The 57671-nt window shown below is 62.8% G+C and carries 40 protein-coding genes, 1 tRNA gene and 1 pseudogene (1 of these 42 only partly in view); 13 read left to right on the forward strand and 29 right to left on the reverse strand.

The genetic code is table 11. The features are described 5' to 3' along the window. The first annotated feature begins 76 nt into the window (after positions 1 to 76). Positions 77 to 574: a YciE/YciF ferroxidase family protein gene (locus ABMA32_RS02560; protein WP_349012156.1), complete on the forward strand. Its 498-nt coding sequence runs from the start codon at positions 77 to 79 to the stop codon at positions 572 to 574. A 273-nt stretch (positions 575 to 847) separates the two neighbouring features. Here the strand turns inward: ABMA32_RS02560 and ABMA32_RS02565 are convergent, their stop codons facing one another. The 11 genes from ABMA32_RS02565 to ABMA32_RS02615 all read right to left on the reverse strand — a co-directional run bounded on the left by ABMA32_RS02565 (position 848) and on the right by ABMA32_RS02615 (position 28466). Then, the gene (locus ABMA32_RS02565; protein ID WP_349012157.1) at positions 848 to 1456 is read right to left on the reverse strand and encodes a hypothetical protein; all 609 of its coding nucleotides are present in this window, start codon (positions 1454 to 1456) and stop codon (positions 848 to 850) included. A 1-nt stretch (position 1457) separates the two neighbouring features. Beyond that, positions 1458 to 2771 (reverse strand): HlyD family type I secretion periplasmic adaptor subunit, encoded by a 1314-nt coding sequence (locus ABMA32_RS02570; protein WP_349012158.1) that lies wholly within the window; start codon positions 2769 to 2771, stop codon positions 1458 to 1460. Further along, entirely contained in the window at positions 2761 to 4458 is a 1698-nt protein-coding gene (locus ABMA32_RS02575; protein WP_349012159.1) for a type I secretion system permease/ATPase, read from the reverse strand. Before ABMA32_RS02575 ends, ABMA32_RS02570 begins: the two co-directional genes overlap by 11 nt. Positions 4459 to 4627: 169 nt before the next feature. Next, a complete protein-coding gene (locus ABMA32_RS02580; protein WP_349012160.1) occupies positions 4628 to 20998 on the reverse strand; it encodes a carbohydrate-binding protein in 16371 nt (5456 codons plus the stop codon). Positions 20999 to 21618: 620 nt separating this feature from the next. Next, the gene (locus ABMA32_RS02585; RefSeq protein WP_349012161.1) at positions 21619 to 22290 is read right to left on the reverse strand and encodes a LuxR C-terminal-related transcriptional regulator; all 672 of its coding nucleotides are present in this window, start codon (positions 22288 to 22290) and stop codon (positions 21619 to 21621) included. Positions 22291 to 23073: 783 nt separating this feature from the next. Continuing rightward, entirely contained in the window at positions 23074 to 23649 is a 576-nt protein-coding gene (locus ABMA32_RS02590; RefSeq protein ID WP_349012162.1) for a hypothetical protein, read from the reverse strand. A gap of 84 nt (positions 23650 to 23733) precedes the next feature. After that, positions 23734 to 24393, reverse strand: a complete 660-nt coding sequence (locus ABMA32_RS02595) for an AAA domain-containing protein (RefSeq protein WP_349012163.1) — start codon at positions 24391 to 24393, stop codon at positions 23734 to 23736. A gap of 33 nt (positions 24394 to 24426) precedes the next feature. Continuing rightward, positions 24427 to 25092: an AAA family ATPase gene (locus ABMA32_RS02600; RefSeq protein WP_349012164.1), complete on the reverse strand. Its 666-nt coding sequence runs from the start codon at positions 25090 to 25092 to the stop codon at positions 24427 to 24429. Continuing rightward, positions 25092 to 26531, reverse strand: coding sequence for a hypothetical protein (locus ABMA32_RS02605; protein ID WP_349012165.1), 1440 nt, complete (start codon positions 26529 to 26531; stop codon positions 25092 to 25094). Before ABMA32_RS02605 ends, ABMA32_RS02600 begins: the two co-directional genes overlap by 1 nt. Beyond that, complete coding sequence (locus ABMA32_RS02610) at positions 26524 to 27630, reverse strand: hypothetical protein (RefSeq protein ID WP_349012166.1); 1107 nt, start codon at positions 27628 to 27630, stop codon at positions 26524 to 26526. The genes ABMA32_RS02605 and ABMA32_RS02610 overlap by 8 nt, the downstream gene beginning before the upstream one ends. Next, a complete protein-coding gene (locus ABMA32_RS02615; RefSeq protein WP_349012167.1) occupies positions 27627 to 28466 on the reverse strand; it encodes a hypothetical protein in 840 nt (279 codons plus the stop codon). The genes ABMA32_RS02610 and ABMA32_RS02615 overlap by 4 nt, the downstream gene beginning before the upstream one ends. 131 nt (positions 28467 to 28597) lie before the next feature. Here ABMA32_RS02615 and ABMA32_RS02620 point away from each other — a divergent pair, with 131 nt between their 5' ends. The 6 genes from ABMA32_RS02620 to ABMA32_RS02645 all read left to right on the forward strand — a co-directional run bounded on the left by ABMA32_RS02620 (position 28598) and on the right by ABMA32_RS02645 (position 37827). Continuing rightward, the gene (locus ABMA32_RS02620; RefSeq protein WP_349012169.1) at positions 28598 to 29206 is read left to right on the forward strand and encodes an antitoxin Xre/MbcA/ParS-like domain-containing protein; all 609 of its coding nucleotides are present in this window, start codon (positions 28598 to 28600) and stop codon (positions 29204 to 29206) included. Further along, positions 29203 to 29802, forward strand: a complete 600-nt coding sequence (locus ABMA32_RS02625; RefSeq protein WP_349012170.1) for an RES family NAD+ phosphorylase — start codon at positions 29203 to 29205, stop codon at positions 29800 to 29802. Before ABMA32_RS02620 ends, ABMA32_RS02625 begins: the two co-directional genes overlap by 4 nt. A gap of 30 nt (positions 29803 to 29832) precedes the next feature. Next, positions 29833 to 31143: a DNA methyltransferase gene (locus ABMA32_RS02630; protein WP_349012171.1), complete on the forward strand. Its 1311-nt coding sequence runs from the start codon at positions 29833 to 29835 to the stop codon at positions 31141 to 31143. A 632-nt stretch (positions 31144 to 31775) separates the two neighbouring features. Further along, positions 31776 to 32720, forward strand: coding sequence for a hypothetical protein (locus ABMA32_RS02635; RefSeq protein WP_349012172.1), 945 nt, complete (start codon positions 31776 to 31778; stop codon positions 32718 to 32720). 535 nt (positions 32721 to 33255) lie between these two features. After that, positions 33256 to 35205, forward strand: coding sequence for an AAA family ATPase (locus ABMA32_RS02640; protein WP_349012173.1), 1950 nt, complete (start codon positions 33256 to 33258; stop codon positions 35203 to 35205). A 1059-nt stretch (positions 35206 to 36264) separates the two neighbouring features. Continuing rightward, positions 36265 to 37827, forward strand: a complete 1563-nt coding sequence (locus ABMA32_RS02645; protein ID WP_349012174.1) for a recombinase family protein — start codon at positions 36265 to 36267, stop codon at positions 37825 to 37827. On the opposite strand, the gene ABMA32_RS02650 is transcribed toward ABMA32_RS02645, so the two are convergent. The 6 genes from ABMA32_RS02650 to cysG form a co-directional block, all read right to left on the reverse strand. Continuing rightward, positions 37798 to 37874: transfer RNA gene (locus tag ABMA32_RS02650), tRNA-Arg, on the reverse strand. The genes ABMA32_RS02645 and ABMA32_RS02650 overlap by 30 nt on opposite strands. Before the next feature lie 123 nt (positions 37875 to 37997). Continuing rightward, entirely contained in the window at positions 37998 to 38525 is a 528-nt protein-coding gene (locus ABMA32_RS02655; protein ID WP_349013312.1) for a DUF934 domain-containing protein, read from the reverse strand. Positions 38526 to 38593: 68 nt separating this feature from the next. Then, complete coding sequence (locus ABMA32_RS02660; RefSeq protein ID WP_349012175.1) at positions 38594 to 39346, reverse strand: phosphoadenylyl-sulfate reductase; 753 nt, start codon at positions 39344 to 39346, stop codon at positions 38594 to 38596. Further along, entirely contained in the window at positions 39321 to 40991 is a 1671-nt protein-coding gene (locus tag ABMA32_RS02665; protein ID WP_349012176.1) for a nitrite/sulfite reductase, read from the reverse strand. The genes ABMA32_RS02660 and ABMA32_RS02665 overlap by 26 nt, the downstream gene beginning before the upstream one ends. Before the next feature lie 35 nt (positions 40992 to 41026). Further along, entirely contained in the window at positions 41027 to 41329 is a 303-nt protein-coding gene (locus ABMA32_RS02670) for a DUF2849 domain-containing protein (RefSeq protein ID WP_349012177.1), read from the reverse strand. Next, positions 41326 to 42771: a siroheme synthase CysG gene (gene cysG, locus ABMA32_RS02675; protein WP_349012178.1), complete on the reverse strand. Its 1446-nt coding sequence runs from the start codon at positions 42769 to 42771 to the stop codon at positions 41326 to 41328. The genes ABMA32_RS02670 and cysG overlap by 4 nt, the downstream gene beginning before the upstream one ends. A gap of 263 nt (positions 42772 to 43034) precedes the next feature. Here cysG and ABMA32_RS02680 point away from each other — a divergent pair. After that, a pseudogene (locus ABMA32_RS02680) lies at positions 43035 to 44291 on the forward strand (cation:proton antiporter domain-containing protein); the annotation flags it as partial. A 6-nt stretch (positions 44292 to 44297) separates the two neighbouring features. On the opposite strand, the gene ABMA32_RS02685 reads toward ABMA32_RS02680, so the two are convergent. The 4 genes from ABMA32_RS02685 to ABMA32_RS02700 all read right to left on the reverse strand — a co-directional run bounded on the left by ABMA32_RS02685 (position 44298) and on the right by ABMA32_RS02700 (position 47410). After that, positions 44298 to 46487: a transglycosylase domain-containing protein gene (locus ABMA32_RS02685; protein ID WP_349012179.1), complete on the reverse strand. Its 2190-nt coding sequence runs from the start codon at positions 46485 to 46487 to the stop codon at positions 44298 to 44300. 122 nt (positions 46488 to 46609) lie between these two features. Then, a complete protein-coding gene (locus ABMA32_RS02690; protein ID WP_349012180.1) occupies positions 46610 to 46756 on the reverse strand; it encodes a hypothetical protein in 147 nt (48 codons plus the stop codon). Between the two features lie 31 nt (positions 46757 to 46787). Next, the gene (locus tag ABMA32_RS02695) at positions 46788 to 47042 is read right to left on the reverse strand and encodes a GlsB/YeaQ/YmgE family stress response membrane protein (RefSeq protein WP_292770233.1); all 255 of its coding nucleotides are present in this window, start codon (positions 47040 to 47042) and stop codon (positions 46788 to 46790) included. A gap of 119 nt (positions 47043 to 47161) precedes the next feature. Beyond that, on the reverse strand, positions 47162 to 47410 hold the full coding sequence (locus ABMA32_RS02700) for a hypothetical protein (protein ID WP_349012181.1): 249 nt from the start codon (positions 47408 to 47410) through the stop codon (positions 47162 to 47164). Positions 47411 to 47555: 145 nt separating this feature from the next. Here ABMA32_RS02700 and ABMA32_RS02705 point away from each other — a divergent pair, with 145 nt between their 5' ends. Then, a complete protein-coding gene (locus ABMA32_RS02705) occupies positions 47556 to 47696 on the forward strand; it encodes a hypothetical protein (RefSeq protein WP_349012182.1) in 141 nt (46 codons plus the stop codon). A 23-nt stretch (positions 47697 to 47719) separates the two neighbouring features. Here the strand turns inward: ABMA32_RS02705 and ABMA32_RS02710 are convergent, their stop codons facing one another. The 7 genes from ABMA32_RS02710 to ABMA32_RS02740 form a co-directional block, all read right to left on the reverse strand. Beyond that, entirely contained in the window at positions 47720 to 48340 is a 621-nt protein-coding gene (locus ABMA32_RS02710) for a ribonuclease D (RefSeq protein ID WP_349012183.1), read from the reverse strand. A 20-nt stretch (positions 48341 to 48360) separates the two neighbouring features. Continuing rightward, positions 48361 to 49749, reverse strand: a complete 1389-nt coding sequence (locus tag ABMA32_RS02715; protein ID WP_349012184.1) for a M20/M25/M40 family metallo-hydrolase — start codon at positions 49747 to 49749, stop codon at positions 48361 to 48363. Positions 49750 to 49847: 98 nt separating this feature from the next. Beyond that, positions 49848 to 50918: an FUSC family protein gene (locus ABMA32_RS02720; RefSeq protein WP_349012185.1), complete on the reverse strand. Its 1071-nt coding sequence runs from the start codon at positions 50916 to 50918 to the stop codon at positions 49848 to 49850. A 65-nt stretch (positions 50919 to 50983) separates the two neighbouring features. Continuing rightward, positions 50984 to 52006: an LLM class flavin-dependent oxidoreductase gene (locus ABMA32_RS02725; protein ID WP_349012186.1), complete on the reverse strand. Its 1023-nt coding sequence runs from the start codon at positions 52004 to 52006 to the stop codon at positions 50984 to 50986. 94 nt (positions 52007 to 52100) lie between these two features. Then, a complete protein-coding gene (locus ABMA32_RS02730) occupies positions 52101 to 53132 on the reverse strand; it encodes a nucleotidyltransferase family protein (protein ID WP_349012187.1) in 1032 nt (343 codons plus the stop codon). Further along, positions 53129 to 54136 (reverse strand): hypothetical protein, encoded by a 1008-nt coding sequence (locus ABMA32_RS02735; RefSeq protein WP_349012188.1) that lies wholly within the window; start codon positions 54134 to 54136, stop codon positions 53129 to 53131. The genes ABMA32_RS02730 and ABMA32_RS02735 overlap by 4 nt, the downstream gene beginning before the upstream one ends. A 59-nt stretch (positions 54137 to 54195) precedes the next feature. Further along, complete coding sequence (locus ABMA32_RS02740) at positions 54196 to 54501, reverse strand: PqqD family protein (protein WP_349012189.1); 306 nt, start codon at positions 54499 to 54501, stop codon at positions 54196 to 54198. A 211-nt stretch (positions 54502 to 54712) separates the two neighbouring features. Between ABMA32_RS02740 and ABMA32_RS02745 the strand changes: the two genes are divergently transcribed. From ABMA32_RS02745 to ABMA32_RS02760, 4 genes are all read left to right on the forward strand, one after another. Then, entirely contained in the window at positions 54713 to 54853 is a 141-nt protein-coding gene (locus ABMA32_RS02745) for a hypothetical protein (RefSeq protein ID WP_349012190.1), read from the forward strand. Positions 54854 to 54933: 80 nt separating this feature from the next. Beyond that, positions 54934 to 56340, forward strand: a complete 1407-nt coding sequence (locus ABMA32_RS02750; protein WP_349012191.1) for a class I adenylate-forming enzyme family protein — start codon at positions 54934 to 54936, stop codon at positions 56338 to 56340. Positions 56341 to 56345: 5 nt separating this feature from the next. Continuing rightward, complete coding sequence (locus ABMA32_RS02755) at positions 56346 to 56918, forward strand: GNAT family N-acetyltransferase (protein ID WP_349012192.1); 573 nt, start codon at positions 56346 to 56348, stop codon at positions 56916 to 56918. Further along, positions 56911 to 57159, forward strand: coding sequence for an acyl carrier protein (locus tag ABMA32_RS02760; protein WP_349012193.1), 249 nt, complete (start codon positions 56911 to 56913; stop codon positions 57157 to 57159). The genes ABMA32_RS02755 and ABMA32_RS02760 overlap by 8 nt, the downstream gene beginning before the upstream one ends. Here the strand turns inward: ABMA32_RS02760 and nhaA are convergent. Next, positions 57156 to 57671: the 3' end of a Na+/H+ antiporter NhaA gene (gene nhaA, locus ABMA32_RS02765; RefSeq protein ID WP_349012194.1), read on the reverse strand. 699 nt of this gene lie beyond the right edge of the window; 516 of the gene's 1215 nt are visible here — the last part of the coding sequence; its start codon lies off the right edge, out of view — the gene reads right to left on this strand; its stop codon occupies positions 57156 to 57158. The genes ABMA32_RS02760 and nhaA overlap by 4 nt on opposite strands.

Consider the following 57671-nt stretch of genomic DNA (forward strand, 5'->3'; position numbering starts at 1 on the left):
TAATGCGCTGTTGGGAATATGCACTCACAAACCCGTGAGCATCAAACCACACAAGATGCATCGGAGGATTATGGAAATGGCAAAACAAAAAACGCTGGAAGATCTCTTCCACGATACGCTCAAGGACATCTATTACGCAGAAAAGAAGATTCTGAAGACTTTGCCTAAGATGGCGCGGGCCGCCAACTCTCAGGATCTCAAGGCAGCTTTTGAAAAGCACAAAGCCGAGACCGAGGGCCACGTCCAACGCTTGCAGCAGGTCTTTGAGCTGATGGGCAAGCGCGCTCAAGGCAAGACCTGCGATGCTATCGAAGGGATCGTCGCAGAGGGCGAAGAGATCATCGAGGAATTCAAAGGCACACCGGCGTTGGACGCGGGACTTATCTCATCTGCCCAGGCCGTCGAGCACTATGAGATCACGCGCTATGGGACGCTGCGTCGATGGGCTGAAGTGCTTGGCATGGACGAGGCCGCGACCCTGCTTGGCCAAACGCTGGACGAGGAGACGGTCACCGATGAGGCCTTGACCGGTCTGGCCGACAGCTCGGCAAACGAAATGGCAAAAGCTGCCTAGACTCGATGCCGCTGGCAACCCGGCGGCATTCGGTGAGCAAAATCCTGACCTCTGCCTGCGAAAGGAATGGGTTGCTTGATTTTTAGCCAGTATTCTCCTCGGCTCCGTGTCGCAAATGCAGCTTCGGGTAACACCGCGGCAACGCCGATCGTTTTACGGCTTGCGACTATTGTCAATGACCTGCGGCGAGGCTCCAGCTACTGCAGTGATCGTAGCAGACGGCACGGGTTGCGGCACATAATCGCCCCGTTCTCGCCAGCCTTCAAACCGTCGCTAGACACCGAAGAGATTTGTGGCGCGATAGAGGAAAGGATATGTCTGGTCGATCGCTACCATGGCCAAGAGAGCGAACACGACGACAAGAGCCAGCCAATATCGGGTCCGATAACGATAGCGCCGAACGATCTGTTGCTCAAGCGCCGCGACCTCATTCTTCATCATCTCGGCGATCGACTTCGCCAGTCCGACCGAGATATGGGCCTCGAGGATGCCGAATGACTCCTTCATCGAGTCGAAGTTCGCATTCAGGTAAGCAAAGTTCTTAGCGACATCCGCCTCGTTTAGGCGATTTGCCTTCAGATCGTGGATTGCGTCCTTGATCGCAGCAAGTTCGGCGACCGGGACAATCACATGGGCAGCGTCAGCCTGGCCGGCAACAACTGGTCCGGAGCGGGCTGTTGGCAACAACGGCACAGATTGCTGCTGATGAGTTTCGGCGCCCCCGACACGTCCGATGCGGACCGCTCGCGCGTCGGTGCCGTTGCCTGAGACACGATGCCTCCTCGCGGTCTTGGGTTGGTTCTCGTGTTGAACGACCGCGGTGCCGAAGTTGCCGGCCTCGATCTCTGAACGCCCTGAGCCAGCATTGTCCTCTTCGAGCATCTCAGCTTTCCCTCATCGCGTGCTGGACTTGGTCGACGATCGGCTTCACCAGATAGGAGAGGATGGACCTGGCCCCGGTCGACACGAAGACCTCGACGGGCATGCCGGGACGCAAATTCTCAGCGCCAACCTTTTCGATGTCTTCCTTGCCGATCCTCAATCTCGCAACGTAATAGCTCATCCCGGTCTGCGGTTCGGTGGTCAGATCGGCAGCGATGTCCATCACCTCGGCATAGAGTTCGGGCGTCGTCCTCCGATCGAGCCCGGTCAGGCGCAAGCGGGCAGTCTGGTTCGCTGCGACCTGGTCGACGTCGTTGGGAGCAATCTTGGCTTCGACAATCAGTTCATCGTCTGCGGCAATGATGCTGACCAGCCTCTCCCCCGGCGAAACGACGCCGCCGATCGTGTGCAACTCGAGCTGGTGCACATAGCCGCTGATCGGCGCGTAGATGCTCAATCTCGCCAGACGATCGACGGCCGCGATCCGCTCTTCCTGCAGCTTGGCGATGTCGGTCTGTTTCTGGTCCAGTTCGACAAGGACGGATTCGTAGAACTGCTCGTCAACCTGCGTCAGTTGCAGCTTTGCTTGGCTGATCGCCTGGCGCGCTTCGGCAATTTCGGCGGCCAGGGAAGCCATGCTTCCCAGCAACGAAGCATTCTCACGGCGGATTGCTATGAGTTGCGAGTCGACCATCAGGCCTTTCTTGTGCAGATGGGCAGCGTCTTCGATCTGTTCCCTGAGCAACTCGACATTCTCGGCGACGGCGGAGCGCTGGGCCTCAAGCGCGACCGCCTTGTCCTGCAGCTGTCCTACCTGCTCAACAAGCTGGGCCTTCAGGCCGTCGCGAGTGGCCCGGCGGGAGACATAGAGCTGTTCCTGGCCTTTCATGACCAGCGCCGCACGCGGATCGGTCGAGTTCAACAGCGCAGGAGGGAACTGGATCGGCGCCGAGCCACCTGCCTGTTCGACCAACAGACGGGCCTCTTGCGCCTGTAACTGCTGCAGTTGCGTATCGACAATGCCGAGGCTCGCCTTGGCTACGGTATCGTCCAGACGGAACAGCAATTCGCCGGACTTCACCATCTGGCCTTCCTTGGCCAGTATTTCGCCGACGATCCCGCCGTCGCGATGCTGAACATGCTTGGCGCGACCCTGCACGATCACCATCCCCGACCCGAGCACGGCGCCTCCGATCTCGGCGTAGGCTGTAGCCGCTCCGACGCCGCCGACCAGCGCGACACTGAGCGCCAAGGCGAGCGTAAGATGCCTTGAGGTCGAGTGTGTGATCTTCCGGTCGATGTCTTCATACCGCATGGCGGACCACCTCCCTGTCGCCGGGAACGGGCAAGACGCTCACATTGCCAAGCACGGTGTCACGGTGCCCAAACTCGGCCTGCTTGCCGTTCTGGATCACCAGCACATGGTTGACGGCAGCGAGCGCGCTGGTGCGGTGCGCGATCACGATGACGATGCCGCCGCGCTTGCGCATTTCAATGAGCGCCTCCGTGAGGGCCCGCTCGCCTTCCTGGTCAAGGTTGGAGTTCGGCTCGTCAAGCACCAGCAAAAATGGATTGCCGAAGATGGCCCGTGCCAAGCCAATGCGCTGTCGCTGGCCGGCCGACAGGCGCATGCCGCCTTCGCCCACCATGCTGTTGTAGCCCTCAGGAAGGCCGGCAATCATTTTGTGGATGCCCGCCAGCTTCGCAGCGGCAACGATGTCGACCAGCTTGGGATCGGCGCGGAAACGGCAGATGTTGTCGGCAACAGTACCGTCGAACAGTTCGACATCCTGCGGCAGGTAGCCGATTAATCTCCCTCGATCCTCGTCCGTCCACTGATCGAGGGTGGAGCCGTCGAGCCTGACCGATCCACTGACCGTGGGCCAGACACCGACGAGCGCGCGCGCAAGGCTCGTCTTGCCGGAACCGGAATGGCCGATGATGCCCAGCCCGTCGCCGGCCTTCAGTGTGAAGTTGGCGCCTTGCAGAAGAACCATCGGCTCGCCAGGCGCCGTCGTCGCGAGGTGTTCGACGCGCAGCTCCTCGCGCGGCAGCGGCAGTCCAGGCGCCCCGCCATCCTTGGGAACCTGGCGCAACGTCTCGGCGAGGCGGCTGGACGCCTGCCGCGCGGCCACGAAAGAGGGCCATTGCGAGACAGCCTGTTCGATCGGCGCGAGCGCCCGAGCCATAATGATCGATGAGGCGATCATCACGCCTGGCGTGATCTCGTGGTAGATCGCGAGATAGGCGCCGAGGCCTAGCATTGCCGACTGGAGAATAAGTCGCAGCGTCTTGATAACGGTCGAGTAGAAGTTGCTGCTGTCGGCCGAAAGTTGCTGCGCTTCGCAGTGGGCCGCGACCTTCTCGACGAACTGCTCCTGGATGCGGCCAAGCATGCCCATCGAGGTCACCACCTCGGCGTTGCGGCGAGTGGATTCCATGATCTTCGACTGCGCACCGCTGGCACGGTTGAGCTCGCGAGCTGGTTCGCGAGAAGAAATCTCGTTGGCAACAACAAGGACGAAGATAAGAACACCGCCGCCCAGCGCCAGCAGCCCGAGCATAGGATGGAACAGGAAGAGAATAACAAAATAAAGCGGCATGAAGGGCAGGTCGAAAATCGCCGCCGGCCCCTGCGAGCCCAGGAAGCGGCGGATGGCGTCGACGTCGCGGCCGGGCTGCAGAGCGCCGGCCTTCTGGCCGGCAACGATCGGCAATATCGCGTGCGCACGCAGCGCCGGGTCGGAAAGCTTGGTGAACACCTTCATGCTGACCCGGGTCAAGGCGCGCGAGCGCAATAGATCGAGAGCCCAGCTGAAGACATAGAGAGCGAGCGCGATACCCGCCAGTACAACCAGCGTTGGCACGCTGTTGCTGGCCAGCACCCGGTCATAGACCTGCAGCATGAAGATCGGTCCGGTCAGCATCAGGAGATTGATGACCGCGCTGATCAGGAACACGCCTGTGAAAGCTGAGCGGCATGCATCGAGCACCCCTCTCACCGCCGAACTATCCTTACTCACAGCCACCGCACTCAACCCCAGATTTACTTTTCATTAAGCACGTCGGCCGGCCAGCTCCAACCCATTGAGCAAGTTAAGGTTAAGCTGCAATCCGGCCACCACACCCAAGAATCGAGCGGCCCGGAAGCATGCCTCCGGGCCGCACGCATCACATCACCAGATCGTAGCCCTGGATTGGATCCTGCGGCGGAGGCGTGCCCGCATCGTCAGGGGTATCGTCCGCGTAATCCGGAAGGTCGGCAAAGAGGTCTTCGCTCAAGTTGACGAACAGAGCTTCAGGTCCTTCAGACTGCGGCGCGGCAAAGGCCGACGCCATGAGCGCCGATGCCGCAGGCTCCAGAGTGAAGGACTCCAGATCCTGCGAGCCCCCGTTGAATGTCAGTCGAACGACCGTAATCCCCGCCGGCAGGTCGACGGTCGCGTCCTGCGTGTCCTGGAAGTTTGTCCAGGTGCCGGTACGCGGCGTGTTGACCGTCACCGTCTCGACATTGCTGCCGGTGGTGAACGTTGCCGTGACCGATCTGTTTGGTCCTGTGGCATCACCCAGCGACATCGAAAGGTTGAAGCTATAGGGGCCGGCCTCGGTTACGTTGATCGTGTACTCGAGCCACTCGCCCGACGCGATCCAGCCGATGTTGCCGCCTGACGTAACCTCGACAGCGCTGCCTGTCCTGCCGCCATTGGTGCCACCCTGTAGGCCGGCGGCGTCGTTGTAGGCGACACCCTGACCGCCATTGTCGTAGTCTATGCCGTCGATCGTCAGGCCGTCGGCGTCGAGCACCGGCGCCGTGCCGCCAAACGGCGTCTGCGGCACCTGCGCCTGCAGCGTGAACGAGGCCAGGTCGAGGACGTAGCCATTTGCCGCCAGCGGACCGTTGAAGGTAAGGCGCAAGGTCTGCACACCCGCAGCAAGCGAAAGCGATATCGCCTGGCTTTGAGCAAAGGCGGCGCTGTCGAAGTTGCTGCCGCCGGCATGGCCGTCGGCGAGCGTCACGGTCCCCAGCGCCGTCGTGCCGTTGAGCGAGACCGCGATGGTTGCTCCGGCGACGGGCGTCTTGGCGTTGGCGGAGAAGGTGTAGATGCCGGTTGTCGGCACGTTGATCGTGTATTCGACCCACTCGCCCGGCTTGACGTAGCCGATGTCGTTACCGGCACCGACAAACTCCACAGCACGGCCTGGTCGCACGGTCGTATTGCCGCCGTCGAGACCCGGATTGTCGTTGTAGGCAACGCCTTGTCCGCCGTTGTCGAAGTTGGTCGCATCGACGTTTAGTGTGCCGTTGGTGAAGCCCGGCGCGGTGCCGCCGAACGGTGTCTGCGTGACGGGTGCAACCACCGGCGTAATGTTGAACGAACGGAAGTCTTGGCTGCCGCCATTGAAAGTGACGCGAACGATCTGCTCGCCCTCTTCAAGATTGATTGTGCCACCGGAACGGCTGACGAAGGTCGACCAGCTCGCTGTCTGCGGATTTGCGATCGAAGCGCTCGTTGCATAGGGCGTCGATTCGCCCGGCCGATAGAAGCTGACGACAGCCGACCTGCCCGCGCCGTCAGCATTGGCAAGCAACAGGCTGAGGTTGTGGGCGCCGGCAGTGTCGACGTCGATCGTGTATTCCAGCCATTCGCCGCCCGCGATCCAGCCAATGTCGCCCGACGATGTCGACTCGACCGAGCTCCCGGCGCGGCCGCCATTGGTGCCGCCCTGCAGCCCGGCGGCATCGTTGTAGGCAACGCCCTGGCCGCCTTCGTCGTAGAGGCTGGCGTCGATGGTAACGCCGTCGGCGTCGACCACAAAGGCCGTACCGTTGAACGGCTCCTGTCCGTCGCCGGTGCTCGGCGCGTCATACTCGTAGATCGTCACCGCGTTGAGCGCCGCGTTGTCGATATCGGCGGTTGCGTTGATCGTGATCTTGCCGTCCGTCACCGTGACAAGCGCTTCGAAGGCGAGGGGCTTGTCGCCGCCGCCCGCCGCCACAAACGGGTCGAGGTTGTTGATGACCTGCTGGCCGTTCACGCTGACGTCGAACTGACGCATGCCGGGCGAGTTCCAGTAGGTCTCCTGCGTATGCAGGACGACCACATAGGTGCCATTCGGTACCGTGATCGCGGCGGTCCAGTTGGTGCCGTCCTCATAGGTCTTGAAGGCGGAACCAGCCACGGCGTTGGCGCCGTTGGGATTGGAAGCAACGTCCGTTCCGGCAGAAGCCGTAACCGAGCCGGTGATGGTGACCCGCGAGTTGGTCTGCGCAAGAAGAGGCACGCCAAGCACCGGATCGTTGGCTATCGCTCCACCGCCGAAGTTGACGCCCACAACGAAGGCGCCGCGGTCGTTGCCGCCGCCCGGCGGGTTCGAGTTCGGGTCGAAGAAGTTGACCGTCCCGTCGCCGTCCGCATCATTCTGCAACGCATCATTGATGTCGTCATTGTTGGCGTCATTTGCCGCGGTGAGTTCGTACGGCTTGACGTTCTTTATGACGAACATGTGGTCGTTGTAGTCGTAGTTGCCGGCGCCCGGATAATCCTGGATGCCGATATAGGTGCCCTCGATCACGTTGCCCTGGGCGTCAAGCGCCTGGAAGAAGCGGATGAGGTGACCCTCGTTGTTGTCGACGAGACTGCCGAAATTCGGATCGATCTCGTTGGCTTCAGGATCGCTCCATGACGCGTAGGTGGGGCGGCCATCGACCGATATGTAGAGGCCGAACGGCGTGCTCTGGTTGATCGTGCCGCGCGCCACACCAGCGCCGGCGCCCGAGCCCGCGACATGCGGGTTCGGCGATACGGTCTGGTAGTCCTGGTCGTCCTGCGCAAAAAGGTTGGTCACGGTGCTGGAATTCAGGCCGTGGAAGCCTAGCCGCGCAACGTTGTTCTGCTGCAGGAAGGCCGCCATCTGGATGACCTGCACCGCCTGCGTGTTGTCGAGCCGCTGCATGTAGGGCATCAGCACCTCGTCGCCGATCGTCTCGACGGCGCCGCCGCTGGCGAGCTCGCCCTGTGCCATGTCGGTGCCGTAGCCGAAGGCCTCGACAATCTGCTCGACTGTGGGTTCGGAGCCGTTCTCGGAGAACTCCTGCGCCAAACCGGCAAGCTGAACCACCTTCACGCCCTCGGCGTAATCGTCCGAGTTGATGGTGAGCGTTGAGGTGTGCAGCTGAGCACCGGCTGTCGTTCCGGCATGCGTGCCGATGTACCGCACAGTTATCTGCGCGCTACCGCCGGCCGCAACCGTCGTCGAGATTGCACCGACAATCTGGAAGTTCGCGGTGTCGCCGAGCACGATCGAGCTGATATTGAGCGCCGCGAAGCCATCATTGGCGATGGTCAGCACGGCTTCGTTGCGGAAGCTCTGCTGGGCGTTGGCCGGATTGTCGATGCTGGTGAACACCAGACGCTCGTCGGCCGCCGCGTCGTCCAATCCCGCAAGCCTCAGGTCCTGGCCGAAACCAACCGGCTTTACGCCTTCGATGACGAAGAGGTTGTCGTTGTAGTCGTAGTTGATGCCAGTGTAGTCCATGATGCCGAGATAGACGTTCGGGATCACGTTTCCGTCCTCGTCCAGCGCCTGGAACATCTTGACGGTGTGGCCCTGCTGGGCGCCCGGAACGATGACGTCGCCCGTCGGGTTCAGCCGTGGGTCGGTCGACAGGCCGGCAACGCTGATACCAAACACTTCGTTGCCCGCCCAGCCGTCCGGTATGTCGGAGTTGCCGAAGGTGCGCGTGGCGAACGTCGTGTCGTTGCCCGCGTTGGGCAGCAGCCGCTGGTTGTCGGTGCCCTCATGGTTCCAGAAGGTGACCTGGGCGCCCTTGTTGTTGGGGTTGTGGATGGCAAGCGTTGCGCCACCCGTTCCGTGGAACGCTGCTATCTGTGTAACCTTGGCGCTGGTGACCCCGTCTGCGAGCGTCCAGTAGGGCGACAGCACCTCGGTGGGGTCGGTCTTGGCGAAGACGTCGTTGGTGCTCAGAGCCGAGTTTTCACCGCCGCCGATCAATGTCAGGTTCTCGATGACATTGCCGAAGCCGAAGATGCGCCAGATTTCGTTGACGTTCGGCTCCTGCCCTCCCTCGTCGCGTGCCTGCCAGAAACCACGCAGGTCGATGGTGGTGACCGGATCGTCGGCGTCGTTTGTGACGATCGTCAGTTCGCCGCTGAAGATCGTCGATGTTCCATTCACGTTAGAGGTCGGCGGCGTGTAGGCGGCGCGGTTGAACAACACCGTCACGTCGATGAACGCGCCGGGAGCGAGCGTCAGCCCGGTGAAGATCGCCGGATTGGCGAGCACAAACGGCCCGGTCAGTTCGGTCTCGGTGAAGGTAAGCGGTTCGGTTCCGGTGTTGCTGATGCGCACCGTGCCGCTGTCCTTGAAGTCGCGGTCGGCGTCATCCGGAGCGACTGCGTCCGGATCTTCCAGGAAGCTGAAGTGCAGACGGTTGTCCAGATAGGCGGGATCGAGGCTCTGGATCCCGATGTCGGCGTTGGGGTTGCCGGGCGCCGGGCTCACGTCGAGATAGTCGATGCCGGCCGCGCCAGGCGCGTCGGATACGATCTTGATCTGATACTGGGTGCCAGCAGTGAGAGTGAGATAAACGGACTCCTCCCCTGCAAGGCCGATACCCGGGAAGTCAGTCTCGTCGATCTCGACGCCGTTGAGGAACCAGGTCAGACCCTGGCCGTTCGCAGCGTTGGCATTGGCTGCGGCATCGAGCTTGTACACGCCGTTGTCGTCGACGGTGAAGTAGAACTCCACCGTGCTGCCATTGACGATGTGGGCCGAGCCATCCTGTGCTTCGAGTTCGATGCGGCCGCTGCCGTCAATCTGGACATAGTCCGGCTCGAACTCCGCAAGGGGGCTCTTGGTAATGCGTAGAAGGTCGATGTTCGGCGCGACGCCGCCAGGCGCGGAGATTGTGATGGTATTGACGCCGGCATTGAGCAGTAGCGTTGTCTGCTGCGCGCCCCAGACATTTTCAGCCTCGGGGCTGTTGGGCACAAAAGGCAGCGTCTCGACGGGCGTCCCGTTCACGGAGAGCCCCATGGGACGTGCCGCCTTGTTGGTGCCAAGCGCGTAGAGGATATCGACACCATAGACACCGGCCGCCGAGACCTCCACGGTCCAGGTCAGCGTCTCCGTGTCAGGGCCGAGGAAGTCGACGAAGTCGCCGGACTGGTTGCGATCCTCACTGACGATTGCGGGGCTGCCGGTCGATGCCGCGTTCTCCGCCTCGTAGAGGACGTATGTCACGCCGTTGATCACCGTCTCGCCGTCATTCGGCGTAGTGGTGTCTGGCTCGCTAGGTACCAGAATCTCGAGCTGGTCGATGTTCGGGCCGGTCGCATTGACCGCGCGCAGCGTCACCGTGTTCTGGCCGGCGACGAGCGAGACCGGGATCTCTACAGTGGACCATACCGTCCATCCGTCGACCGTTCCGCCGGCAGGGGTTGTCGGCACGAAAGACTGCACCTTGATGATGGTGCCGTTGACCTCGAGTTGCAGTGGCCGATCGACCGTCGAACCGTTGGCATAGCGGAAGCGCAGTATCGCTGTGCCGGCGTCGTCGGATGGGACGGTGAACGTGAAGGTGAGGAAGTCGGCGTTGGTCGAGCCGAAATCCGCGTAACCGCCAGGCGTGCCGTCGAGATTGTCCGTGTTTCCATCAAGGCCGATGGCGCCGGGACGCAGGCCGTTAACATAACCGGCGCCTGTGTTCGCCTCCGTGTTGCTCGCGTCACGGATCTGAATTTGCGCCGCAGCACTTGTCGGCACGGTTACCGCAGTCCCATCGGCCGGCGTCTTGTCTTCGGCCTGAATAGTCATCAGCGTGACGAATTCCGGCTGCTCGGGCTCCACGCCCGGCGTGAAGCTCGTCGAGACACTCGCCTCGTTTAGGTCGTCATCCGTAACACGGATGGTCGCCGTAACGGTGCCGCTGAGCGAGCCGATGTCGATGGTAAAGCGGTCCTGCGCGTTCAGCGTGACGGTCGTCTCCGGCCCGTTGTTGAAGCGCACGCGCACCGCCGTGATGTCGTCGTCCAGGCCGTTGATCTGGAACACGGCAGCAGCGGGGTCTGAGACATCGAAGGCGACCAGAGCGAGGTCCCCGCCCTCGTTCGCCGTGACGTCTTCGGTGATTCCGCCCGGAGCCGGCGTCAACAGGATGAGTTGGCTGGCGCCCGTGCTGCGATTGAGCGTCATCAAATAGAGCTGGCCGGTAACCGGGTTCTGAATGATGTCGAGCGGATCGATGTAGTTGTTGATGACGGAGCCGTCCGGCCTGCGCAGCACGTCGTCGCCGATGATGTTGCCGTTCGAGTCGACGCGGATCATGCGCACGTTGTCGCCGGTCGAGAACTGCGCGAACAGGATCGCGCCCTTCAGGTTCGAGCCGAATGCATTGCCGGTGTACTCGATGGCGCCGTTCGGCGAACGGTTGTAGCCGAGGTTGTAAACGCCATCGAGATCGTAGTCCGGGTCGGGATCGACGCCGACCTGATAGCCGTCGGTTGCCGAGTTGCCGTCGTTGCCGCCAACCACTTCGTTCGGGTCCAGCCCGGAGGTCGGATTGCCGCCGTTCAGTATGTACTGATCGTGGAGGACGTTGGGGTGGCCGTAATAGCCCCCCTCGTCAACCGTGAAGAAGTAGTCGTACTGCTTCGGCGAGTTGGCGATGACCGTGTCGAGACCAGGCTGCGTAGGATCGTTCGGCGTCTTGCCGCCCGACGCCGTGCCGTTGGTCGGCACGTAGAGATGGCCGTTCGAGTGCCAGACGAGGTCGTAGGCATTGCGGACGCCGGTGGCGTATATCGTCAGTACGGCGTCTTCGGCGTACGGATTGTAGAAACCGGGATAGGTGCCGTCCGCGTTGAAGGCCGAGGCGGGGTTCTGCGTCGTCGGGCTGTTGTTGGTCAGCGGCTCGGTCTGCACGTTGAAGCCGCCGGCTGGTGGCGTCTTGGTCGGGTCGATCTCGAGGATCGCCGCGTTGAGCAGGCGCTCAGGACGGTTGCCCCAGGCACCGTCAGGGGCGCCGGCCGCGGAATTGGACCCCTGGCTCATATAGAGCAGGTATTCAGGCTCGCCCGCCTGGCCGAAATCAGGGTTCTCGCGGAACTCGAGGCTGTTCGACAGATGGTCGGCGCCGGAGCGGGGCAAGCCCCTGATGTAGGTTTCGGCAGTCGCGTCCTCGAGCGAGCCGCCAGGCCCGAGCGTGACCTTGCTGACGCGTCCGGAGAATTCGGGCGTGTCGAAGGCCTTCTGCTCGCGCGGGATCGGAGCGTTGTCGGTGATCCAGATCGTATTGGGATCGTTCGGATCGAACACGAAGCCGACGATGCCGCGTCGCTCGCCTCCGCCGGCATCGAGATAGTCGAGCGCCACGGTCTCCTGGGATGCTTTGTCGATGGTGCCGTCAGAATTGACGTTCCAGCGATGAATTTCGCCGGTGATGGTGGCAACGTAGAGTTTGCCGTCTGGGCCGAACTCGATTGAGGTGTAGCCGCCGGCCCCGTCAGCGAAGCCGTTGAGCTGAACACTGGTCGAGAATGCCACCTCGCGCGCGACATCCTCCGGCGCTTCGCCGGTAACGAACGTCGTTGTAAGGTCCTGCATCTGGCGAAGCGGTGCATCCGGATCGGTGATGGAGCCGAGGTCCAGCACGTCCTGCACCTTCAGCGTGTAGCTGGTGTTCTCTTTCAGTGCGGTCACCGGCCGGATGGTCAGCGAGTCCGCGCCGCCGCTGATCTGCACGTCGATCTCGACCTCGATACCGGTCAGAGTCTCGACGAGCTTGATGTTCTCGGTGTGTGTGATGTTTGGCCCGCGATTGCCTTCGGCCTGGACGTTGACGCCGATGACGAACATCGAGGTCGGATCGATATCGACCGGAAGTTCGCCGTTCGGACCGAGAGCGATCGACACCTGGCCGTCCAGCGAGTCGGCGACCGGCGCCACGAAATAGGAATAGTCGAGGTCGGCGGTGCGTCCATCGCCGGGCGTCAGATCCTCGATCTTTTCAATCTCGAGGTACTGGATCTCGGTGTTGGTGCCACCGATCGAGTCGATGGTCAGGCGGCCATCGGTGACTGTGACGGTGCGGGTGACAAGCGTCGAACGGAAACCGCCGCCAGTCGTGGTCCCGTCGATGGGATTGGCGGGAATCCAATCCGGCAGGAATTCCTGTCCCTCGACGTTGATTGCATAGAGGCTGTCGAAAGCGCCGGCGGTGTCGCCGACCGAGATGGTGACCTGGTAGGTGCCATTCTCCAGGCCCATTTCCCAGGCGCGTGATACGCCACCACCAGGATATTCGAAGTGGGCGTAGGTTTTCTGCAGGTCAGATGCGCCGGTCGCGATATTCTTGTACCAGTGCGCATTTGCCGGCTGCGCCGCAGCAATCGTGCCGTTGGCCGTGCCGTCGGCGACGCTCGCCTCGGTAACCCAGCCGTAGCTGAAGCCGTTGCCGCGGTCGCCGTAGGCGAGCCCGACATCGGCAAGATAGCCCGCCGGTGTCTGGAATCCCGCAGGCAGGCCTTGGGTCGTCTGGCCTGCGGGCGGCTGGAAGTTGATCTTCACGACTTCTTCGAAGCGTATCTGCTCGCGGGTGTCGACGGGGTCGGTGCCTTCGCGGCTGATGGTGACGTTGTCGATGTTGGGGCCGTTGGCGATCGTGTTCGTGAAGGAGATCGAGTTGGTGCCGGCATCGAGCTCAATGTCGATGGTGAACTCCGCCCAGGTCTGCCAAGCGACAGCGGCAGTCGAGCCAGCAGGTGCGGTGGAGGCAAAGGCCAGGGTCTGGGTCACGCCACCGACGCTCAGCGTCATCGGGCGATCGGTCGCGCCGCCGTTCGCATAGCGGACTGTCAACTGGTAGGTGCCGGCTTCCGGGGCATCGATCGTGAACGACGCGCTGTCGCCAATGTCGTTGCCCATGTCCATGTAGCCAGTGCCTTCGTGGCCCGGCCGCAGACCGTTGGCGTCGAATTCGAGGCCGGGACCGCTGGTGGCAGGTGTCGCGCCCGGTTCCGGGTTCGTCGGTGTGCGGGCGACTGTGTCGTCGACGGCTTCCGGGTCGAACGTGGTGAAGGTTTCGCCTTCGATCGTAACCGAGAAGGGTTCGACCGGGTTCTCCGCTCCGTCCTGGAAGTCGAACGTGATCTGGTCGATATTCGGGCCGGCGACCGCGCCGGTCGGGATGGTCAGCTTGATCGTGTTTGTGCCTTCGACCAGCGTCAGCTCGACGGTCTTGTCCAACCACGTGTTCCACGGCGAGGCGGGCGTTCCAGAGGAGGCGCCTGGCACGAACGACACCGAAGTAGCCGCGCCCCCGTTGAGCGAAAGGTCGAGCGGACGGTCGGCCGTGCCACCATTCGCATAGCGGAAGGTAACGAGATAGGTGCCGGCTTCCGGCGCGTCGACGTTGATGGTGATGGCGTCGCCGGCATTGCCGCCGAAATCCATATAGGCTTCGCCGACGCTGCCCGGTCGGAAGTTACCGGTGGCATCGGGATTGGCTGCGGTGACGACACGCGTCAGCGTGGCGTCGGCATTGCCGGTGCCGGTATCCTGCACGGTCACCTTCGTGGTGTCCTCGGCCTGGATGGTGAAGGTCGGCACGTCGACAACGGTACCTGCGACGACGATGTCCATCGCCTCGGTGGCAACATTGCCGGCGTCGTCGGTCACATAGGTGGTGACTGTGTAGTTGCCCGCCGTCAGCGCGGAACCGTCGACCGTGAAGTCGCCGTCGGCATCCGGGAAAACCTCGACGCGCGTCGCACCGCCGTCGAAGCTGAGTTCGACCTTGACGATGTCGGAATCGATGCCGGAAAGCTGGAAGTTGATCGAGTCCTTGGCGGCGCCTGACAGAGGGCCGTCAGGTCCGCTGAGGAACAACGGCTGGTCGTCGGCGTCAGCAGAGGTGTCGGGGGCGGTGCCCTCGCCGATGATGGTTATGGAATCGAGATTCGGGCCGCCAGTCGCACCGGCAGGCAGCGCAAACGCAATTGTGTTGGAGCCAGCCTGTAGCTGCACCGAGACGGTTTGGATTGACCAGTTGTTGAAGCCCTCGTCCGGACCCGCGACGTTTGTACCGGTCGGAACGAAGGGCAGGTTGGGCTGCGCCACGTCGTTCACCGCAAAAGCCAGCGGCCTTGCCAGATTCGTCGCGTAGCGCACCTGGATTTCATAGGTGCCAGCGGTCGGGACTGCGAACGTGTAGGCCACATTGTCGCCGGGGAAATTGCCGAAGTCGACATAACCCGTCCCGGTGAAACCTGGGCGCAGGCCGTTGACCAGCTGCGGATTTGTCCCACCCTCCTGGTTATCCGGGTCGCGGACGGTGGTGTCGTTGGTATCCGCGTCGTTGTCCAGCACCGTGAGCAATCCATCCTCGGCCTGGATGGTGAGCAGGAAGGGTTCGGGGTCTCCCTCTTCCTCGATGGTCACCGCAAAGGAGACGGAGTCCGAGTCTAGAACGCCGTCCGTAGCCAGCACGGTGATCTCGTAGGTTCCGACGGCCAGCGTATTGGCGATCTGCAGCGACGAGCCGACGAGCGTGATGCCGGCCGGCAACGCGCCGCCGCCCGCAAGGGTCGCCTCGTAGGTCACCGCGTCCCCGGCGTCGGGATCGGTGGCCCCGAGCGCGGCAGCGAGATCGATCGACTGCGCTTCGCCTTCGGTAAGCGTTACATCGGCAATTGCTGCCGTCGGCGCCAGCGCCGGCGCTTCGTTGACGTCGCCGACCGTGATCGTGACATCGGTTGTCGTGGATAGGCCCTGAGCGTCGGTTACGGTTACAGCGACCGTGACGGTCTCGCCTGCCTCGTGGTCGAGACTGACGCCGTCAGCGAGCCTGAGCTGGTTGCCGACAATCGTGAAGCGGGCATCCGTCGTCGAATAGACGAGCCCGGACTCTTCGCCGTCGGGGTCTGTTGCCGAAAGCGTGCCGATGACGCCGGCCGCGATGTTTTCGTCAATCGCAGCGGGCGCCAGCACAATCGCCGAGGGCGGCAGCTCGGGAGAAGCGGTGCGCGTGAACGTCAGCTTGTCGATGCGCAGGTTCTCACCTGCGTCGGCCTGGCCGGTGAGCAGCGCGATGGTCGATGCGTCGACGAAGACTGGCGTCTCGAAGCTGATCGTCTTCAGGTTGCCGGCCTGGCCGGCATTGCCGCGCGGCAGGCTGTTGTCGAACGTCCCGTCGGCGAAGCTCTTGTTGGTCGCCAGCTGCGTGTCGCCGATCTTCAGCGAGAACGTCGCGTTGCCGTCCGTCTCGTCATAAACGGTGATCGTGACTGTGTACCAACCTTCGGTCAGCCCGTTCTGCGCCAGGGCGGTGGCAATTGAGCCTGCCTCATTGGCGTCGGTGCGGATGACCTGATTGTTGGACGCGCCCGGGGTCGCCGCGACGAAGAAGTTCGTGGCCGAACCAAGTCCGGTGAACTGCTCTGCCTGGACGATCGTAACGTCGCCGACGCCCGCTTCCTCGATATCGAGCTGGATCTCGAGCTCAGCGCGCAACCCGTCCGGGTCGGTCGCCACGATGGTGAACGATCCGGTGCCCGTTCCCGTCGGCGTGCCGACGATAACGCCTTCGCTGTTGAGGCTGAGCCCCTCCGGCAAACCCTCGACGCTGAAGGTCAGCGCGTCGCCGTCCGGATCGGAAAAAGCGTCCTTGAACAGGTTGAGGTCGATGCCGTCGATCTCAGTGCCGACCTTGCCGAAGTGGGGCTCGAAGGCAACGCCTGCGTCGACTTCGGGCGCCTCGTTCACATTCTCGACCGTAAGGTCGAAGCTGAGGCTCGTCTCTCCGCCATTGCCGTCATTGGCGACGATGGTGACAGTGTAGGGAATCGTGCTCGGTGCGGCATTGATCTGGCCGACAAGCACGCCACCCTCGACGCTGAGGCCTTCGAAGCCAGCGACCGGATTACCAAGCGAGTCAGTGACGGTCAGGACGTAGGTCAACGTATCGCCGTCCGGATCCACGAAAGGCAGGTCGAGCTCAAGGGAACTGCGCTCGTCCGCCACCAGGTCGGCGATGCCGCCGCCGACGATGATCGGCGCCGCATTCTCCACCTCGACCGGCGTCTCGCTGAGCTGAACATTCGTGAAGCTCGCCGAACCGATGCCGTTGCTCGGCGAATCGTCATCGGCGATGAACACCAGCGACGAAATCGTCTTGCCGGCATGAGCGGCCAGGTCGATGGTGATCGTCACGGTCGTGCCAGGCGCGCCGACAACTCCGTTGCGAAGGTCGACGAAGGCCGGCTGGTTCTCTGTGCCGGCAATCTGGTAGACGGACTTGTCGGCTGTCTCGAAGGGGGAATTGTCGTCGTCGAAACCGACGGCGACAATCTCAGGAAGTGCCGAGCCTATCGTATAGGTGAAGGTGAGCTTGGTGTTCTCGGTGATCGTGTAGCTCTCGCCAAGCGAGGCGCGCTTCCACAGATTGCCACCGAGGTTGAGCGTGGCGCCTTCGTCGCCGACGGAAAGACCCGTGCCGACGTCCTGCGGGCTGTAGGACGTGATACCGGCAAGGCTGAATGTGACGTTGAACGGCAGGACCTGCTCGTTCACGTCGGTGACGGCCAAGGATACGTTGAGTGTTTTCGTGAGGCCGCCTTCGTCGGTCGCCGTGATGACCAGCGGGATGCTCGATTCGGCCTCGAAGTCGAATGCCGCGCCGTCTGCGACGACGATCTCGCCATTGGCGTTGACTGTGAATCGCGCATCGTCGACGGTGAATGTCAGGCTGTCTCCCGCATCGGGATCGACCCCCGAGACATTGCCGACGACGGTGCCGGGAGCCGCGTCCTCGGCAAGCGACAGCACTCCATCGGCGGTTACCGACGTGGGCGCCTCGTTGACATCGGATACCGTCACGGAGACGGCTTGAGTCACTGTCGACGTGCCGTCTGTGACCGTCACCTCGACGGAATACGAATTGTCGCCGCCCGTCTCGAAGTCAGGCGAGGCCTTGAAGGTCAGCACGCCCGTTGTCGGATCGATGTCGAACAGCACGTCGTCTGGGCCGTTGCCGCTGAGCCCATAGACAAGCGCGGTGCCATCGCCGTCGGTGGCATTGACGTCGAGAACAGTGCCAACGCCGTTCTCGGCAAACGTCGCGGTCGCTTCACTCGTGAAAACCGGCAGGAAGAATGAAGGAGACCCGCCGGGTTCGGTAATGGCAACGGCGTCGATGTTCGGCGCGCCGGCAGTTGCGCTCTGGATGATCCCGATGGTGTGCGGCCCATTCCCGGTAAGCGTGACCACGAAGCTCCGGATCTGCCAGATATCGAAGCCGCCGGTGTTTGTATTCTGGGAAGCGCCCTGTTGGATGCCATCCACCGCAACTGCAACGGGTCGGTTGAAACCGGCACCGGTACCCGTTGCGCCGTTGGCGAGACGCAAATGGATCTCGTAGGTGCCCGCCGGCGCGTCGAGTTGGAAGGTCGCGCGCGGTGTTGTCAGGGTACCGTTGATGTCGAGGTAGCCTTCGCCCGTGTAGCCGGGCCGCAGCCCGAACGGATCGAGCAGAGATGGATCAACCGTCTCGTGGCTCGCTACGTTTGCACGGGTGCGGGCCAACGAATCGTTCGTCGCGACGGCGTCGCTATCGGGCACGATTGTAAAGTTTTCCGCCTGCAGCACGAAGGGTGAGAATGGCGGCGGCGGAGCAGATTTTGTCAGCGTAAAGGCGACAGGGCTTGAGTCCACCGATCCGTCATTGGCGAAGATTTCGATCTCGTAGTTGCCCGCCGCAACGGATGCATCGACCGTCACGCTACCGCCAGAGATGCCGATGCCTGCAGGCAGCGAGCCCCCTCCGGCGAGACGGATTCCGAGCGTGGTGGCGTCGCCATCCACGTCGGATACGATCAGCGAGGAAAGCGCCAGGCTGCCGCCCTCGGCCGGGACGGTTGCGTCGGAAAGTGAGCCTGAAATCGTGGGAGCATCATTTTCCGGCGCAACGCTGACCGAGATTGTGCCATCGGCGGCGAGTGTACCGGTATCGGTGACGGTGTATGTGATGGTCGCGTCGCCGTGGAAGTTCAGGGCCGGCGTGAAGGTGATCTCGGTGCCGTTCACCGACACGGTTCCCTGTGCGGCGGGAACTGTGGCGGTGACGGTCAGCGCATCGCCATCGGGGTCATTGATATAATCGAGGACATTGATGGTGATTGCGGTGTCTTCGTCGGTCTCTGCCGCAAAGTCCTCGGCTTCCGGTGCACTGTTGACGAAGCCAACTGTAATGACGGCTTCTTCCGAGGTCGAGAGGCCAGCGGCATCGGTTGCCGTCACCAGAATTGTTATCGTCGGCTCGGTCGTGGAATCGAAGGCGGCGTCACTGGCCACCACGATCTCTCCGCTGGCATTGATCGTGAACCTGCTATCGTCGACGGAATAGGTCAGCGTATCGCCGGCGTCGGGATCGAGCGCCGAGACGGCGCCCACAACAGTGCCGGCAGTCGCGTCCTCCGGCAGCCCGAGTGCGCCTGTTACTGTCAGCGACTCCGGCGCATCATTCACGCTGGCAACGGAGACCGTGATCTCGGCCGTGTCCTGCAGAAGGCTGGGGTCGGCTACGGTGTATGAGATTGTTGCTTCGCCGTGGAAGTTGGCGGCAGGCGTAAAGGTGATCAGAGTGCCGCTGAAGCTCACGGTGCCCTGCGATGCGGGCACGCTGGCGGCGACGATGGTCAATGCATCATTGTCCGGATCGTCGAGGTGCGCAGCGACGTCGATGACGATCGCGGTGTCTTCGGTGGCTGCAGCGTCGAAATCCTGGGCCACGGGAGCCCGGTTGTCGGGATCGACAAGAACGAACTCGATCTTATCGATGTTCGGACCGGCAGTTCCGGAGAGCTTAAAGATATTGGCACCGGCTTCGAGCCGGATTGTCACCGGATTGCCTGCTGCGCTGAGCGTTTCCTTGCGCCAGCTTTCCCAGCCGGTCGGGTCCGGGTGGGTGTCGGCATCGTTTGCGCTGTCATTGGGCCGGATCCTGGCAGGGATGTCGAGGTAGTCGTCGAAATATGCCGCTGGAATTTGAGCCGTGGGAAGCTGCGCGAAATTGAAGGTTCCCTTGAGAGAATTATCGGCACCCAACAACTGAATGTTACGGGGAGCATTGCCTCCATTGGCATATGTTACCACAACGGCATAGGTGCCCGCGATGGTCGCGGTGACAGGCAGATTCGTAATATTGGCGTTGGAGCCCCAATCCAAGTAAGAGTCGCCCTCGGCGCCTCCGCGGAACTGCTCGACAGCCGGTTCTGCCATCAAATAGGGTATGGTAATCGCGCGATTGACCGTCGGGTCCATCGTCGCCGCATCGGCAGTCGGAAGCAGGCTCTCGGCCTGGATGACGATGCGGCCAGGATCGGCCGCGCGCACCTCGAGATAGTCGAGGTTGGCTCCGCTGTAGCCGGTAGTGGTCAGCCGTACCGTGTTAACGCCTTCCTGAAGGGTGACCCTCGTCAGCGCCTCCGAATAGGTGGTGTTCGACGCCGTCGCCGGCATCTCGAACAGGCGGTCCCATAGTTGCCCGTTGACCTTCAGGTTCATTGGGCGGTCGACGGTCGTGCCCGAGTTGAAGGCGTAGCCAAATGCGAGATCGTAGACCCCTGCCTCTGGCACCTCGAAGGTCCATTCGATGAACTCGCCTGATCCGATGTTGAAGTTGGTTCCTATGCCCGCAAAATCGACATAAGCATCGCCACTTGCGGCTTGGGCGTTGGCCTCGTCATTAACTGGAATACCCGGCGTGCCGGCGATAACCAGGTTCGGCGTCGTTGACTGTGTGCCACCAGAGTTTCCGCGAACGGCCGTTTCAGCTTCGAGGCGCATGGTCTGGAATCCTTCCTCTTCGTCACCGGCTGCGAGTGCCTCAAAGGACGCCGCGCTGGAAAATGCGATGCCTTCGGGCTGCGGTTCGATATCCAAGTTGCTGATTTCCGCCGTCGCGATCTTTGCGAACGTCATTGGCTGAGCGAGCACGTCCGCACGCATGAGGATGGGCGAGGAACTTCCGTGCAGGTGGAAGTCGCCGTCCGGTTCCTCTGAATCGTCTGGTACGACCGGTGCGCCGGGGGGGGCGTCGACTTCGGCTGCGTCCTGTCCAAGGCCGGCCGCCGCGACTTCTTCCGGGATGGCCTGTGTCCCCTTCGGGCCTGAAGGCGCCGTCCCGGACTGCACCGCGTCCAGATTAAGCGCCAGCGCCAGGGCGGCGATGCCGGCGGTGCCCATTGCGGCAAGTGCGTCGTCGCCGATGGCAAGCCCCTTTCCGGGGAAGACGTGCGTATCGAGATGAACCGAGGCGATTTCGGGCCCTGAGCGGTTCGTGTTGACGATGGAAATCTTGACGTCGCCGGCGGGCAGCTCGAGATGCAGAAGCTTGGTCTGCCAGTTGGCCCATGAACCCGTGGGCTCAAATTTCACTTTGTCTTTTGGGACGCCGTCAATCTGCAGGATGGCGGAGCGGCTCTGCTTCCACCCGTTGGCGAAGCTCACCAACAGATCATGCATTCCTGCATTCGGGACAGATATCGTAAAGTCGGAGGAGGTTTGCAGAGATCGCGGACTCTTGCCCGACTTCTGGTTGAGATCGGCCACAGCCGTGGGTTGATCATCCGCAGGGCCGGCAGCCCCGTCAGCGAACGGATCCAGATCCATGACACCACCCTTTGCCACGCACGTACACCGCGTGTCCCGATTTCGGCCAATCCCCCAGATCGACCTGTTAAGCCCTCGTTAGGTATGGTGACGTGAATCCGAAGCGATCAGGAGTCTGTAAAACGGCCGCTTGCCGACTAAAAAGTGGTAGGACCAGAGCGGTCTTATAAACAAAATGCGCAGGAAAGTGAATCGTGGTGATTAATATTTGCGCATATGATGTTCTTCTAATCAAGGATGGATGATTGATATCATTTGCCTGACTAAACAAATGGTATCTTTGACATGTGCCATATTAGTTATTTGTGAATAACTGAGTCCGGATACTTGTCCCACAGACTCAATGATGAGAAGTTTGATGTGCCGGACTTTCGTCCGGAGGCAATCAATCCACGTTGCGCGGGCCGCAATCGGGTGAGACTGCACCGATTGCGCGCAACGACGGGTGGTTTCGTTCCGCTAGGCTGCGCAGACTAGCCGGCCTGTGGCGAATGAAGTTGCTGATTACGCTCCATCTGGACGAGTTGCGGGCCCTTGCCGCGCCTGTCGAGCACGACCAATGCGGCCTGCGTACGGTTCTGAACTCCCAGCTTTTTGAGCACCGACCTCACATGGACACGCACCGTGCTGTCGCTGATGCCCAACTTGCGCGCGATGACCTTGTTGCTGGAGCCCTGTGTGACGAGCGTAAGGACCGCATTCTCCCTGGCGGTGAGAGAGGCCGTCGCCTCTGTTGTCAGTCTCGGACCTGGATTTGGACGTGACAACATCGGTTTCATCTGCATTGGCAGGACGTGCAGACCGTTGCGCACCATGCGGGCCGCCTGGGCTACGTCTTCAAGGTTGCTGGTGTCCAGAATTATCGCGCCCACCACACCGACCAGCGGCGCCAGTGCATGAAGGTCATCGGCTTCCCGCGTCAACACCACGCAGTGTTTCAGATTGCTGGTGCCGAACGCGAGCAGATCCTCCAAGCCGCGTGCCGCATGCGCCATGTCGAAGATTATTGATGCCTCTGACCAATCTTCTGTCGCTCGAAGCTGCGAAAGCTTGCGGACTTTCTTGATCTCGCCGAACTCGCCTTGAATGCAGCGCTCCAGGGCGCTCAGAATAATCGTACTTTCGCTAACGAGAACTGCAATCATCCCACGCTACACCCACTCTGCCCCGAAACAACGTATCGCGGCGCAGCAGATCGTCAAACGGAACGAACGATTAACTTTAATGACCGACAGTTATCACACTTTTGTGTCTTACCAATTCGCTACACTAGCGGTCGATCAACTGATTCGTCGCAAGCAGACGCCACTCGAGGCCACGAAGCAATCGGGCGATGCAAGCTACCGTTGGGAGATATGTCGTACTTAGGCGAACTTGGCGAGACCAACCAGATAACAGTTCCCCATGAGGATTCTCAAATACCTGGATCGTGTGACCCGGGTGTTACCCCACAAATTTGGATGCGAGGCCATGGCTAAGCGCAAACAGAGTAAGTCGACGAAATCGATTATTTCTTGGCGCACCATGCTGGACGAGTACCGAACTGCAATAGCGCATCCGGACACTCAGCTTCGCTGGCTCATCGAAAGGATTCGGGAGTTCGAGATTGCGGGAGGCCGGACAGCGAAAGTTCTCCCGATGCGAAAGGTCTGAGGTGGTCCAGGTAACGTCCGCGAACGTTCCCCCGATCGTTTTTCAGGCCTTCTGAGCCCTTCGATCCTCTCCGCGATCATCGCGATGAACGTCACGCGCTTGTGCACTGGGTGATGAAGATCGGAGCGATGCGCAGTTGGGGCAAGCCTCACCCTCCCCGCACGGCTGCGTGCCAGTGGCGCTTCTACGATCACCTTCAACGCTGAGAATGCGCTAAAGGTAGGCGCAGACTGCATCGGCCGCTACCCCAAGGTCCTGCACGATCGTCCGACCTACTACCCTAGAGCATCTTCGATGAACGCAGAGTCGGATTGAGGATTCACGCGGTCGCTGGCCCGATGGCCAGGCTCGGTCGAAACAGGTACGGTTTCTTCGACAACCAGCCAATAGAACTGCGAGAGCGTATCCCAGTTGAGACTGCGGTTCGGGAAGGCACGGGCGAGGCGCGGCGCATCAGCGATCTCCTGCAGCTCGGCAGAAGATAAACGGCTAATCTGGTTGTCACCGAACGTCACGTCTGACGGATCGTCCGCCCAGTCGAGAGGGCAAAGATAGCTCACTTTGGCCGACGTCGCGGTCAAGGTGGGGTGGAGCTTCTCCGCCGCCTCTTCCGGCGGGAGCGCCAGCCGACGGCGATCGACGGGCAGGTACATCGGGCATCCGAGCGAGCGCAGAATTTCTGACAGCGAGAAACTGAACCAGAATTGCGCACCGAACCCATAGGCGTCTGCGCACGCCGCTTTGAGTCGCAGCAATTGCGGCGCCCCAAAGCGATTATCAGGCCGCTGGCCATTGAAGGCCCACAGTGCGGCGACAGCCTCCGAAATCGGCTGGGGAACCGGGGTATACATGAGCGCTCCTTCTTGGACCCTAGGCGTCGCCGTTATCGTCCGGTTCAGCCCGAGACCTGGTCACCGCCAGAGCAACGAGTCCGCCTAGCGCGCCGCGCGACTGGCGTTGGATGGAGCCATGCCATAGACCGCCGGATAGACGCGGCCGGCCTTGGCAAGCCAGGACATCACGGTCAGATGTGCGCGCCAGCCACGATATTCGGGGTCCTCGTCGATGCCCAGGGCGCGATCCCCGATCGGCGCATAGCCCATAAGCTGACCGGCAATGCCTTGCCTGCCAAAGATCCAGCAGGCCACCCGGTGGCGCGAAAGCATAACGCACAGACGCCCGGCATCGAGGTGGAAGGCGGATGCGTCGGCACGTCCCGAAAGCGGATGATGGACAAACATGAAGCGGCGCTCGATACCTTGGAAGCGGTTTGCGGTTTCAACGAAAATGTCCGCAAGGTCCGGACCGAGCCGTTCGCGCACGGCGTTGACCTGACTAACATGGGCGGCGACCACGCCGATCATATTGGGTGCCACACGCTCTATCCTGCTATCGTCCCGCACCCACGGCCCGCGCATGAGCAGCCGGCGAATGGAGGCTACAAGTTCGTCGGCAATCTCTTCGTCCCGCTCGCCGGTGAGTTGCGGCGGCAGCTCGACCATGACGATCTTGGCACCCCCCGTCACCGCATCGAGGGCAGCGTCGAATGGCATGATCCCGGCCACCTCGAAGGTAAGCTCGCGGTCCGCACTCATCGCCTGAAATGGCATGTCCGGATAGAATGCGGGCTATACGAGGCGCACGGTATCGGTATTAAGCCGGCGCGACACCGGCAGCGCGAGCTGCATGACGCCGGGATGCCGTTTGAGAAGTGCTGCGGGCGAGGACACCTGCGGTCCGGCAGGGTTGCAGCGCCAGCGCTCGATCTCGCAATCAACAAAGGGTTCGATCTGGCCGGGGTCACCGATGAGGACATGGTGCGGCGCCAGATTGGCGATCAGCTGGAACCGATAGTCGGGCAGCTGGAAGGCCTCATCGACGATCTGGAGATCGAACATCGTCTCGCCGGTATTGATCCAGCTCCATTTGGCGGCATTGCCGATGGTGATGCCCGGCTGCTGCGGAATATCCGCAAAATTCTCAATGATCCTTATGTTGCGATGGCCACGGATGTCGGCGGGAAGCTCGAGTCCGCGCCGCGTATAGAGGTGAATAGGAAACCCTTCGGCATTGCCGCCGAGGCGGCGGGCCACGTCGAATGCCTGCTCGTTAGTCTGGGTCACCACCATGCAGCGCTGTTCGAGCGCACGGGCGCTCTGCAGCGCCACGCGCTGGGCTACGCCGGTCTTGCCGGCGCCGGGGGGCGAGCGCAGGACAACGGCGGGAGCGCCCTGCCTCTGGCTCTCAAGGATTTCGCGCAGTGCGCCGTCGGCGAGGGTCTGGGGATCGCTCATCAAACCATCCTTTCCACAGCGGCCAGCAAATCGTTCGGCCGCGGCCTGGTCGAGGGGACGGGTGGCGGCATGACCTCGGAATGCGTCCATGGCGGTACCGCCAGCCGCGTGCTCATCTGAGCGAATTCGCGGATCGAGGCATCCCAGTCAGGATCGTGCGGACCAAGATCAACGACATCGCCGATATTGAGCAGCAGGGCGGCCTTCTTGCCTTTTTCCACAATACCGCTGACCCAGCTGAACGGGCCCCGGCGTTCGATCCCGGTAACGCGAAGGCATAGCTTCGGATCGTCGAGGTTCCAGATCTCCTCCCCGGCGCGCAGGTGTAGGCTCTCTTGTGGCGTCGAAAGCACCATCCGCGTCTCGAAGGTGTAAGGCGCCAGCTTGACCTTGTCCCGTCCGACGATCGTGCCACGCAGCACCCTGCCGCTTTCTGCGCCTCGTTCTCGCGCGGCGCGGTCATGTCGGATCGAGGCCGCCTCGACATTGTCGACGGCGCGTTCGCGCGCGACGATCTTGAAGGCCGCCGCCTTGGCGGAGTCGTTGTATGGAAGCCGATAGCCGGCGTCCCGGTTCTGCATGAAGCGAGCGAAGTGGGCGGCTTCTTGCCTGCCGAGAATGTCCAGTGCGGCGTTTGCCTTCCAGCGCGGTCGATCGAGGATGGCCATGGCCCGCTGGGTGGCGGCGTAGATCGGGCGGATGACGGTTTCGAGCATCTGCTGGATGCGGCCGGCGTGAAAGGCTTCTGCCCGGACATCACCGTCCTGGCGCGCTTTATTGAAAAGCGCAACAGCGGGCTGCAGCTCAGCTGCGTCGAAACTGGGATCGGTCTTGGCGCCCATGGGCTGAGTTTCCGCCATAGCGACTGCAGCGAGGATATCGCGGCCAGCGGGTGGGTCGATCCAGGTGAGCAACGCGCCCAGATGTTCGTCCTCGGTATCCTGCTGACCCGTCGCGTAGTGGGCTCTGAGGGCGGTCGTAGCGCTGATCAGCGCCTGCTGTCCGGCGATGGGCGAGCGCTCGCCGGCATAGGTCCACAATTCGCCGAGCCGCTTTACCTGCGTGTCCTCGGTGAAGCGCAGGCGATCGGCGAGGGTATCGAGGTGCCCGAGTGCGCCATCCGAGGATACCCAGATCTGAGGAAACGTTCCCTCGGCGCGACACCATGCATAATAGTCCTCGAACTGTGGCAGCAGCCACAGCAGCAGCTCGTATTGATCGTCGCGACGGCGAGGATCGGGGGCGACTTTGATCTGCGGAGCAACCCCCTGACGGCCGATGGCGACGGCATGAACGGATGTATCCTCCCCGGCCATCGACAGCATTGTCACGATCCGAGCATGGGGCTGGATGATGACCTGACTCTGGCTGACAATGGGGACAGCCTCGCCCTTTTCGAGCGCGCGCATCCGGGCAACGACGGCAAGGAGATCAGCCATTGGCGATCCTCTCAAGCAGCAGCGAGGCAGCCTGAAGCTCCGCTGCGAGAACTGCTTCGGCACGATTATCGGGAGGGCGGCCGACGCCATTGAGGAGATCCATGGCGCGGTTGAGGGACCCGGCGGCGGCCAGTTGCTCGGCTGCCTGGTCACCCAAAATGATCGCATTGCCCTGCGCCTGTGCCTGGGCGCGGCAATGCTTCCAGAGGCTACAGTGCTCCTTGCAGGTAGAGCAGTAGTGGTTGGGCAATCCCTCGATGACGGCGGGGTCGGCGAGGGAAGCTCCTGCAGGGAGCATTTGCTCGATCTGGTCGAGATCGCTCGGCGCAGCAGACAGAGCGCGGCTCAAGGAGGCAAGTTCCGACTCCGCCCGCTGTGCCGCGAAAAGCCGGGGGCTGAACGAGGCAGGCGCTTTGAGAACCATGTCGACACGGTCGCCTGCGAGGTCCCCCGGCCGCCCCGCCTCTTCCAGCAGCTGCCTCAAGGCCAGCGTGCCAACCGCAGCTTCCCGGTAGGCCGAACGGACATGGGCATTGTTGGTCTTGCCACCACGATCGGCATAGCTCTTGATGACCCCCGCGCGGTAGAATGGCTCTTTGTCGCTCGCCACCAGATAGTCGAGCTCGATGGCGTGGCTGACGCCCACGATGGTGAGGGTGAGACGCGGCTTGAGGATGAGGTTGGGAGCCGTGGGATCCCCACGCATCTTGAGGTCGATGAGCCGGCGGGTCTCGCGTTCGCGGCGAATACGGTCAACATGTGTATCGCGCGGTGCGACATCGGCCACGTTGACGATCTTGGCGTCCTGAGGTTCCAAGTACCCTTTTTCGCGGTAGACGGTCAGCAATGACCCGCCTGCATTGTCGAGAAGGCGCCGTTCGAACGCTTGCGTCAGCGTCATCGCAAAGGGCGACATGACGTCGGCCGCCTCGCCCAGCACGTGCTTTATCACGTCGTTGGGCGTAAGGCCGGCGATGACGATTGCACGCAGGCGCGTGCAGTCTGCATTGCGAGCGATGCTTTCAATCCCGCGCGCGCCCACTTCGACGGGCGCAAGTCCCCCGCGCAGCTGATGAAGACGGGCGTTTTCGGGGGTCATTTGATCGCCCTCGCCGCCGCCATCGTGTCAATGATTGCTGGACGCCCCCAGAGCCGCACATGCGAACTTGCATTGGCAAGCCTGGCGCAGGCCTCTCCGCGTTCCGCCTGGTCAGCCTGGTCGAGGGCGGCAAGCTCAGCGCGCGCCGCATCGCTCACCTTGTCTGGATCGACCAGCTTGCCCGTCTCCGTCGCGCCGGGGATTGCTCGGGCGATGGGGAACAGGAGGCGGTCGATATTCTTGGACTCGGGTGCCCCCGCCTCGCGCAATTGCTTGAGGCGGCGCGCCAGGCTTTCCGCGATACGCAGGTGATCGGTCCGCAGGCTGCGAGATCCAACGATGCGGCGCTCAAGGCTCCAGGCCGAACTACAGAGGAGGCGGGGGATGGCCGTCAGTTCGGCCGCATTGATGGCAGGGACGATCCAGGCGGGCTTGGCAGCGATGTTACGCCGGGCGGCATTTTCCTCGTCGCGCCGCAGGCTGGCAAAGCGTGAGGGTGACGGGCGGACACCGGTGAGGGCTTCTGTAAGGTCAGCGATGAGCGCGGGTGGTACCGGAACGCCGAGATCATCAAGCGCATCGAGAGCGAGTTCGCGGAGCGGCTTGGCCGGTTTGCGCCCGCGCGGCGCTGCGAGTTCGCGCGCTTCGAGTTCGGCGAAGCGCAGCTGCTCGGCAAGGCTTTCATATTCGGCGTTGAATTCCGATATCTTGGCCTGTGACCGCTCACGCGCGGCCGCATCGCCTGAACTCAGCGCTTTGGCAAGGCCGGCATAGGCCTGCTGCAGCCTTTCGGCGTTGCGGGCGAGCTTTTCGGCAATGGGCATCGTTCGGGACATATGAGCTATATAGCTCTCCACGCTCTTCCATGCAATACCATGCTTCTCACAGGAACGCTCGCCGCCGTCAAACATTGCTATTGCACAATCTGCCTATATTGCCTATTCTGCATAGGCAAGGAGCGCGAGACATGAAACAGAGCCAGCAAAGGGCGGTACTGACACAGGCGATTGAGGCCAAGGTGCATCGTCTCGATATGAGCGCGCTGGTGCAGCTTGCCGTCGACCTAAAGGTCCCCCTGCCTGAAACCGTTGCGCCGCCACAGCGTCATCGGCCCGCCGCGCCGGCCCATACCGGTGGTCCGACCGGAAACGTGCTCGTCGGCAAGGGAATTGGACGCGTCCTGCCTGCCACGGAAGGCGCACGGAGGCTGGACAAAGTCACCGAGGATGATGATGCAACGGACTGGGCTGAAAGCGAGCTGGTCGGCGCCGGCGAGGTTGTCGCCAGACTAAAGGTGGCGCGGGCGACGCTCGATAACTGGCGAAAGGGGAATAAAGTCGTCGCGCTCCGGAAGGGTGTGCGCAACTACGTCTACCCCCTGCGCCAGTTCGACCGGCGCGCTCCGATCAGCGGTCTCGACCGGGTGACGCCAATGTTCTCCTCGGCCGAGGAGGCTTGGGAGTGGCTGGTGACACCAAACCGCCTGACCGGCGGCAACGCGCCTGTCGATGAACTGAGGGCCGGCAAGCTCGACGCCGTGCTGAGCGCTGCTGAAGGTGCACTGGACTACGCGTGAAGCTTGTCGCCAAGAAAATCCGTGAAAGGATCATCACGGCTGGGGTCAGCGACTGGCCGCGCATCCTTCCCGGCCGCCATCGCGGCCAGCCGACCGGTGCCGGGTTTGGCTCGAGCCGCTTTTCGAGTCCATCGCGCCAATTCAAGGTTCTTTATGCCGGCGAAGATTTCGCGACCGCCTTCGCAGAGGCCGTCGTCCGTGATCGCTTCCAAGGCAAGCAGCGCCGGTTTCTTTACCGGCCGCACCTTGATGCGCTCTGCGTCACCGCCATCTCGTCTCTGCGAGAACTGGCGCTTGTAGACCTTACTGGCGCGGGCAGTTACGAGCTCGGAATCGACACGGACGCAAACAGGGCGCGCGACCACGGGCGAGGCCAGGAGTTTTCCGAGCTCCTGCATGACCTCCTGCCTCACGTCGACGGCATTCTGTTTCACTCCCGACTGACCAATGCGCGCTGCATTGCAATCTACGAGCGGGCGCTGCCAAGCCTTTCAGGCAGTGTTCCGGTTTCCCTGCTGCAGGTGGCCGAACTCATGCCGGAACTGGAGCGACTTCAGATCACCATTCGCCGCGAGCGCGGATTTGGAGTATCGTGAGGCGTAGTGTTTCCATACCGAGAAAAACAGTTGCGAGCACGCCTCAAGATCGGTTCGCCGAAACGGAACAAAAAGCTGCAGACCGGCTGGGAAGGATTCTTTCCCTACTATGCGGGCTTTCCCGAGCAGTTCGTCCGCGACATGCTCGAAAGCGCCCAGCTTGGCGCCGAGTCCGTCGTGCTGGATCCGTGGAACGGTAGTGGGACCACGACTTACGCCGCGAGCCAACTCGGCCTCAAATCGATCGGCATCGACCTCAACCCCGTGATGATCATTGTCGCGCGCGCGCGCTTGCTCCCGCCGAGCGAAGCAGACCACCTGCGTCCGCTCGCGGCGACGATACTTTCGCAACTTCGCAGCGCCCCGGTGGTGATGGCTGCCGACGACCCCCTGCTTTCCTGGTTTCAGCCAGATGCCGCAAGGCTGATCCGCGGCATCGAGCGGAACATCCGCCGCTCCCTTGTGGGCGGGATCACCAAGTCTCCCGACGGCATCCACCTGGACAAGATTTCGGGCACTGCGGCCACGCTTTATGTGGCGCTTTTCGCTGCCTGCCGCCGTTTCGCTGCGACACTGCAATCGTCCAACCCTACGTGGATCAAATTGCCGAAGGCAGACGATGACCGGCTCGATCCGACCGTCTACGCGGTTGCCCACCAATTTGCTGAGAACGTTCGGGGGATGTCCGACGCTCTGGCGGCCAGGCAACTCATTGAGGATACGTCCGGACTAGATTTCGCCGCTGCTGCGAGCACCATCCAGCTCTCCGACACGGCCAAGATGGCGGTGCCGGCATCGAGCATCGACTTCGTTTTGACCTCGCCGCCATATTGCACCCGCATCGACTATACGGCAGCGACCCGCATCGAGCTCGCCGTGCTCGGCCCGCTTCTTAAGGTGAAGCCTCGCGACCTCGGGCGCCAGATGATTGGCTCGGTCCAGGTACCGCAGGACACGATCGAAATCGATGAGAGTTGGGGCCGTACCTGCACAAGGTTTCTGGCTGGGCTCAAGGCGCATCCATCCAAGGCGTCGGGTGGCTACTACTATAAGACTCACCTTGACTATTTCGACAAGATAGCACGCTCGCTGGGTCGGGTTACGACCGCACTCAAGCCCGGCGGCCGCGCGGTTTTTGTGGTGCAGGATTCCTACTACAAGGACATCCACAACGACCTGCCGCAGATACTCAAGGAAATGAGCACCCGGAAGGGCCTGACGTTCTCAAAGCGCGAGGACTTCCACCTTCGGTCGATGTCCGACATCAATCCGGGGCGGAAGAACTACGAGCGTCCAGCCGGTGCAACTGAGTCGGTGCTCTGCTTTACCAAGCCTGCCTAGTCAGGCTGCTCGGTCGAAAGGCCGCCTGCAACGATCAGCGCGACCTACTGTTGTCGCTCTCCTGGTGAAAACTCTCCACCACCGCGTCGATGAAATCGGTCGTGTCCGAGCCCACCAACCTCACAACCTCCGCAATGACCCGCGGTTCGCTGGCGACGATCTTGATGTCGATGGCGACGCTGGTTCGGTCTCGCCTAGAGGCGTTACCAATGCGGTTTTCGCCGTTCTGTCACAGATCAGCGGTACCGTAGTTAAGTCCAATGGAGGATCCAGTCGTTCGGCCACAGAGCAGAACCGCGCGAGCGTTACCTGCAGTTGAAGTGAAGTTTCCCCACGGCCCCGCATCACTTAGAACGGCAGCTTTTTTGGCAGCAGCGACACAGTGGCGAATGACTGAAATTCGGGCGCCAACCGGTCATTTGTGAAATCCCAAGAAACGGTCAACGCGCATGCGACGACCCATTCCCGTACTGAAATTAACCATGCCGGCGCCTGGGACTTGAGATCCCCATAAGATCCCGATCGGTTGCGATCGTTCACGCTGCGGCATGGACGAGAAACGGCCTCCGCCGGGTGCGGCAAACACCTGACGAAGGCCTGACCCAAACACCTGTTGAAGAGGTTATCGGGCTATGGGGATTGATAGATGGCGGGGCCGCCGTCCGGAAGGGGCGCGCGGCAGTTCGGTGGCGAGGCTGGCAGGTTATCGACGCCATTATCGACAGGTCGGGTCGCAGGTCCCGAAGGATACCCATCAGGCGGATGTGGGCTCCCTCGTCAACAAGGCGATGGCGGCGGCGCTCGCTGGTGAGACCCGGGACGACAACACCTTCGGCGATTACGCATCCGTGTTCGGCTTCTGCCGCTCGGCCGTGATGCAGGAGGGGCGACTGCTCGAAGATTCGATCGCGCAGGCGGTGCGACGCGATCCCGATCTCATGCTGCTGCCGCCGAAGCCGATGCCCATCGTTCCGGCGGCGCAGGAGATGCTGAAGCGGACGCCGTCGGATGAGATCAAGGGCATCAGGTTTCCGTCACGCGTCCATGCCACGGAATCCTACAGGCCCGACCTCTTCGTCGTTAACCGGGCGAAGCACTCCGGGCTGATCCTTGACATCAAGCGCTCGCTCCCTTCCTACCGCCCGCAGGAGATCGACCGGCTTCGGTTTCGAATGCTTGCGGTGGCGGCGATCGCATCGGAATGGATAGCCGAGAACCGTGGTCCCCTGCTGGTCTCGGTCGAGACCGCGATCGTCGACGGCGCGGACGAGATTTCCGACCATGTGCGTGGCGTCTTCCGGCTCTCCGAGATCGACGAACTTCTGGGCACCGACGGCACCGCAGGATTCGTCAAACAGGTCCGCGAAGGCTTTTCAAGGCGCGTCCAGGAGGAGCTGGAGCTGCGGTGCAAGACAGTGCTCGGACACCCCGTTCGCGGGGGACCAGGCGCTGCTGCGCTGAATCCTTTGGGGCAGCCAGATGAGGCGTCGCCGCTTGGCGGCGAGGTCATCGGCCTGAAGGCTTCCGGCTCCACCGAGCGCCGCTTCGGATACGCCCAGAGGCCGGGTCTCCACTAGGACTCTCCGGGCCGCCTTCCTCCTCGACCCAATTCCGATTCCACCAGCACGGATCGCGCTAGGCGCCGACCCGACAGGAGAGCCATGCCATGCGACGGCATTCCAACACCCCACCGCCCCGACAGCCCGGCCAGCGGGAGTCCTTTAGCGCCATCTTCGGAGGGTCGAGCACGGCGGGAACCGACCCAGGAGCAGCGCTGCCGCGACCCACTGTCCCGCCCCGCTATCTGGCCGGGTCAGACGTACTTCAGGACGTCCTCGGGCACACACCCAGCTGTATCGCGCTCAGCCGACAGGGGGCGATCTCGTCCTGCGACTGCAGGATTCGACCCATCGAGGACCCTGCCGTCGTGATCAGCATGGTCATCCAGTATGTCCGCCTCGGGGGCTACGGAAAGCATTCCCTACCACCTGTCCTGACTGAACTCCTATCCCGGCAGCTGGAGGGGGGCGACCCTGCCTGCAGGGTGGTCGCGGCGTGGCTCGTCAACCTCGGCGTGCTCGACGCTCGAATCCTGCGCAGAGGGGCTGCCCGATGAGCCGCAAGCGCATGACGCCGCAGGTGCGGGCCAAAGCCACCAAGACCGTCGGCAGGTTCCTTGCCTACTGCTCGATCATGAGTGCCTGTCGTGATGATCGGCGCCTGCGCCGCGGGACGGCGTTGGCACTCCTTCTGATCCTTCCCGACGGCGCCGACGACGAGGATTTCAAGGAGGCAGCGCAGGTCGCGCTTCTGCGACCTGGCAAGCGCCTGTGGACATCGAGGGATGACACCGCACGGGTGGTGAAAGCGTCCGACCTTTGGGGCGGGGAGGCCAAGAAGCTCAAGTCCCTGGACAACGCGATCCTGAGGGAGGACCGGCTGATCATTCTGGCAAGGACTCCTGGCGAGGTTCCGGCAGGGGTTCGAGCGGCCGTCGACGATGTCATCATGCTCCAGCGCCCAACCGCACGACACGTCACGGCAGCCGTCCGACTCTGCATCGGAAAGCCGATCGAAGCGGAGGCAGCCGAGGAGATCGCGAACATGCCGCTCTCACTCATCGCCTCGATGCTGCGGCGCGGGCGCGCGATCTCCGCGTCGCTCGATGCGATGAGAAAAGCGCTGGCAGTCGCCGACGTCCGGAAACCACCAAGGTTGGATCTGGCCAACCTTCACGGCCTCGGCGAGGCAGGCGCCTGGGGACAGGAACTGGCCACTGATCTCAGGGACTGGCGGGAAGGTCGGATCAGCTGGTCCGACGTTGATCGGGGCGTCCTCGTCAGCGGTCCGCCAGGGACGGGCAAGACGACCTTTGCCCGTGCCCTCGCTTCTACCTGCGAGGCTCACCTGGTGCTCGGCTCGCTGGCCCAATGGCAGTCGCACGGACACCTCGGCGATCTGCTGAAAGCAATGCGGGCAGCCTTCGCAGAAGCTCGGGAGAAGGCTCCGTCGATCCTGTTCATCGACGAGATCGACGCTGTCGGCGACCGCGACAAGTTTAGCGGCGACAGCGCCCACTATTGCACCGAGGTCGTCGCGGGGCTGCTCGAATGCATCGACGGTGCCGAGCGCAACGACGGTGTGGTCATCGTCGGCGCTTGCAACCAGCCGGAGCGCATCGACGCGGCGCTGCTTCGCCCTGGCCGCCTCGACCGCCACGTGCGCATGCCGCTTCCGGACGAGCCGGCGCGGGTGGGCATCCTTCGATGGCACCTCGGCGAGACGCTGGAGGGAGCAGACCTCTCCGAAATCGCGCAGCGGACAGCCGGCTGGAGCGGCGCAGGTCTCGAACAGCTCGTTCGCGACGCGCGCCGCAAGGCTCGGCGTGAACGGCGGGCGATGATCCTGGAAGACCTGGTCGCGCCTCTACCCGCACTCCAGACGGTTCCGCCCGCGCTACTGCGCCGCGCCGCCATTCATGAAGCGGGCCATGCCGTGGTAGCAGTCGTGCTCGGGCGACCGATGGATCATGTCGAACTGCGTGTCGGGCCGACGGCATCCAACGCATCCGGCTTCCTCTCTCTCGGCCGCGTCCAGTACAGGGAGCCACCGTTCCAGGAACGGACCGTGCAGGACCTGCTCGACCAGATCTGCGTCTTTCTTGGCGGCACCGCCGCCGAGGAGGTGCTTCTCGAGGGCCGATCGGCCAGCGCCGGCGGCGCTTCCGGTAGCGACTTGCACCATGCCACTCTTGCCGCGCTGCGGATCGAGGCGTCCTACGGACTGGGTCAGGGGCTGGCATACCTGTCGGCCGACCAGGACGAGGAACTGATGGCAAGCCTGCAGATGTCCTTCGTCCTGCGGGATCGGGTGGAGGCGCGGCTTGCGGAGCAGATGAAGCGGACCACTTCGATCGCCGCGCAGCACCGGGCCACCATCACCGACGCTGCGGAGCGTCTTCTCAGGGGTGGGCGGCTAGTCGCGAACGATATCTCCGCGCTTCTCGTTGCGACGGACGGGACTGGATGCGCTGGAGAGATTGCCGAAGTGTTCAAGGCCTGATCGCGCGACGCGGCGGCGCAGTGTCGCGATGCTGGTTGTTCGAAATTCTTGCGCTGATATCGGGCCGCGAAGGCAGCCAAAGCCGCCCCGTCCGGGGTCAGGCAACTGCCTGGCGACGTCGCCCACCCACTCATGCAAAGTTCGATCGAAAGGCTTCACTCAGGCATCCCGGGGGGAGTGGATCGCGATTCCTTGTTGTTCATGCCTCACCCCCGTTTTGTTTCCAGTTCGGGCCTTCGGATGACGATCCCGCGATCGCCCCACATGAGCTTCAGAGTAGGATTGGAGACGATCTTTCAGTGGCTAATGCCCAAGGATTCGAAGCGGCCTGAAAGGATTCGCAGAGACAATTTATCGAATCCTTTCAGTTGGTTAGCAGGCATTTTTCTCTTGACGGGAATATCGAACTGGCGGTTGATGTCGGCGCCCAAAAGGTCCGGGGCAGTCGCTGACGGATCAGAACGGGAGGAGAAGGAGGCTCGACGAATGGCCAATGAAGGAGAGGACGGGGGCACCTCGACCGCACATGAGCGGATGCCTGCGGAGGCCAGACCGCCCGGGAGGTCTCCTTGGGGGTGTGGCATGGTCGGAGACATACTCAGCGTCGCGCGCGTTGTTGTATCGAACGGTCCGGCAGGGCGTGCGCCCTGGCTGGCAGGAGTGGAGTTGTGTCAATGCCCAAGCTGACAGTCTCAGACCCGAATTGCACACCACGGCGGAAATCGCGCCCAAGCGCCTCGAATGATAACCTACCACCGGACACGGCCGAGTTCTGGGAAAAGCGCCTCGGTCGACCTTCAAGTGCTGATGAACTGCGACAGTTCTCGACCTTGGTACCTAGCTTCTTCCGAGTTCTATGTGACTGGAAGCTCGATCGCGAACTTGGTGCGGCAAACGACAACGATACCGGCCAGCGTCGCGTCGCTGTGCCTCGCAGGATCAGCACTCCTCCAGTGCCGCACTCAAAGCCGCGCGTTTCCAGACCACGGAAGAGGCGCGCGGCGCCCTTACAGTCGCAGTGACCCGAGCAATACAATGAACCTGGGACCGGAGTTGAAAATGAGCACGACTCTTGATGACGAAGATGATGGGGTTTCCTATCTGCGTGTCTCATCTAAAGAGCAGTCAGACGGATTTTCAATTCCTGCACAGCGAAAGCTATATCTTGACTATATAAAAAAGATACCCGTCAAAGTGCACGAGGAGTTTGTAGACATTGAGTCTGCTAAGCAGTCTGGACGACGTAACTTCCAGAGAATGGTAGAATACCTAACGAAGAACCCACACATAAAGACAATTCTCGTTGAAAAAGTTGATAGACTATACCGCAATCCAAAAGATTGGATAACTCTTGAAGAACTCGGTGTAAATATTCATTTCATCAAAGAGAATACAATAATATCGCCAAATTCCCGTTCGAGCGACAAGCTCATGCACGGCATCAAGGTCGTTATGGCGAAAAACTTCATTGACAATCTAAAGGAAGAAGTTCGGAAAGGGATGCACGAGAAAGCATCTCAAGGAATGTGGCCTAGCTACGCTCCCATCGGATACTTAAATACGCATAACCCAGCTGGCAAGGACAAAATCATAGTTCCCTGCCCAGAAACTTCCTTCTACGTCTATCGAATTTTCGAATTGTGCGCAGAAGGAAAGACATTAGATGAAATACAAAAAATCTGCAAATCCGAGGGTTTTCGTTTTGGAAAATATAAGCGACCACTTCAAAGATCCCTTATACACAGAGTGCTTCGGAATCGTATTTACACAGGGGATTTTGATTACGCCGGAATTTTCTATATAGGCAGCTATGAGCCGTTGATATCAATAGAGCTTTGGCAGCGCGCCCAAGATACTCTCGATGGAAGGGGTAGCTGTCACGATGGAGGTCCGCATGAGTTCGTCTACAAGGGTCTAATCTCCTGCAGTCATTGTGGCTGCGCCGTTACGGGGGACATCAAAAAGGGCAAGTACGTCTACTACGAGCCCACCGCATATCGAACACTATGCACGCGCGATCCAAAGGCCTGCCGCAGCTCCCGTCTTCCCGAGCGACTGATCGATCCGCAGGTGGCGGAAGCGCTCGGCTCGCTGACGATCGATCCCGAACTCCTCCAGTGGGTCCGTTCGGCTTGGAATCATCTTGATGCAGATAGGCGCGCGACTCACGAGGATGCCATCGCTCGTCTCGAAGCCGAGAGCGAAAGGCTGCAGAAGCGACTGGACGCGATGTATGTGGACAAGCTGGAGGGGCGGGTCGAGGAGGCGCAGTTTGCTCGGCTCTCGAACCAATGGCAGCGGGAGCAGGTTGAGGTCCTCAGGGAGGCCCAGGGACATCGGGATGCCTTAAAAACCTCGGAAAACGAGGGGGTTAAGCTTCTCGAATTCGCGCACGAGGCTCTCGCCACGTTTTCGGATCAGAATCCGGAGCAGAGGCGCCGTCTTTTGAAAATTGTACTATCGAACTGCACTTGGGATGACGGAAAGGTGGAGGTCACCTTCCGTCAACCGTTTGATCTTCTTATAAAAAAAAGGTCCGAGATCGCCCCTCCCGACGGCCAAGGGGCGATTAAAACGCGAAATATTGAGAATTGGTGCACCCGACAGGATTCGAACCTGTGACCTCTGCCTTCGGAGGGCAGCACTCTATCCAGCTGAGCTACGGGTGCTTACCGAAATGCTTCGGCGGGGCCGGAAGTTTGCGTGTCATAGCCGATGTCGACGGCAGCTTCAACGGGCGCAATCCATTTCACAGCGCTGCTGTAGGTTTTAGGCAGGCGGTTTTGGTTAGGTCAGCGTGTCCGCCGCCAGGCATATTGGCCCGGCGTGGAAGGGCCACCAGCCGCAGGCTGGTAGTAGAGGCCGAGGCCGCCGGTCTCGCCCGCTTCCAGCCGTCGGATCAGCACCGGATTCGTAAGCTCGAACTCGTCGAAGCCGACGCGCAGCATGTGCGGAAACTGGTCGACGAGGATCTGTCCGGTGGCGCGGACGGCACCCTTGAAGCCGTGGCGGGCGCGCAGCAATTCGGCCTTGGAAAACGAGCGGCCGTCATTGAAGGCCGGAAACGCCAGCGCGACCAGCGACAGGTCGTCAAGCAGGTCGATGACGTGTTCCAGCTTGTCGCCTGGCTGCAGCAGGACGCCCAGCCTTTCCTTCGCCGATGTCCGCTGCACGGGGTCCAGCGCAAGGAACGCCTGCAGCGAGAGGATGAAGCGGCCGTTGCCCAGCAGGGCATCTGCGTCCTCCGCATGGGTCCATTCGTCGTCGCGGAAGCCCGCAGGCGTCCATAGGCGGATGGTTTTCGCGTTGGTCTCGGTCATGGGCGCGAGCATATGTCCTATTATGGCGTTCGTTTCCAGAGTCGGATGGCGGATCACGTTGGATGTCGTCATAGCGCAGCATCCGTAAGCGAGGCGTTGAGACCGGTAAGGTGAATGCCGCATTCGGTCTTCGCCTGTCCGACCCAGCGTCCACTGCGGGCATCCTCGCCCGGCTGCACAGGCTGCGTGCAGGGAAAGCAGCCGATCGAGAGATATCCGTAGGCGACCAGGGGGTTCTCGCGCAATTTATGGCTGCGCATGTAATCGGCCTGGTCGGCGGTCGTCCAGCGCGCCAGCGGATTGACCCGGATGCGCGAACCGACGGCCTCGAAGACGGGTAGCGCCGCGCGTGTTGCCGCCTGGTGGCGCTTGCGACCGGTGAGCCACGCCTGGAACGGCGCCACGCCGCGCGCCAGCGGCTCGACCTTGCGGACGTCGCAGCAGGCGTTGGTGTCGGTTTCGTGCAGCCGCCCGCTGGGATCGATGCGCTCCAGCGCCGCCGCGTCGGGCGTCAGCACGCGCAGGTCCGTCAGGCCCAGATCGGCGACCAACGCATCGCGATAGGCAAGCGTCTCGCCGAAGTGCTTTCCGGTTTCGAGAAAAAGCACGGGTACATCGCGATCGACGCGCGCCACGATGTCGACCATCACGGCCGAATCCGCGCCAAAAGAGGAAACGAGGGCGATGCTGCCCACGAACTCCTCGCGCACCGCCAGCTCGACGATCCTCTCGGCCGGCAGGTCACCGTAAGCGGCATCGAGGACGGCCGCGCGGGCAAGCGCGTCCGCCTCGCCGTCACGCAGCCTTGGCTTCGCCGCCATAGAGCGCCTCCTTGAACGGCGCGGGGCCGACCCTGCGATAGGCGTCGATGAACTTCTCGCCGGCATCGAGGCGGATGCGCAGATAGGTGTCCACGACCGTCTCGATCGCATCGGTGATCTCGTCGGGGCCAAAGCCGCGCCCGATGATCTCTCCGACAGACGTGTTCTCGTCGGCCGAGCCGCCGAGCGTCACCTGGTAGAGTTCCGCGCCCTTCTTCTCGACGCCCAGTATGCCGATGTGGCCGACGTGATGATGGCCGCAGGCGTTGATGCAGCCGGATATCTTCAGCTTCAGTTCGCCGATGTCGCGCTGGCGCTCCAGCGAGGCGAAGCGGTTCGAGATGTTCTGCGCCACGATGATCGAGCGGGCGTTTGCCAGCGCGCAATAGTCGAGGCCGGGGCAGGCGATGATGTCGCTGATCAGGTTCGAGTTCGCGGTGGCGAAGCCAATCTCCACCAGTCGGTCGTAGACGGCCTTCAGGTCGGCGCGCGCGACGTGCGGCAGGATGAGGTTCTGCTCGTGGCTGACGCGGATTTCGTCGAACGCAAGCTCCTGCGCGAGATCGGCAACAGCCTCGAGCTGTTCGGCTGTGGCGTCGCCCGGAACCTCGCCGATGCCCTTCAGCGAGATCGTCACGGCGGCATAGTCGGGATGGCTGTGCGTGATGACGTTCTGGTCGAGCCATTCGCTAAAACTCTTCGAGTCGAGCCGTGCCACGCGAACGGCCCCGTCGCCTTCCAGCCGCGCCGGCAGGACAGGCGGTGCGAAATAAGCATCGATGGCGCGGATGTCGGCATCGGGCAGCGTCAGGTTGCCACCTTTCAGTTCCGCCCATTCGGCCTCGACCTGTCTTGCGAATTCCTCAGTTCCGGTCTCGTGCACCAGGATCTTGATGCGCGCCTTGTACTTGTTGTCGCGGCGTCCGTTGAGATTGTAGACGCGCAGGATCGCAGTCGCGTAGGACAGCAGGTGCTCCTCCGGCAGGAAATCCCTAATCTTCTTCGCCACCATCGGCGTGCGGCCTTGCCCACCGCCGACATAGACGGCAAAGCCGAGTTCGCCCTTGTCGTTCTTCTTCAGGTGAAGGCCGATGTCGTGTGTCTGGATGGCGGCGCGGTCGCGCTCGGCGCCGGTCACGGCGATCTTGAACTTGCGCGGCAGGTAGGAGAATTCGGGATGGACCGAAGACCACTGCCGCAGGATTTCGGCATAGGGACGGGGATCGGCCGCTTCGTCGGCAGCTGCACCCGCAAAATGGTCCGCCGTCACATTGCGAATGCAGTTGCCGCTGGTCTGCATGGCGTGCATCTCGACGCTGGCGAGATCCGCGAGGATCGCCGGTATGTCGGAAAGCGCAGGCCAGTTGAACTGGATGTTCTGCCGCGTGGTGAAATGGCCGTAGCCTTTGTCATACTTGCGCGCGATGTGTCCGAGCATGCGCAACTGCTTGGAGCTCAGCGTGCCGTAGGGGATTGCGATGCGCAGCATGTAGGCGTGGAGCTGCAGGTAGACGCCGTTCATCAGCCTCAGCGGCTTGAACTGGTCTTCCGTCAACTCGCCTGAGAGCCGGCGCTGCACCTGGTCGGTGAACTCGGCAACCCGGGCCTTCACGAAATCATGGTCGAACTCGTCGTAGCGATACATCTTCGTCTTTCAGGGCGCGTCCGCCCGTTTCTGTTCTACGCGCCTGCTTCCGTCCGCGCCTGCTTGCCGAGGTCGAGCCGGTTGGTCGGGCCGGCGGCGCGAATCTTCTCGCGCAATCTCTGCGGTACGATCACACCGTCCAACACATCGATGTCGATCAGGTTGACGTCGACGACCTCATTGTTGTCGGAAGCTGCCTTGCCGATCGCTTCCAGCCTTGCCTCGCCGTCCTTGTCGCCGACGATGTCGGAAGCCTCGATCGTCTCGATCCAGACGCCGTCCTTGCCGAACCACACGGCTTCGCCGTCGTTCAATCTGTTTGCAGTGAGTATCTTCATGCGTCCGCTCCCTGCCGCTCGGTGCGGGCAATGCTCCGGCGCGCGGCAAGCGGCTCTGACTTCTCGAAATTGGCGCCGGCGACCGCATCGCCGATGACAGTCATCACCGGCCCGGTGAGGTCGGCGCGATCTTCCAGCGTCGGCAGGTCGGCCAGCGTGCCGTGGAACCGCCTGCGTGTCGGCAGGCTCGCATTCTCCACAACCGCCACCGCCGTGTCGGGCGAGAGGCCAGCATCGATCAGGCGCGAAGCGACGTCGGCCGCGACCGAGCGCCCCATATAGACCGCGACCGTCGCGCCGGAGATCGCGAGCTTCGCCCAGTCGGGAAGCGAGCCGCCCTTGAGGTCGTGACCGGTGGTAAACACCATGGAGGAGGTGACGCCACGCAACGTCAGCGGAAGCTCGAAATCGGCGGCCGCTGCAAAGGCCGCTGTCACGCCAGGCACGACCTCGTACGAAATTCCGGCTTCACGCAGCGCCGCCATCTCCTCGCCGGCTCGCCCGAAAACGAGCGGGTCGCCAGACTTGAGGCGGACGACACGGCGGCCTTCGCGGCCAAGCGTGACCAGCATCGCATTGATCTCGGACTGGCTCTTGGAGTGGCAGCCTTTGCGCTTGCCGACGGGTATACGCTCGGCGTCGCGGCGGCCCATGGCGACTACCGCCTCCGGCACCAGCGCGTCGTGGACGATGGCGTCGGCTTCCATCAGCAGACGCTGCGCGCGCAGCGTCAGCAGGTCTTCGGCTCCGGGCCCGGCGCCGACAAGCGCGATATGGCCCTTTGCAGCCGTCGAGGTGGACAGCAATTCGGTGGCGGCGCGATGCGCGGAAATCGCGTCGCCGGCGTCCATCGCCCTTGCGGGCGCACCCCGGAAGAATTCGCTCCAGAAGCGGCGCCGCGCCTCGCCCCTGGGAACCAGCCGTTCGGCCGCCTCGCGAAACGCGCTGGCCAGCGCCGCAAGCGGCCCGAGCGAAGGGGACAGCAACTGGTCGATCCGCGCGCGCACCATCTGTGCGAGCACCGGTCCGGCGCCTTCCGTTCCAATGGCGATGGCGAGCGGTGCGCGATTGACGATCGCCGGCGTGAAGAAGTCGCAAAGCTCCGGCCGATCGACGGCGTTGACCGGAATGCCGGCGGCTCGCGCATCTTCCACGATCCGGCGATCCTGCGCCTCGTCGCCTGTCGCGGCGAAGACGAGCGTCGCTCCGTCGAGATCGGCTGGCGAGTAGTCATGCGCGCGATGTTCGCGGCTGCTTGCCGATATCCACTCGCACAGCGCAGGTTCGGGGTCGGCCGACACGATGCGCAACGCGGCGCTCGATAGATCGAGCAGCCGTGCCTTGGCAAGCGCCTCGTCGCCGTCGCCGATGATGGCCACGACTTCGCCTTCGACCCGCATGAAAATGGGGAAGGCGTTCAGTCTGGGCACATCCTTGATCATAGCTGGTTCCGATATCTGAAAGATCGTTCTATCGCCAAGGCCCTGAATTCTAAAGAAATGCGGTCGCTTGGCCCGGTCAGGGGAGCAATCGATTTTTCGCAACTATCATGCTTGAAGCAAAAATTTTCCATGAACGTTGTCGCCTGAGGCCGCTTTGGCATGGTCGCAGGAACATCTGGGACCCTGCGGGCGGCGTGCTGGGTGGCATCAACGGCGAAGAGCCTGCGCCCACGATCCAGGTCTTCGCGCTGCCTGCCGATTTCGGCATCTGGGGCGTGGTCGTCATCACGCTTGCCAAGGTCGCCGTGTTCGTCGCGCTGATGCTCGTGGTCGGCCGCCGCGTCATCCCATGGGTGCTCCACTATGTCGCCCACACAGGCTCGCGCGAACTGTTTCGGCTCGCGGTTCTGGCGATCGCGCTTGGCGTTGCGTTCGGGGCGGCCCATCTCTTTGGCGTTTCACTGGCGCTAGGCGCATTCTTCGCCGGCATGATCATGAGCGAATCCGAACTCAGCCACCGCGCCGCCGAGGAATCGCTGCCGCTGCGCGACGCCTTCTCGGTTCTGTTCTTCGTTTCGGTCGGCATGCTGTTCGATCCGATGAGCCTGGTCGATCATCCCTTGCCGGTTCTGGCGACGCTGTTCATCATCGTCATCGGCAAATCGGTCGCCGCCTTCCTGATCGTGAGGGCCTTCGGGCACCTGGTCAGCACCGCCCTGATGATTTCCGCCAGTCTTGCGCAGATAGGCGAATTCTCCTTCATCCTTGCCGAACTCGGCGTCGACCTCAGGCTATTGCCCGAGGAAGGCCGCGATCTGATCCTCGCAGGCGCCATCCTGTCGATCCTGCTCAATCCGCTGGTTTTCGCCGGCGTGGTGCGGCTGCGCCCATGGCTGGAGAAGAAGTTCGGTGAACCGCTGACGCAAGTCGCGGAGCCGAAGCCGATCGGGCCCGCCACGGAAATCGGAGCTGTTGCGACTCAGGCGCCCGTCATGGCGTCGGAACCCCTGCCCGAGGAAGACGGCCCGCCCCCTCCAACAGAGCTTTCGGATCATGCGATCCTAGTCGGCTACGGCCGCGTCGGCACTCTGGTCGCCAAGTCGCTCAGGGAGCGTGGCCTGCCGTTCCTTGTCATCGAGGATTCCGACAAGACGCTCGCGCGTCTCAAGGCCGATGAGATCGAGACCATCGCGGGTAATGCCGCCAATGCCGATATCTTCGCAGCCGCGAATCCGTCCGGCGCGAAACGCCTGATCCTTGCCATTCCAAATGCCTTCGAGGCTGGACGCATCGTCCAGCGCGGCCGTACCGCCAATTCGGAGATAGAAATCATCGCGCGCGCTAACTCGGACGCGGAGGTCGATCACCTGACCGGGCTCGGCGCGGACACGGTCATCATGGGCGAACGCGAGATCGCGCGCGGCATCGTCGAGGAAGTGATGGGTACGCGCCCGAGGGGCAAGCCGGCGGGCGCGAAGGCTGAGGAAGCCGGCGCGGCAGAGGAGCCTACCGCTACCTAAAAGTCTTTAGCCGCCGGTCAGGATGTCAAGGATGGACGTCGAGCGTCGCGGTGCCTGCTGGCCGACGTCGCCGGGCGGTCGCGGGATCGACGAAGTTGAGTCCTCGGAGATTTGAGGAGTATCTATCCGTTGCGCCTGCCGGTCCGTCGCCGGAGCCTCCGGGAACGCATCGAGGTCCTGGACCAGCGGCGCTTCAGCCGGCATCGAGTTGTCCGAGCCGTAGGTCACACCTTGCGTCCCAGGCAAGGCCGCCACAGGCACGCCTTCATGCGCGGCAACCATGAACTCATGCCACGCCTGCGCCGGCAAAGCGCCGCCGGTTACCTTCTTCATCGGCGCGCCGTCGTCGTTGCCGAACCAGACGCCCGTGGTCAGGTTGGCCGTGTAGCCGACGAACCATGCGTCGCGCGAATTCTGGCTGGTGCCGGTCTTGCCGGCCGCCGGCCAGGCGAAGGCCGCTTTCTTCGCGGTGCCTGTCTCGACGGTGCCGGTCATCATCCTGTTCATCATGCCGGCCACTTCCCCCCGCACGACGCGCGGGTTGGCGCCGCCGGTGAATTCGTAGAGAACTTCGCCTTCCGTCGTCGTAATGCGCTGGACGAAATGCACGTCCGGCCGATAGCCGCCATTCGCAAAGGGAACGTAGGCCGCCGTCAGCTCAAGCGGCGTCACTTCGGACGTGCCCAGAGCCAGCGAGGTGTTGGCCTGCAGGACGCTTTCGATGCCCATGCGGTGCGCAGCCTCGACCACCGCCTCCGGCCCGACTTCCATGGCGAGCTGGGCCGCGACCGAGTTCAGCGACTTCGCCAGTGCCGTCGCCAGCGTGACCTTGCCGTAATACTTGCCGTTGTAGTTTTCAGGTGTCCACTTGCCGATCTTGATCGGCGCGTCGTTGCGGACGCTGTCGGGCGTACGGCCCTGTTCGAGCGCGGCCATAAAAACGAACGGCTTGAAGGCCGAACCAGGCTGCCGCCGCGCTTCCGAGGCGCGGTCGAACTGGCTGGTGGCGTAGTCGTAGCCGCCGACCATGGCGCGCACCGCGCCCGAATTGTCGATGGAGACGAGCGCGCCCTGGCTGACGTTGAGCTTCTCGCGGTTCTCATCGACCAGCCGGCGGATCGACTTTTCCGCCAGTTCCTGCAAATCGAGATCGACGGTCGTGTCGACGATGATGTCCGAGCGCACTTCGCCGATCAGGCCCGGAAGCTCCTCCATGATCCGGTCGGCAACATAGTTTTCCGAACCGGTCCAGTAAGCGGCGGCGCGCGTCGCCGGCGCGGTCATCGCCACCGTCAGCTCCTTGTCGCCGATCATCTTTTCCTCGCGCATGGCGGCGAGCACGAGCTGCGCGCGCTCTTCCGCTGCCTTGGGGTCGCGGGCAGGCGACAGTCGCGACGGAGCCTTCAGCAGCCCGGCCAGAAGTGCGGCCTCTGCCAGCGTCACGTCGCGCGCCGACTTGCCGAAATAGCGCCGCGACGCAGCTTCCACGCCGTAGGAGCCCGAGCCGAAATAGACCCGGTTGAGATACATTTCGAGGATCTGGTCTTTCGTGTGCTTCTGCTCCAGCCAGAGCGCCAGCAGCACTTCCTGCACCTTGCGCTCAAGCGTTCGGTCGGGCTTCAGGAACAGGTTCTTGGCGAGCTGCTGCGTCAGCGTCGAACCACCTTGGCTGAAGCGGCCCTGCAGGAGGTTGGTGCTCATGGCGCGGGCAAGGCCGATCGGGTCGATGCCGAAATGCGAATAGAAACGCCGGTCCTCGATCGCCATCACCGCCTGCGGGATGTAGGGAGACATCTCGTGCAGACCGATGGATTCACCGCCCGTCATGCCGCGATTGGCGAGCAGCCTGCCGTCGACGGAAACGATCTTGATGTTGGGCGAACGATCGGGGATCGACCATGTCGTGGCCGCCGGCATCTGAGCGCCGTAGTAAAGCACCACGCCAGCGCCCGCGATGCCGACCCAGATGGCCATGACGAAGGCCCAATAGGTCAGGCGTCCGAGCACGCGAATCAAGCCCGGCCTGCGGCGCCGGGAACGCCCGCGTGGGGCGGCAGCCCGCTTCTTTTGCGCGGGCTTCTTGCGCCGCGACGGGATCACGCGGTCGTCCTCGCTGACCGACAGATCACGCGACGACCGCCCTTTTGCGGGGCCGTCGAAGGTCGGCTCGATGCGCCGGTCGCCTCTTTTCGCCATGAAATATGCTGGTCCAGTCCGGAGATATATCCGCCTGAACGCTAAATGCGGCGATTTAAGGTGGGGTTAAGTGCGCTGAATCTGGCAAGGGATCGCGCAGCGGGGCCGCGCGACCCCGACGCTCAGTTCTGCTCGATGGAAACGCCGGATTCGTCGATTCTCAGCTCGACGCCGTCCGGCTTCGATTCCTCGCGCCAGACATAGATGCCAAGCGCGATGACAGCGACGAGAAGCGCGCCGATGACGAGATAGAGTTGGTTCTGCCGCATCGGCGCACTCCTGATGTAGGTTAGGCTCGGTTCAGGCCCGTTTGACGAGCCGGATGATGAGCAGGAGGATCACCGCGCCGATGACGGCGTTGATGATGTCGGCGATGATGCCGCCTCCGATGATAAGGCCGATGCGTGGCAGCAACCAGCCCGCGATGATCGCGCCGACGATACCGACGACGATATTTCCGAGCAGGCCAAAGCCGAAGCCCTTGACGATCAGCCCGGCCAGCCAGCCGGCTATCGCGCCGACGATGAGGAATACAATCAGACTTTCAATGCCCATGGCGACTTCCCTCCGTTTGCGAGGCACGAGTTCGGGCCATGGGGCGGCACGAATCGACCGTGCATCGAATCAATCATACCGGATAATGCAGTGGACGAGAAACGCCGCCCCGGCGGCACTCACTCATCGTCGTCTTCCCCGCCCGGCGGCTTCCATCCATGAGGCTGGATACGCTTCAGCGTGTCGCTGTCCACATAGGCCCACCAGCCCTCGTCGCTTGCGTCCCACTCGCCTCCGGCGGACTTCAGTCGATCCAGCGAGCGGTATTGCGCGACCGACTCATTCTCTTGTCCGTCGCGGTCGGTCCAGAAGACCGTGACCTTTCGACCGTCCTTGGGCGCGGTGGCGATTGGCTGTGGATTTGTCATGTTGGACCCCCCTCAGGTTCCGTATGCGGACATCTGAAATGCGCCAAGCGGCATTTGGTTTCATGCCCAGTTTGGTTTTCAAGCCCGAACGGAACGAACCTGCCGCCGGCGAATTCTTGACGCGAGAAGCATGAAAGGAAAAGCCATGAAACGAATCATCCTCGCACTTGCCGGTTACGCGCTTTATCGCTGGTGGACCGCGCCGGTTGAGCAAACGCAGGCGTCAGCCGGTCCCGCTCCCCGTATGCGCGGCCCGGCAAAGAAGACTGTTCCTGAAAAAGGCTGAGCCCGAGCAGGACGCTGGGCAGTCTAACTATGTGCGAAAATGTCTTCTTCCGGCCAGCCCAACAGGTCGAGTTTTGCGCGCGACGGCAGGAAGCGGAAGCAAGCGTCGGCCACGTCCGTCCGGTTCTCCCGCGCCAACCGCCCGGCCAGCACCTCGCGCAGCCGGTGGAGGTAAAGAACGTCGGACGCGGCATATTCGAGTTGTTCATGCGTCAGCGTCGTCGCCGCCCAGTCCGACGACTGCTGCTGCTTGGAGATGGCAACCCCCAGCAACTCGGCGCAGATGTCCTTGAGGCCGTGCCGGTCGGTATAGGTGCGGGTCAGCCGCGAGGCGATCTTGGTGCAGAAGACAGGCTCGGCCATCGCGCCGAACGCGTTGTAGAGCACTGCGATGTCGAAGCGCCCGTAGTGGAAAATCTTGGTGATCGCCGGATCGCGCAGAAGTTTCGCGAGATTGGGAGCCTCGCGCTGGCCCTGCGCGATCTGCACGACATCGGCGCTTCCATCGCCCGGCGAAAGCTGCACGACGCAGAGCCGATCGCGATGCGGGTTCAGCCCTAACGTCTCCGTGTCGATCGCCACCGCCGGCACATTATAGTTGGCGAGGTCCGGCAGGTCGTTCTTGTGAAAGCGGATATTGGTCATCTGGTGTCCCCGCAAACCCGTCAGCGCGAAAGCGCATCGAGAATCCGCGCCCATGAGCGCTGACCCTTATGGAAGGAATTGAGATCGTACTTCTCGTTCGGCGAATGGATGCGGTCGTCCGGGAGAGCGAAGCCGACCAGCAGCGATTCCATGCCGAGATAGGTGCGGAAGTCGCCAACGATGGGGATCGAACCGCCACCGCCAATGGTGACCGCCGGCTTTGGCCACTCTTCCGACAGCGCCTGCTTCGCCTTGGTCAAAAACGGCGCATCGTAGGAAAGCTGGATCGCCGGCGAGCCGCCATGCGGATGGAATTCGACGGAGCAATCGGCCGGCAGGCGCTCGCGAACGAAGTGCTGGAACGCTTCGGCGATTTTCGCGGGGTCCTGCTTGTGGACGAGGCGAAACGAAATCTTCGCTGAGGCCTCGGCCGCGATCACAGTCTTGAAGCCCTTGCCTGTATAGCCGCCCGAAATGCCGTTGAACTCGGCGGTTGGCCGCGCCCAGACCATTTCCAGAACCGAGCGCCCCTTCTCGCCGGCAGGCACCGACAGGCCGATAGGCCCGAGGAAGCTTTCCGGCGTGACGCCGAGCGTCTCCCACGACTGCAGCACCTGCGACGGAGTCTCATCGACACCGTCATAGAAGCCGGGGATGGTCACCCGGCCATTCTCGTCATGGATGTCGGCCAGAATTTTCAACAGGATCCGGATCGGATTGGCGGCAGGGCCGCCATACATGCCGGAATGGAGGTCGCGGTTGGCCGCCTTGACTGTCACCTCGACGCCGACCAGCCCGCGCAACGATGCGCAGATGGACGGCGTCTGCGCGTCGAACATGTCGGTGTCGCAGACCAGCGCAAAGTCGGCCTTCAGCTCCTCGCGATTGGCTTCGAGGAAGGGCTTCAGCGATGGCGAGCCCGATTCTTCTTCGCCCTCGAACAGGATCGTCACGCGGCACGGAAGCTGCCCGTGCTCGGCCTTGAAGGCCCGGCAGGCTTCCACGAACAGCATGAGCTGCCCCTTGTCGTCGGACGAGCCGCGCCCGGTGATCACCTTCCGGCCCGGCTCGATCTCCCTGACGGCCGGATCGAAGGGCGGGTTGTCCCACAGCTCGATCGGATCGACGGGCTGGACGTCGTAATGGCCGTAGAAGAGAACATGCGGGCTGTCTGCCGACGGTCCCGGGTGATGCGCCACCACCATCGGATGGCCGGGGGTGTCGCGCACGCTGGCCTCGAAGCCGATCCCGTTCAGGTCCGCAACGAGCCACTCGGCCGTCTTCCGGCATTCCGCCGCATAGTCGGGATCGGTGGAGATCGACTGGAGTCTGAGAAGCGCGAACAGCCGCTCGAGGCTGGCGTCCAGATGTGTGTCGATATGATCGAGAACCGGGGAAAGAGCGGGCATTTCTATTCTGGCTTCCTTCAGGCGTGCTGCCAAGCGGGCTGGCATGCCGTCCTACAACAAGCCCGCCGTGAAGAAAACCGCTGACCCCTGAGCCAGGGTCACGATGTCGGCGCAGGCCGAACCGGCTTCAGCGGCAGGAGGAACAGCGCGGCCAGCAGCCCGACCACCCCGCCGATGACGGTTTCCCATGCGCGCGAGAAAAGCAGGGGCACGGAATGCTCGCCCGAGGCCGCCAGCGTGACGACCAGCGCGAAGGCGAACGCACCACAGGCAATGTCGTAGCGCTCGGGCAGGGCCATCGCGTAGATCACCATGGCCAAGGCGGCTACAAGCCAGAGAACCAGTGGGGCCTCGTGGGCTAGTGGCAGGCAGATCAGGCCGAGCGGCACGCCGATGGCCGTGCCCAGAATCCTGCGACGAACGCGGTCGAGCGTGCCGGCCGCCGAACCGGCGATGACATAGGTGCAGGCTGTGATCGCCCAGGCCGGTTGCTGCAGGCCGAACAGCGACGTCAGGCCGATGATGGCGAGCGCGCCGGTTGCCGCTTGCAGGCCCATGGCAAGCTGGGGACGCATTCCAGGCAATCCCGTGACGCGAACGTCTGGGGTGGGTAATGCAAGCGCAGGCTTCTCGGATGGTCCGCTCAGCACGCGCGGCACGATCGCTGCGACGGCGGCGATCACGCCGGCGAGCGCGATCGTCCAGAGGTCGTCAGGTCCGAGGCCGGACGTATAGGCGAGAAGCTGCCCGATGTAGATCTGCGAGCCGAGGCCGGTCCCGAGGATGCCGAACCGCCGGAGATAGCCGGTACAGAATGCGCCGGTAACAAGGACCAGTTCGGGTCCGAACGTGCTGACAGACGACAACAGCGGCGCAAGGAGCACGTAAACCATAGCGCCTGCCGCTGCCGCGATACACAGGTACAACAGGTCGCGACCGGAATGGAACCGGCTTTCGCGCGCCTCGGAGACGCTTGCCCAAAGCGCGAAGCCACCGGCAAGAACGCTCAGCGACGGGCCGGCATCGAGCGCATTGACGACCTCGGGCATGCGGCCGGCCATGGCTGCGATGCCGAAGGCGGTGACGAGCCTGAGCCCCTTGATGCGGCGGTGGACGCCGGGATCAAGCCTGTCCAGCCAGTCGAGCAGTCCGGAACCCGTGTTCGCCATGACACACCCTCCAGCGTTCATAGCGCGGATTTTAGACCTGCGGCAGGGTCGTGGAAGACTGCCTGTCAGCGCCAGCCAAGGCCCGGCGCGACGTGCTTCAGGATCGCCTCGATGACGTGGGCGTTGTAATCCACGCCGAGCTGGTTCGGAACGGTGAGCAGCAGCGTGTCGGCCGCCTTGATCGCCTCGTCCTCGCTCAATTGCTTGATCAGCTTGTCGGGCTCGGCCGCGTAGGAACGGCCGAAGACGGCCTGCTTGCCGGGCTCGATATAGCCGAAATGGTCCTGGCTGCCGCCTTCGCCGCCGAAATAGGCCCGGTCCATGTCGTTGACGATGGCGAAGATCGAGCGGCTGACCGAGACGCGCGGCTCGCGCGTGTGGCCGGCTTCCTTCCAGGCTGCGCGAAAGGCTGCAATCTGCTCGGCCTGCTGGATGTGGAAGGGCTTGTCGGATTCTGCCATGACCAGCGTGGAACTTTGCAGGTTCATGCCCATCTTGCCCGTCCATTGCGCGGTCGGCGTCGTCGCCGCGCCCCACCAGATACGGTCGCGCAGGCCTTGCGAATGCGGCTCGAGCCGGAGCAGGCCGGGCGGATTGGGGAACATCGGCCGGGGATTGGGCTGCGCGAAGCCCTCACCGCGGATGACATCGAGGAAGACTTCGGCATGACGGCGCGCCATGTCGGCGTCGGTCTTGCCCTCCTCAGGCGCGTAGCCAAAATAGCGCCAGCCGTCGATCACCTGCTCGGGCGAACCACGGCTGATGCCGAGCTGCAGGCGACCGCCGGCGATGATGTCGGCTGAACCTGCGTCCTCGGCCATGTAGAGCGGGTTCTCGTAGCGCATGTCGATGACGGCGGTGCCGAGTTCGATGCGGTTGGTCTTGGCCCCGGCTGCGGCCAGGAGGGGAAAAGGCGAGCAAAGCTGGCGGGCGAAATGGTGAACGCGGAAATAGGCGCCGTCGGCGCCGAGCTCCTCTGCCGCCACAGCGAGGTCGATCGACTGCAGCAGCGCGTCGGAGGCGGAGCGCGTGCCCGACTGGGGAGACGGCGACCAGTGGCCGAAGGAGAGGAAGCCGATTTTCTTCATGATGTGCCTGCCTTGCCGCGTTCTGGAGATGCCCGCAGTTAGGCGCTTCCGCCGGTCGCGACAAGCACCGTGAGGGCGACGGTCTGTCCAGTTTTCAGAACGTGGTGTGAAGCAGTCGGCGATAGAGATAGCGCTGCGGCAATAGCATCCAGCGGCCTTCGCCCTTTGCGGCGAGCACCATCGAGGCGCGGATGAGCCGTGATTCCAGGCCGCCCCAGCGGAGGGGACCGAGGCGCCCCAGGAGGTCGGCGCTGATCTCGCAGCCGTAGATTTCCCACGCCAGTCGCAGCATCGTGACGAGCGGAAGCGTCGCGCCCGACCGTTTGGCGCGCACAACCAGTTCCTCCGGATCGGGGCCAAGGCGCGCGACCATCAACCCGTCGACCACATATTGCAGCCGGCCGAAAAGATGCGATGTGGAGCCGTGCAGCGCTGCCAGCACAAGCCTTGCCGCGTGCGTGACGCCACCAAGCGCCGGATCCGCGTAGAGGTCGTAGGTAAGCGACTGCGCGGCGCGCAATTCAGGGGCATGCACGACATCGGTATGCACTTCGACAAGCGTGGTGCCGTGCTGGTCGGCGCGCGTCCAGGCGCGCTCGGTGTAGTCCACGCGCTTGCCGGAGGGGACGTGCTCGGTGAAACCGAGGTCGCGCAGGACGTCGCCGAGAGCTTCCGCGGCATCGGGTCGAACCAGCAGGTCGACGTCGGAGAAAGTCCGCAGGTAAAGTCCGCCATAGGCGACCTCTGCGAAGTCCACGCCCTTGACGATCACGGCGGGCAGGGCCGCAGCCGCTATCTTCTCCCTGATCGTGCCGGCCACATCAGCCAAAAGGCTCGCGCGCGCAAAATCCCCGATGCGCAGGTCGTTTGCATGATCCGACAGCCATGCGGAGGTGGCGGCGACGACCCGCGTGTCACCTGCCAGAAAGTCCAGGGGCGCGTCCTTCAACTGCCGCATAAGGTTGCGCGCGAAGGCCGGGCGCACATTGTGCCGGGCGGCGAGGCCGACGAGCCGCTCCATCTGGCCGCGTTCCGAAGCATCGAAAGGCGATGGACGAAATCGCTCGTTCGCACCCCGAGGGTCGGACAATCGCGCCAGCCACGCTTCTGTCCGACCGATCTTCACGGCGCATTCCCCGCGCCATCCTTCATGGCCCGAGTCACCATCCCCGGCAGGCTGGCGAGATCCTCGCCTGCGTGCAAGGTGAACGCAGGCGTACGCTGGATCATGTCGGCGAACGTCATGAACCTGTCCAGCGCCTTGGCGGTCATCCCCGCCGCCCGGGCCGCGACATTGTCATGCGCAAGTACGGCAAGGACTTCCGGTCGCGACGCGGGTTCGAGAACATGGCCGGCGGGCGAGCGCGATCCCAGGATGATGATCGCGGCCAGCGGCCTTGCCTCTGGCGGCATGACCCCGATCCGGTCGGCAATTTTCTCAAGCGCAATGCCCTGCTCGCCATTCTCGTCCCATCGGTCGTCAGGCAGCGGACCGATCCATGACAAAAGCTCGGCTGTCCGCCTGTGAACTTTCAGTGAGCGGGGTACGCCCCAGGCCAGCACGCCCTCGGGCTTCGGAACGACGACCGCCACGTCGTCTGTCATCAGCGAAAAGCCCTCATGGGCGAGCGTCATCGCGGTTGTCGTCTTGCCGTAGCCGGATGGCGCGCAGACCAGAACTGCGCGGCCGGAGGCTTCCTCGACGAGGCAGGCGGCATGCAGCAGATACTGGCCGCCATGGAACAGCGCGGACTCGACGACCGGGATCACGATCGAGGACAGGAACGCATTGCGGCCTTCCGGCAGCACGAAAACCGTGGCGGCCCCGCTTCCGTGCAACTCGATCTTCACGACCTTGTCCTCGGCGACGAAAAACTGCTCGGTCTCCGACTCGAAGATGCGGCATGGCACCCCCGAAGTGTTCAGGCCCGCCCACGTCAGCGGCAGGTCCGGGTCGGGCGGGAGAACGTCCGCCTCAATGATGTCCAGCCTGAATGCGTCAAGCAGCGGGGCTCCGTCGGCGACGAAACCCGGATACATTGCGGCTATTGCGTCTATCCAGGCGCGGTCGCCGGCCGATACCAGAAGGCCGGCCCCCTGGAAGTCCAGATGCAGGGTTTGCTCGGGCACGGGATCAACAGAATTCGGCACGGTCGAAGCGACGGGCGATCCGGACGTTGCCACTTGTGTCAGGCGACCCGCACGAGGTTCTGGCTGAGCAGTTCGCGCGCCAGCTCGACGAGATCGCTTTCGAGTTCCGCGGTAGTGACTTCGAAGACATCGGCCATGCTCGCGGCGATGTCGCCTACTTGTTTAGATCCGTCCAGTTCGTTGAGGAAGAAGATGGTCGTATCGTTGGCGGTGAACATTTCGCCTGAATCGCGCCGCAGCAGCACGCCGCCTTCGTCATCGCCCATAGACTTGACGATGACCTCGGGAGCCAGTTCTAGCTTGGTCGACGGGGAAATGTCGCCGCCGGGTTGTTCAGTCGTCACGCCCATGTCCTCCAGACCGAGGCGGTTTTGATGCAACCCGGTCGCGCGGTCAAGCCTGCTCCGTACAACCGGATGCCACCGTTGGCTGGAAAACGGTCCTTTTTGACGGGTGCCGGCGTTTGGTCTGCGCCGGAGGCGCGAAAATTTCGAATCTTGCTGCTCCGCCGCGAATTCGGTAGAGCTTGATGACTGCCAGGAAGAGGATGCCACGATGAAATCCGAAGCAAGCAAATCTTGCAGGCTCGTAACCAGCCAGCGCAGGCGCTACGAGCGGCCGTCCCTCTCCAAGTCTCCCCTCGTGTTGCAGGCCGTAACGGCGGACCCGGGCCAGATGTCCGGCGGGTTCAAGTGAGCGATCGGGTGTCAACTGGCCGGCTGGATGCGCGGAGGAATGCGCTAGCGAGATAGCAAGGGCGCCTAGCTTTTCAATTCATGCTGCTCTCGCTTCTTCATAACCAGACAAGGCTGATCGATGCGCGAACCGGGACCGAACTGGGTCTCGGGCATTTCGTTGCCGAGGTCGAGCAACGGGCCCGCGCTTTTCGGGAAGCAGGACTCGGACCGGGATGTTGTGCGGTCGTGGCGCGTCCCGCGCCGGTCGACTATCTGCGCGACATCTTCGCGCTTTGGGAAGCAGGGGTCATGGCGGTCGCCGTCAACCCGGGGATCACGCAGGAGGAGCGCTCCAATGTGATGCGGGCGACCGGAGCGTCGGCCCTCCTCGACGAGGATGCGATCAGCCTTGCTGCCGCCATCGTGTCGACCGGATCTTCTCCGCTTGGGCCCGACGACCCTGCACTGACCCTGATGACATCCGGCACCACCGGACGCCCGAAGGGCATCGTTCATACACAGCGCAGTCTGTCTGCCCGCGTCGCCCTCAACGTGGCGGCGATAGGCCAGGCCGATCTCCGGACGTCGCTCTGCGTCCTTCCCCTGCATTTCGGACATGGGCTGATAGGCAACATCTTTACCGTCATGGCGGCGGGCGGCACGCTCATTCTGTGGCCGCAGCCCTCGATCGACGAGATGCGCGGTTTCGGTACACTGGTGGATACGCGGCGCATCACCTTCATGAGTTCCACGCCGTCGTTCTGGACGGTGGCGATGCGCCTGTCCATGCGGCCCGTGCATGTGATGCGCCGCGTCCATGTCGGCTCCGCCCCGCTCTCCGTCGAACACTGGCGCGCGATTGCCGGCTGGACGGGGACACGCAACGTCTTCAACATGTACGGCATGACCGAGACGGCGAACTGGATCGGCGGTGCCAGCCTTGAAGACCCGGGCGCAGCGGACGGCCTCGTCGGCAAGCCATGGGGCGGCAGCGCCGCGGTTCTTGACGAGTCCGGCAACGTCCTGCGGGAAGGGTCGGGCGAAGTGCTTGTGGCGACGCCATCGATCATGTCCGGCTACCTCGGCATGGAGGCCGAGACACGCGCTGCATTCCATGGTTCCTGGTTGCGCACCGGCGACACCGGCAGGATCGACGCCGATGGCTGCCTGACGCTCGTCGGCCGCATCAAGAACGAGATAAACCGCGGCGGCGTCAAGGTTCCGGCCGAAGAGATCGACATGCTGCTGGAACGCCATCCCGCCGTGCGCGAAGCTTGCGCCTTCGCCCTGCCAGACCCGATCGCCGGCGAGGCGGTGGCGGCGGCGATCGTCTTGGCCGAAAATGCCGACATTCCTGCGCTCCGCGCCTGGTGCCGGGAGCGATGCAGGGCGGAGGCGGTGCCGTCGAAAATCTTCGTGCTCGACGCGATCCCGCGCAACGACCGCGGCAAGATCGTGCGTGACCGCGTGCGGGAAGCAGCGCTCGCATCGGGACCGGGGGCCTGAGCGGCGTGGGGCGCCAGGCACTGCGCGAGAGGATCGAAAGCGAACGTTTCGATCTCGTGCCGCTCAACAGATGGCAGGCGTTCCGCCTGACTTATCCGTGGACGCGGGATATCGAGTTCGTTACCAGTTTCACGGGATCCGGTGCGACGCGCTCGCTCCGCGGATGGTATCGTGAAATGATCCGCGCCAACAAGCGGAGGCGCTTCGTCCACGCGATCGTGCCGCGCGGCGGCTCGGTGCCGATCGGCATACATACTATGTCAATGTACGGATACCGGTCCTGCCGCCTCGGCATCGGCATCCAGGATCGAAGCTGGTGGGGCAAGGGCGTTGTGCAGGAGGTGCGCGCACGCCTGATCGATCATATTTTCGAGCATTCCGATGTGGAAAGACTGCATGCCGAGGTGGTGGGCCGCAATCTTCCGTCGGTCTTCAACTACCAGAAGCTCGGCTTCGCCCATGTGGGCACGATGCACCGCTCAAAATCCGACCCAGTAACCGGTCAGGTTCACGACATGCTGATCTTCGAGATGTTCCGCGATGAATGGATGCGGCGGAAGGCCGAGCGCAATGGATGAGGCGCGCCTGACGGTGGTTGCCGGCATTATTGCGGGAGTGCTGGGGTGCCGTCCGCAGGACGTGCCCGCGGACGCACCAGTTGGATCGCTGCCGCAGTGGGACAGCATCGCACATCTGTCGATCGTCCTGGCCTTCGAGGAGAAGCTCGGCCGACAGCTCACGCCCGACGAGATTGCCGCGCTGAAGACAGTCGCCAGCCTGGCGGATCTGTTGCCCTCGGAAGCCGGAACCCCCGCTTAGCCGTTGCGTGCAGGCGGCGGGGGCACGTCCCTCGGCGCGACGCGCAGAATTGAGTACCCAAGAATGCCGGCCAGCAGGGAACCGAACAGGATGCCGACCTTAACTTCCTCTTGGAGGTGCGGGTAGTCGGCAAACGCCAACAGGCCGATGAAAAGGCTCATCGTGAAGCCGATCCCGCAGAGAAGCGACACGCCGACGAGTTGGAAGGTGCCGGCGCCCATTGGCATGTCCGCCAGACGGAAACGAATGACCAGCCACGCGCTGCCGAACACGCCGACAAGCTTGCCCACGAGCAGTCCAAGCGCAACGCCGAGTGTCAGGTCGTCGCCGAGCACGCCGAGCGAAAGACCTGCGAACGAAACGCCGGCATTGGCAAAGCCGAAGATCGGGATGACAAGGAAGGTCACCCATTTCTGCAGTCCGTGCTCGAGCTGATGCAGCGGCGACGTTATGTCGTCGGGCCGTCCTGGTGCGGGGCGCAACGGAATGGTTATCGCCAGAAGAACGCCGGC

Source organism: Mesorhizobium quangtriensis (assembly GCF_040081925.1).
Classification (GTDB): Bacteria; Pseudomonadota; Alphaproteobacteria; order Rhizobiales; family Rhizobiaceae; genus Mesorhizobium_K; species Mesorhizobium_K quangtriensis.

Excerpts from the sequence above, each read along its gene's own strand:
- ABMA32_RS02570 (WP_349012158.1), bottom strand. The coding sequence starts at position 2,771 with ATGCGGTATGAAGACATCGACCGGAAGATCACACACTCGACCTCAAGG.
- ABMA32_RS02725 (WP_349012186.1), bottom strand. The coding sequence starts at position 52,006 with ATGAAGAAAATCGGCTTCCTCTCCTTCGGCCACTGGTCGCCGTCTCCC.
- ABMA32_RS02605 (WP_349012165.1), bottom strand. The coding sequence starts at position 26,531 with ATGGCTGATCTCCTTGCCGTCGTTGCCCGGATGCGCGCGCTCGAAAAG.
- ABMA32_RS02720 (WP_349012185.1), bottom strand. The coding sequence starts at position 50,918 with ATGGCGAACACGGGTTCCGGACTGCTCGACTGGCTGGACAGGCTTGAT.
- ABMA32_RS02705 (WP_349012182.1), top strand. The coding sequence starts at position 47,556 with ATGAAACGAATCATCCTCGCACTTGCCGGTTACGCGCTTTATCGCTGG.
- ABMA32_RS02695 (WP_292770233.1), bottom strand. The coding sequence starts at position 47,042 with ATGGGCATTGAAAGTCTGATTGTATTCCTCATCGTCGGCGCGATAGCC.
- ABMA32_RS02750 (WP_349012191.1), top strand. The coding sequence starts at position 54,934 with ATGCTGCTCTCGCTTCTTCATAACCAGACAAGGCTGATCGATGCGCGA.
- ABMA32_RS02620 (WP_349012169.1), top strand. The coding sequence starts at position 28,598 with ATGAAACAGAGCCAGCAAAGGGCGGTACTGACACAGGCGATTGAGGCC.
- ABMA32_RS02595 (WP_349012163.1), bottom strand. The coding sequence starts at position 24,393 with ATGAGTGCGGACCGCGAGCTTACCTTCGAGGTGGCCGGGATCATGCCA.
- ABMA32_RS02670 (WP_349012177.1), bottom strand. The coding sequence starts at position 41,329 with ATGAAGATACTCACTGCAAACAGATTGAACGACGGCGAAGCCGTGTGG.
- cysG (WP_349012178.1), bottom strand. The coding sequence starts at position 42,771 with ATGATCAAGGATGTGCCCAGACTGAACGCCTTCCCCATTTTCATGCGG.
- ABMA32_RS02760 (WP_349012193.1), top strand. The coding sequence starts at position 56,911 with ATGGATGAGGCGCGCCTGACGGTGGTTGCCGGCATTATTGCGGGAGTG.
- ABMA32_RS02665 (WP_349012176.1), bottom strand. The coding sequence starts at position 40,991 with ATGTATCGCTACGACGAGTTCGACCATGATTTCGTGAAGGCCCGGGTT.
- ABMA32_RS02565 (WP_349012157.1), bottom strand. The coding sequence starts at position 1,456 with ATGCTCGAAGAGGACAATGCTGGCTCAGGGCGTTCAGAGATCGAGGCC.
- ABMA32_RS02715 (WP_349012184.1), bottom strand. The coding sequence starts at position 49,749 with ATGCCCGCTCTTTCCCCGGTTCTCGATCATATCGACACACATCTGGAC.
- ABMA32_RS02635 (WP_349012172.1), top strand. The coding sequence starts at position 31,776 with ATGGGGATTGATAGATGGCGGGGCCGCCGTCCGGAAGGGGCGCGCGGC.
- ABMA32_RS02590 (WP_349012162.1), bottom strand. The coding sequence starts at position 23,649 with ATGTATACCCCGGTTCCCCAGCCGATTTCGGAGGCTGTCGCCGCACTG.
- ABMA32_RS02710 (WP_349012183.1), bottom strand. The coding sequence starts at position 48,340 with ATGACCAATATCCGCTTTCACAAGAACGACCTGCCGGACCTCGCCAAC.
- ABMA32_RS02700 (WP_349012181.1), bottom strand. The coding sequence starts at position 47,410 with ATGACAAATCCACAGCCAATCGCCACCGCGCCCAAGGACGGTCGAAAG.
- ABMA32_RS02745 (WP_349012190.1), top strand. The coding sequence starts at position 54,713 with ATGAAATCCGAAGCAAGCAAATCTTGCAGGCTCGTAACCAGCCAGCGC.
- ABMA32_RS02615 (WP_349012167.1), bottom strand. The coding sequence starts at position 28,466 with ATGTCCCGAACGATGCCCATTGCCGAAAAGCTCGCCCGCAACGCCGAA.
- ABMA32_RS02645 (WP_349012174.1), top strand. The coding sequence starts at position 36,265 with ATGAGCACGACTCTTGATGACGAAGATGATGGGGTTTCCTATCTGCGT.
- ABMA32_RS02610 (WP_349012166.1), bottom strand. The coding sequence starts at position 27,630 with ATGACCCCCGAAAACGCCCGTCTTCATCAGCTGCGCGGGGGACTTGCG.
- ABMA32_RS02660 (WP_349012175.1), bottom strand. The coding sequence starts at position 39,346 with ATGGCGGCGAAGCCAAGGCTGCGTGACGGCGAGGCGGACGCGCTTGCC.
- ABMA32_RS02655 (WP_349013312.1), bottom strand. The coding sequence starts at position 38,525 with ATGACCGAGACCAACGCGAAAACCATCCGCCTATGGACGCCTGCGGGC.
- ABMA32_RS02600 (WP_349012164.1), bottom strand. The coding sequence starts at position 25,092 with ATGAGCGATCCCCAGACCCTCGCCGACGGCGCACTGCGCGAAATCCTT.
- ABMA32_RS02690 (WP_349012180.1), bottom strand. The coding sequence starts at position 46,756 with ATGCGGCAGAACCAACTCTATCTCGTCATCGGCGCGCTTCTCGTCGCT.
- ABMA32_RS02580 (WP_349012160.1), bottom strand. The coding sequence starts at position 20,998 with ATGCATGATCTGTTGGTGAGCTTCGCCAACGGGTGGAAGCAGAGCCGC.
- ABMA32_RS02685 (WP_349012179.1), bottom strand. The coding sequence starts at position 46,487 with ATGGCGAAAAGAGGCGACCGGCGCATCGAGCCGACCTTCGACGGCCCC.
- ABMA32_RS02640 (WP_349012173.1), top strand. The coding sequence starts at position 33,256 with ATGAGCCGCAAGCGCATGACGCCGCAGGTGCGGGCCAAAGCCACCAAG.
- ABMA32_RS02585 (WP_349012161.1), bottom strand. The coding sequence starts at position 22,290 with ATGATTGCAGTTCTCGTTAGCGAAAGTACGATTATTCTGAGCGCCCTG.
- ABMA32_RS02560 (WP_349012156.1), top strand. The coding sequence starts at position 77 with ATGGCAAAACAAAAAACGCTGGAAGATCTCTTCCACGATACGCTCAAG.